Consider the following 57671-nt stretch of genomic DNA (forward strand, 5'->3'; position numbering starts at 1 on the left):
CCCAAAAGAAAAACGCATTCATTTTGTGCATTCTCGCATCATCTTTTATTGAGTTTTTCGGAATCGCATATTCTTCTCTCAGTTTATCAAACTTAGGATCGTTTGTAAAAAGTCCTTTGTAATATTCGCTTAAACTCTTAATAGCTGCCAAACGGTTTTCAGATATTGTAAGAACTCCTGTATTGGCATCATAGCGATTGGTTCTAAGATCTTTTTGCAGACGAATTTTTAAAGCCGATTGTTTTTCGGCATCCAAATCGTCAAACTTTTTATTAAAATCTTCTTTGGCAAATTTATCCAGTATAAAAAGTGCTTCTCTATGCAGCCAATCAGCAGTCCAGTCTGGGGCAACGTAAGCTCCGTGTCCCCAGATAGATCCTACTTCCTGGCCTCCTATACTCTGCCAGATATTCTGCCCGTCTTTAATTTCGGTTTCAGTAAAAACCACTTTTCCTGAATCGGTTATAATTTCTTTAGGAACCGGAGGCGCCTGTTGATAAATTTCATAACCATAATAACCAAGCACGGCAAATGATATACTCATTACCAATGCAAAAACGAACCATAATTTTTTTTCTCTTTTCATTTCTCTTGGGGGAAATTTATTAATAAAAGACAAAATTATCTTTTATTGGTTTTAAAAAAAACTCCAAACCTATTTTCAGCATTTGGAGTCTATATTATTTACTCAACAACTAACGTACCTTTCATCATAGCCACGTGGCCAGGGAAAGAACAGATAAACGGATATGATCCTTTTTTATCAATTGTAAATTCGATTGTATCTTCTTCTCCGCCGCCTAATAATTTAGTATGTGCAATGATAGAAGCTTTTTCAGATTCAGGAATATAATCAGTCGCTTTTGCATCATTAGCTTTTAAAGCAAATGCACTCTGGTCTGTTCCTTCCTGAAGAATTACTAAATTGTGACCCATTGCTTCTTTTGGAATTTTACCAACGTGTTTTAAAGTCAATTTAATTGGTTTTCCTGCAACTGCTTTTAATTCATTTGTATTAAACTGCATTTGGTCGTTTCCTTCAATAACCAATACATTTTCTTCAGCTGGTGCAGCTGTTGGAGCTTGTTCGCCTTCTGTAGAAGTTTCTGTTTGTTCTTCAACCGGAGCTGTTTCTTTTTTACCGCAAGAAGTTATAGTTAAAAATCCCATTAGGATCAATAGTGAAATTTTGGTTTTTGTATTCATTTTTAAGAAATTTATTTAATGTTAATCGTTTGTATTTACTGTTTTTAGAAAAAAGTCTCCTGATTTTACTCCCAAAGCAAGCTGTTCTAAAGTTGTTGTTGAAAGCATTTGTAAAAGAAGACCTCTTATTTTTTTAAATTCAAAATGCACAGGACATGGATGTTCTTCTGAACATTCTTTTAAACCAATACCGCATCCTCTGTAAATTTTATCACCGTCGATTGCATCCACAATTTGAATTAGTTTTATTGACTTTAATGCTTCCTTCGAAACTTCAAAACCTCCTCCTACTCCTTTTGCCGAATGAATAATGCCGTTTTTGGTTAAAATCTGCATAATCTTGGCAGTAAATGGTTCCGGCGAATCAATTTCTTTGGCAACATCTTTTATTCCCACCCGAATCCCTTTTGAAGATTTGGTAGCAATAAAAATAGAAGCTCTGATTCCGTACTCACACGCTTTTGAAAACATACACTGATTGGATTAATTCTTTACAAATGTATTAAAGTTTAAAATAAAAGACAAATTTATCTTTAATTAATTTTATTGAAGAAAAACCTTATTTATAATGAAACTAATTAGTACTGAAAAAACTACTTATTCGGCTTTGACTTTCTATAAAAACCAATTTTAATTTTAACTTTGAGAGTATTTAATTTTCTAATATCTAAATATGCCTTTAAGCAACTCAAAAGATTTAAAACTGGCAGTCCTGATTGATGCCGATAATGTGCCATACAGTAATGTGAAAGGTATGATGGAGGAAATTGCAAAATTTGGAACACCAACTACCAAAAGGATTTATGCAGACTGGACAAAGCCGAATGCAAATGGCTGGAAAGCCGTTTTACTAGAACATGCTATTACCCCCATACAGCAATATAGTTACACGGTTGGAAAAAATTCATCAGATTCTGCGTTGATTATTGATGCTATGGATTTGCTGTATTCCGGGAAATTAGATGGTTTCTGCATCGTTTCCAGCGACAGCGATTTTACCCGATTAGCGGTTCGATTAAGAGAATCCGGCATGAAAGTAATTGGCATTGGCGAAAAGAAAACCCCAAGTTCTTTTATCGTGGCCTGCGACCGTTTTATTTATATTGAGGTTTTGGATGGCGCAATTCAGAAGAAAAAACCAAAAGTAAACACAGCCGACACCAAAAAACCTGTGGAAAAACCTGCTGAAAAAGCACTTCATAAAGTAGATAAACAAACCATTGAACTTATTGAAGCTACAATTGAAGATATTGAAGATGATGACGGCTGGGCATTTCTAGGTGATGTCGGGAATCTGATTGTAAAGAAAAAACCAGAATTTGACCCAAGAAATTATGGCTATTCTAAGCTTACGCCAATGCTGAAATCATTGACGGATATTTTGGAAATCGACGAAAGAGAATCGGATAAAAAAGGCATAAAACACGTTTATGTGCGTTTACGATTCAACTAATTAATTTATTACCCTATTATTATTTAAAAACATGAGAAAGAAATTCTTTATTTACGGATTCTTATTGTTTCTAATTGTTGCTGCAATTTATTATTACACAGGACGAGGTTACTTACTCGTTTTTATTATCCCTCTTTTATTGATTATTGGAGCTTATAATGCTTCTCAAAAAAAACATGCTATTTTAAGGAACTTCCCTGTTTTGGGTTATTTTAGATATTTATTTGAAATGATTGCACCCGAAATTCAGCAGTATTTTATTGAAAGATCTACTGATGGAAAACCTTTTTCAAGAAACCAGCGTTCTTTAGTGTATCAAAGAGCAAAAAATATTGACTCAAGTACACCTTTTGGAACACAGCAAAACTTAAATACTGAAAGCTACGAAGGAATAAAACATTCTATTTTCCCTGCAAAAGTAAATGAAGAACTTCCGAGAGTTTTAGTTGGAGGAAAAGATTGTAAACAGCCTTATTCTGCTTCTTTGTTTAATGTTTCGGCTATGAGTTTTGGTTCTTTGAGTGAACATGCAGTACGCGCTATTAATATTGGTGCCAAAAAAGGAAATTTTTACCAAAATACAGGCGAAGGAGGTTTAACTGATTTTCATCTTGAAGGCGGCGGCGATATTACCTGGCAGATTGGAACGGGTTATTTTGGATGCCGTGATGCTGAAGGAAATTTCAGCCCTGAAAAATTCTCAGAAAAGGCAAATCTTCCTAATGTAAAAATGATCGAAATTAAGCTTTCGCAAGGTGCAAAACCAGGTCACGGAGGTGTACTTCCGGCTGCAAAGAATACTGAACAGATTGCTAAAATTAGAGGAGTTGTACCGCATACCATGATTCTTTCTCCTCCCGGACACACTGCTTTTTCTGATACAAAAGGATTAATTCAGTTTATTAAACAATTACGTGAATTATCGAATGGAAAACCAATAGGTTTTAAATTATGTATTGGAAATACAGCTGAGTTTGAAGCTATCTGCCATGAAATGATCGCCGAAGATACTTATCCTGATTTTATTACAATTGATGGTGCTGAAGGCGGAACCGGAGCTGCTCCGTTAGAATTTGCAGACGGTGTTGGAATGCCGTTTGAACCGGCTTTAATTTTCGTCAACAAAACATTAATCGGATTAAATATTCGTGATAAAATGCGCATTATAGGAAGCGGGAAAATTATTTCCGGATATTCCATTCTTCATGCTGTTGCTTTGGGTGCAGATATGTGTAACAGTGCGAGAGGTTTTATGTTCTCTTTAGGTTGCATTCAGGCTTTACGCTGTCATAATAACGAATGTCCGACTGGAGTTGCCACTCAAAACAAAATGCTGATGAAAGGTTTGGTTGTAACTGATAAATCAGATCGTGTGTATCATTTCCATAAAAATACACTTCATTCTGCTAATGAACTTTTGGCTGCGGCCGGAAAAACATCTTTTGCAGATGTTGATATCAATATCTTTATGCGAGGTGACGAGTTTACAAATCTATCAGAATTGTATTTCCCTGATAATTTAACGAACGTTACCAAACGTAACTAAAAATAAAAGCCTCTTTGGAAATTCAAAGAGGCTTTTATTTTTTATATGAAATCTTAGAGTTTTGCAGTTTCTTTATTATCTGTGGCAGCTCCGCTTTCTAAAACAGCTAATTCTTCTTTATCAACTAATTGCTGGGCTAATATTGCATTATTATAAGCCAGGAAATATACGTCAAATTTTACTCCTTCGTCGATTAGTTCTGTCGAAATCTGATTGTTTTGAATCATTTCTTTTAATAAATCAGGGAATGACTCTTTGTAGGCCGCTTTGTTAGAATCATTTTCTTCTAAATTAGTTTCAATTCTAATCTCGATTTTGTTGTCATTTAAAAATGCTTTAGCCGCTGTACTTGTAATTCCGTGTCCTTTTATTGTTGATGAATTATTATAAGTACTTACGTGCTCCTGAATTTTTTGTTTGGTATTTTTACAGCTTACCAACACTAACATTGTTACAAAAATAAATGCGATTTGGGTAATTTTTTTCATAATTTTTTGGTTTATTAGTTAATTTTTAACTCAAACATAATGAAATTAAAATAAAAAAACAACATCAAATCAGATTTTTAAAAAATGTAATTATTTAACTACAAGTCAATTACACAAAGTTTAAAATAGAAAGGATTAAACTTAGATAAACTAAAAAAAGCCTCTTTAAATAATTAAAGAGGCTTTCTGTTTTGAGCATTTTTTACATCTCAATTATTCTTTCAGTAATTCAGGCAGTGATTCTTTTGTAATCACTTCTTTTACAAAAACAGTATTATCATCTGCTAAAAAATAAGCATCAAACTGCACACCTTCGTTAACTAATTCTTCGGGAATTTGATTTTTATCGAACATATCTTTTAACAACTTGGGAAACGATATATTCGCTGCTGTTTTATTAGCGTCATTCTGCTCTAAATCAGTTTCAAAACGCAATTCAATTTTATTGTCGTTTATATAACCTCTTGCCGTAGTAAGTGTTACATTTTCAGCTTTAAAACTGGAAGCAGTTGCATTGTATTTCACTACAAATTCCTGAAGTTTTTGTTTGGTATTTTTACAGCCTGCAAGCATCAATACCATAATAATTGCAAACGAAATCTGGCTTATTTTCTTTACCATAATTTTTTATTTTATTTTTTGAAGTCTTAAAAGTGCTTCAAGATAATAATAATCTGCGTAATTTATAGAACAATCTATTTCACTTCCTGCAGGTTTGTGTCCGGTTGAATGAAGTAAAAAGGCTGAATTTACATCTCGACTCTGGTAATGATCTGAAAGTGAAACAATCATCTTTTTAGACTTTGTTAGATATTCGTTTTTTAGGTTTTTATCTTTTGTGTAAGAACTCAACTCTAAAAGTGCCGAAGAAACAATCGCCGCCGCCGAAGCATCTCTTGGAGCATTTGGAATATCAGGCGCATTAAAATCCCAATATGGAATTAAATCTTCTGTTGTAAGTTTATCTAAATAAACTCGTGTTAGTTTATGTGCAAAATCTAAAAACTTAGGATCTTTTGTTTCTCTGTAAGTCATTGTAAAACCATAAATTGCCCAAGCCTGACCACGCGCCCACATACTGTCATCACTGTATCCCTGAGCCGTTCTTCCTTTTATTTTTTTACCAGTTTCATAATCATAAATAATAACATGATAAGATGTATTATCTGGTCTGAAATGATTTGCCATTGTCGTTTCGGCATGTTTTACAGCAATATCATACAGCTTTTTGTTTCCTCCATTTTTAGATGCCCAAAATAGAAGCTCCAGATTCATCATATTATCAATAATTGTATTATGACCGCCCATTTTATTATGAGGCCAGGACAGAATCGTTCCTGCTTTTGGATTAAAAAGTGTTGCCAGAGTATCAGCTGTTTTAAGTATAATTTCTTTGTATTCCGGATTTTTTGTCAATCGATATCCGTTTCCAAAACTATTAAAAATCTGAAACCCCAAATCGTGATCAGCTGCTTTGCTGATAGATAAAGGCGTTAAGAAACGGCTGAATTTATCTGCTTCTTTTTCCCATTTTTTATCCTTTGTTGCTTCATATAAATACCATAATTCACCAGGCCAGAATCCGCTTGTCCAGTCTTTGTAACTAACAAATTTCCAGTCTTTGCTTCCATTCGGAACCGTTCTTGGTGAAGTTCCGTCATCTGGAATTACTTTTAAAGTTTTGGATGCCTGTTCTGCGCAATACTCTAATTGTTTTTGAATATTAAACGAATTGTTTTTTTGAGCATAGGTTTGGTTTCCGATAAGAAACAAAACCGCAATCAGCGTGAAAAATTTTGAATTCATGTGGTTATTTTTGATAGAAAGTTTATTAACCGATAAATTTATGAAATAAAGTAAAATCATTTAAGGTTTGTATTTTTCGTTCCCTAAAAATGTACTATTAAACTCCTTTTATCTTAGTTTATCTTAACTAACGAAGTAAACAAATAATAAACCTGTTAAATCAGTATCATCTGTGTGCTGTTTAATATAAATTTGTTTAAACAAAACCAGTCTAAACTTGAAATCCAGAATCTATTATTTCACCCTTTTTCTATTCATCATTTTTATTGGAATCTGCTCCAGAAAAACAACATTTGCCCCATTATGGATTGGAGACTTTCTGTACGCTGTGATGATTTATTTTTTGGTTCGAATATTTCTTCCATTTAAGAATGCTTTTTCAATTGCATTACTTTCGCTTTTGATTTGCTATTGCATTGAATTTTTACAATTGTATCAAGGTGAATGGATGATCAAACTTAGAAAGACACTTTTTGGCAGATATGTTTTAGGACAGGGATTTCTTTGGGAAGATATTCTGGCTTATACTTTTGGAATTTTTACGGTTTTTGTTTTTGAAAAAATAATTTTGAATTATTTCAATCAAAAGTCTGTGTGATTTTTTCGATGTTTAAACTGTTTGCCATTGCCATAAATATTTGATAATACGTTCCTTTATTATCATACAATTCATCATGGGTTCCCTTTTCAACGCATCGTCCTTTTTCTAAAACAATAATGTTCGACGCATCGATAATTTGAGAAATACTGTGCGAAATTATAATTACAGTTCGGTCTTTTTTAATGGCATCGAGAGATTTTTTTATTTGTTCTGTTGCAATGGCATCTAAACTGGCAGTTGGTTCATCCAGAAAAATAATTGGCGGATTTTTAAGAAAAAGTCTTGCAATCGCAATTCGCTGCTGCTGCCCGCCCGAAAGCAAATGCGCATCAGAATCATAACCTTTTGGCAGTTGTATTACCTGCTCATGAATATAAGCTTGTTTTGCCGCTTCGATAATTTCCGGGTGTGAAGCTTCGGGATTTCCGTATAAAATATTTTCTGCAATAGTTCCTTTAAAAATATGATTCTTCTGCAAAACCAAACCAATGTTTTTACGTAAAAAGTCGGTATCATAATCTACTAAATCAACTCCATCTAAAAATATTTGTCCTGATGATGGCAGGTAAAATTTATCTAATAAATTAATAAAAGTGCTTTTTCCGGCGCCGCTTAATCCTACCAAAGCAGTAGTTTCATTAGGTTTTACCGTAAAATTAATATCATAAAGCGCCTGAGTGCCGTTTGGGTAAACAAAGTCTACATTTTTAACCTCGATCAATCCTGAAATTTTTTCAGGCATATAATTACCGCTGGTTTCAATTTCCTTATCTGATTCTAAAATATCAAAGAAACCTTCTGAATAAATTAAAGCATCATTTACCTCGTCATAAATTCGATGCAATTGCCTGATTGGAGACGAAACATTATTAAACAACATAATATGAAACATTATGGCACCAATTGTCATTTGATTATTCAGCACAAAATAAGCTGTCAAAATAATGATAATCACGACTCCTATCTGCTCGACAAAACTTTTAATACTTTCAAAAATAAAACTGGTTTTTCTGGTTTCCAGCTGATTTTCTGTCATTTCATACTGAATTTTTTCATGGCGATCTGCTTCGGTCGATTCGCGAACAAAAGATTTAATTACAGTTATAGATTCAATTAAGCTAATAATTCCGTTATTTTTAGTTTCACGGTAATTTCGCATTCTTCTCCTAAAACCACTTAATTTCGTGGCTTGCAATTGGCTGATGTAAAAATAAATAGGAATAATACACAAACTAACCAATCCTACATACACATTGGCATAAAACATAATTACCAAAGCCACAAAAGCGTTGGCAAACAAAGGCAGAATATCAATGAAAAAGTTCTGAACCAGTCGTGTTAAACTGCTAATGCCCAGATCGATTCTCGTTTGAAGTTTTCCGCTTTCATTTTCATCCGAAGTATAAAATTCCATTCTATAACTTAGAATTTTTTCTACAATTGTCTGTGATATATCTCGTGTGATAAAAATACGAAGTTTTTCTCCATAGAATTTCTGCCCAAACTGCACCACAGAATTAACCAATTCTTTAGTTAACAATACAACACTAATAATACCAAGTAAATGAAATCCTTTGGATAATGGTTCGTGGGCAACCATTAAATTATTTATAGTATCGACGGTATATTTTAAAATTACAGCATTTACCTGCGCCGCAAACGAACCTAAAAATGTAAGCAGTAAAGTGGCAATTACCATTTTTTTGTAAGGTTTTACAAATGGCAGGATTTTTTTATATAAAACAGATAATTGCATTTATTTTATTTTTAGGCAGTATATCAAATATAAGAATTCTAAATTTGTGTTGAAATCATTTAAACACTTAATTCTATGAAACTCGTTTTCGCTTCAAACAACAAAAATAAAATTGCAGAAATACAAAGCATGCTTCCTGAAAGTATTACAATATTAAGTTTAGAAGATATTAATTGTTTAGAAGATATTCCTGAAACTGCAGATACAATTGAAGGAAATGCCATTTTGAAAGCGGATTACGTAACACAAAAGTATGGTTACGATTGTTTTGCAGATGATACTGGACTGGAAGTAGATGCTATAAATGGAGAACCCGGAGTGTATTCTGCACGTTACGCAGGCGAGCAAAAAAATGCCGACGATAACATGAATAAACTTTTAAAGACATTAGAAAACAACAAAAATCGAAGCGCTCAGTTTAAAACCGTTATCACTTTAAACCTGGAAGGAAAGCAATATTTATTTACTGGAATTGCAAAAGGAGAAATTACAGAAACCAAAACAGGTACAAATGGTTTTGGATACGACCCAATTTTCAAACCTGAAAATTTTGACAAAACCTTTGCAGAACTGCCTTTGGAAATAAAAAACTCCATTGGACATCGCGGAAAAGCAGTTCAGCAACTAATTGATTTCCTGACTACCACAAAATAATTGTTTCAAATACAACATTTTAAAGCTCAAATTTTACATTTTCAGACGTGTTTTTGGGGCAAATTCTGGATTTTTTACAAAAAATCATTTTACCTAAATCGTAACTTTTTGATAATCAAATCATAACAAATGTATAATTCTTGAAATTGCATTAGTTTATGTGAATAATTAACAGTAATTTTGCACCCTATTTTAAATACATATATGAATAAATTTGAACAATTAGGATTGAATGAATCGTTACTGAAGGCGATTTTAGATCTAGGATTTGAAAATCCGTCAGAGGTACAGGAAAAGGCGATTCCCCTATTATTGGAAAAAGACACAGATATGGTTGCGTTGGCTCAGACAGGGACAGGGAAAACGGCAGCTTTCGGTTTTCCGCTAATTCAAAAAATTGATGCTGACAATAGAAACACACAAGCATTAGTTTTATCGCCAACACGAGAACTTTGTTTACAGATTACCAACGAACTTAAAAACTACTCAAAATACGAAAAAGGTATTAATGTGGTAGCAGTTTACGGCGGGGCTAGTATTACAGAGCAAGCTAGAGAGATTAAAAGAGGCGCACAAATTATTGTGGCTACTCCAGGAAGAATGCAAGACATGATTAACAGAGGTTTAGTTAACATTAAAAATATAGATTACTGTATTCTTGATGAAGCTGATGAGATGTTGAACATGGGATTCTATGAAGACATCGTATCTATTTTATCAGATACTCCAGATCAAAAAAACACATGGTTGTTCTCTGCAACTATGCCGCAAGAGGTTGCCAGAATTGCAAAACAATTCATGAGCGAACCGGTTGAAATTACTGTTGGTGCTAAGAACTCAGGTTCTGCAACAGTTTCTCACGAATTTTACTTAGTAAATGCTCGTGATCGTTACGAAGCTCTAAAACGTTTGGCAGATGCTAACCCAGATATTTTCTCTGTAGTTTTCTGTCGTACTAAAAGAGATACACAGGCTGTAGCTGAAAAATTAATTGAAGATGGATATAGCGCCGCTGCGTTACACGGAGATTTATCTCAGGCACAACGTGACGGGGTAATGAAATCTTTCCGTGGAAGACAAATTCAGATGCTTGTTGCTACTGACGTTGCTGCACGTGGTATTGACGTTGATAACGTAACTCACGTTGTGAACTACCAATTACCAGATGAGATTGAAACTTACAACCACCGTTCTGGACGTACAGGTAGAGCTGGAAAATTAGGAACTTCTATTGTAATCGTTACAAAAAGTGAGTTACGTAAAATTTCTTCTATCGAGAGAATCATTAAACAAAAATTCGAAGAAAAAGCTATTCCATCTGGAATCGAAATCTGCGAAATTCAGTTATTGCACTTAGCAAACAAAATTAAAGATACTGAGGTTGATCACGAAATTGACAACTATTTACCAGCAATTAACAATGTTCTTGAAGATTTATCTAAAGAAGAATTGATTAAGAAAATGGTATCTGTAGAATTTAACCGTTTCATTACTTACTACAAAAAGAATAAAGATATCTCTACTCAATCTTCTGGAGAAAGACGTGAAAGAGGTGATTCTGAGCCAAGAGAATTCAACAACAACGGAGCAGTTCGTTATTTTGTAAACATTGGTTCTAGAGACAATTTCGACTGGATGTCTTTAAAAGATTACTTGAAAGAAACATTAGACTTAGGTCGTGATGACGTTTTCAAAGTAGATGTAAAAGAAGGTTTCTCTTTCTTTAACACTGATCCTGAGCACACTGATAAAGTAATGGATATTTTAAACAACGTTCAATTAGAAGGACGTCGTATTAATGTTGAAATTTCTAAAAATGACGGAGGCGGAAGACGTGACCACAACAACCGTGGCGGCGGAAGAAATTCTGGCGGACAAAGAAGAGAAGGAAACTTCGCTCCAAGACGTGAAGGTTCTGGCGGAGGTTTTAGAAGCGACAGAAACTCTGCTCCAAGACGCGAAGGTTCTGGAGGCGGATTTAGAAGCGACAGAAACTCTGCTCCAAGAGAAGGAGGTTTTAGAAGAAACGAAGGTGGTTCTGACAGAGCTCCAAGACGTTCTGAAAGTTTTGGTGATTCATCAAGACCAAGAAGACCAAGAAGAGATTAATTATTTAATATCTTAAAAATACAAAATCCCAAATTCCAGACATAATTGGAATTTGGGATTTTTTTATATTCAGAATCTTACTCTATAAAATAAGCTTTCTAATTCGAAGTATTTTAATTTATCGTCTATACCGCTTTTTATTAAAATACTAAAAGCTATACTGATGCCATTGTTAATTTTCTTATAATTATATTCCAAGACTACGAAATATTTAATCTCGATTTACTACTTTTAGTGCTTTAAATCAGGATATGAAATATTTCGCAGTTTTCTTTTTTTTACTATTCTCGGCTGTTAGTTTTGCGCAAGATGTTGACTCATCTACCCCGCAAAGAGTTTCAGGTTACATTATAAACGACGATAGTAAACAGCCTCTTCCAAATGTAAATATCATTAACACAAACAAAGTACGCGGTGCAAAATCAGATTCAAAAGGGTATTTTGAAATTGACGTACAGCCTAATGATACTATTCATTTCTCTCTTTTAGGATTTCAATCTCTTAGAATCAGAGTAACAAATGACTGGATAAAAAACAAAGTAACTCGAATTCAGCTTACTGAAAAAGCCATTGCTCTTGAAGAAGTTATCATTGCCCCTTTCAGTTTAACGGGATATCTTGAAATTGACTCTAAACTGATCCCTACAAAAGAAAACTACCGTTATAGTATTTCTGGCCTTACACAAGGTTATGAAGCAGGAGAATACTCTCCAAATGCTTTTGGTAAAGTATTGGGCTCTATTTTTAATCCTGCTGATATGCTTTATAATTTCTTCGGAAAAAACAGCAGGGAGCTTAAAAAACTTAAGGACATGAAAAAAGACGATACAATTAGAAATCTTTTGGAAACCAAATACGACCGTGAAACTATTGCTGTTTTATTAGGAATAAGCAAAGACGAAATCCCTGAAATTATGCATCGCTGCAACTATTCTGATGCTTTTATTCAATCAGCAAATGACTTACAGATTTTAGATGCCATAAGCGGTTGTTACGAGCAATACAAAGTATTAAAAAGGAATTAAAGCTTTACTCTTATTATACAAATCCTCAATTTTAAAAATTGGGGATTTTTTTATGCCTTTTAGGATTTAAAAAAGCTATATTTACTTCATAATCAATTTAAAACAATTAAAACAAATATCAATGGCAAAAAGTCAGGATGCTAAAAAACAGCAAAAAAAAGAACCGTTAAAAACGGCTAAAGAAAAGAAAGAAGAAAAAAGAGAGAAGAAAAATGCTCCAAAAAGGGATTAAGTTTTCAGTCGCAGTCACAGTTTTCAGCATCTAAGGAAACTGAAAACCGTAACTGACTACTGAGACTGTAAACCGAGACTATTTAACTGGTATATTTGAAAGAATCTCTAATACAAATTTCCAATATTTCTGCGCAGATGAAATGCTTGCTCTTTCGTCTGGAGAGTGCGCTCCGTGAATTGTTGGTCCAAAAGAAATCATATCCATTCCTGGATAATTTGTCCCTAAAATTCCACATTCTAAACCAGCGTGACAAGCTACAACTTTAGGCTGTTCGCCATTTTGTTTTTCGTAAATATCTTTTAAAACTTCTAATATTTCAGAATTTACATTTGGAGTCCATCCCGGATAAGAACCAGAAAGTTCTACTTCACATCCTACTAATTCAAACGCAGAACGTAACGAATTAGCTAAATCAAATTTTGAAGATTCTACAGAAGAACGTGTTAAACATCCCACAAGAATTTCTCCGTCTTTTACAACAACGCGGGCAATATTGTTTGAAGTTTCAACTAAATCAGCCATATCAGGGCTCATTCTGTAAACTCCGTTTTGCGCAGCATAAATTGCTCTTATAATACCTTCCTGAACGCCTAAATCCATTACTTTTTCAGGCAAATCAGATTTTACAATTTCAATCGTTAAGTTAGGTTCTGTTGTTTTGTATTCAGCTTTAATATCAGAAATAATTTCCTGCATGTCATACACATACGCTTCATCAAACATTTGAGAAATAATTACTTTCGCAACACTTTCTCTCGGAATTGCATTTCTAAGACTTCCTCCGTTAATTTCAGAAACCTGCAGTCCAAAATTTTCAAAACCATCAAATAATAAACGGTTCATAATTTTGTTTGCGTTTCCTAAACCTTTATGAATATCCATTCCAGAATGTCCTCCGTTTAAGCCTTTTACCGTAATAGTATAACCAACTGAAGCTTCAGGAACTTCTTCTTCATTATAAGTTCTTGTTGCCGTTACATCGATTCCACCAGCACATCCAATATCAATTTCATCATCTTCCTCTGTATCAAGATTCAACAAAATCTGTCCTTGCAGAATCCCACCTTTTAGATTTAAAGCCCCAGTCATTCCTGTTTCTTCATCAACAGTAAATAAGGCCTCAATTGCAGGATGCGGAATATCTTTGCTTTCCAAAACAGCCATAATAGTTGCCACTCCTAACCCATTGTCGGCTCCTAAAGTTGTACCACGCGCACGAACCCAGTCACCATCAACATACATATCAATTCCTTGTGTATCGAAATCAAAAACGGTATCAGCATTTTTTTGGTGCACCATATCCAGGTGTCCCTGCATTACGATTGGTTTACGGTTTTCCATTCCCGGAGTTGCCGGTTTTCTGATGATTACATTTCGGATTTCATCTTCAAAAGTTTCCAAACCCAAGCTGTTTCCAAAGTTTTTCATAAACTCGATTACTCGCTCTTCTTTCTTTGAAGGACGCGGAACAGCGTTTAAATCTGCAAATTTATTCCAAAGTGCTTTTGGTTCCAGATTTCTTATTTCCTGACTCATTATATTTTGTTTGATGTTTAACAATTAAGAGCCTCAAAGTTACAAAGTTTAAATGCTTTTTCCGCCTCGAATTTCATGAATTAGCGCAAATTAAAACGACTTTAAAATAGAATTACACGAATATTCTATTAAAGCAAGAAATACGAAAGTAAATTTAATTTTCTTAAAGAGGATATTTTGCAGGATTCATTGAAGTATTAAAAACAGATAAAATATATACTGTTTTTAATTTCTCATCGATGAAATAAAAAATGATAAATGGAAATTTTTTAGTGGGAAGACCACGATAATCTTTATATCTGATTTCAAAAAAAGGATTTTTAGATAATGTATCTAAATGTTCGTCAATTACTTTATAAAAATACTCACCTAAACCGCTTTGCTTAGACTCATAATAATCAATAGCATTTTGTATATCAACGAGCGCTCTTGGCTCAATAACAACATTAAAAATCATTTGCCTTATTTAAAACGCAATTTCTTTTTTGCTTCATTCCAAGGAAGAAACTCATCAGCTTTTGAAGTTGATCTTCTTTCGTCTAACAAATTTTTCATTTCTTCAGTCACTGAAAATTCATTTATTACAGTTTCATAATTGAATTTTTCTATTAACTGCATAAAGAATGACAATTCATTATCTGGAATATTTAAAGTGATTTGTGTCATTTTTTCCTTATTATTGAATAACAAATTTACAAAAAATAACACTAACTATCTTTTAATTATTATTTTTATACAAACGTAATAACCGTGACAAGAAAACATATCCTTCCCCTATTTCTTTTAATTCAGATTATCTTTTTAAAAGTTCTTCCTTTTTTTCCTGACTTTGTTGAAGGCTTTTACAGCAACAATTTATACATTAGAATTTCTCATTTCTTACGAATAGTTTTAGGTAAAATTCCTTTTTCTGTGGGCGACAGCATTTACGGTATTTTGATTATATCAATTATCAGCTGGTTCTGGAAAATTAGAAAAACATGGAAAACCGAATGGAAAGATCATATCTTAAAAATTTTAGGCAAAATTTCCGTTTATTATTTTCTGTTTCATGTGCTTTGGGCTTTTAATTATTATCGTGAACCTCTTTTCCAGAAAATGGAAATTAAAAGAGAATACAGCGATGCTGATTTATTAGCGTTCACAAAAAAACTGATTGTTAGAACCAATGAAATCCAGTTTAAGATCACAAAAAACAAAAACGAGAAAATTTATCTTCCGTATTTACAGGAAGAAGTTTTTAAAATGAATTTAAGCGGATATAACAATCTAGCACAAGAGCATCCATATTTTAAATACAACACATTAAGCGTTAAAAAATCACTATTCAGCGTTCCATTAACTTATATGGGATTTGGCGGTTATTTAAATCCGTTTACTAATGAAGCACAGGTAAATGATTTACTGCCTATGTATTCTTTCCCGCTCACGGCTTCACATGAAATGGCTCATCAAATTGGTTTTGCGAGTGAAAATGAATGTAATTTTATCGGCGTTTTGGCATGTGTGAAGAATGATAATTTATATTTTCAATATTCAGGATACAGCTTTGCATTGCGTTATTGTCTTGGAATCTGGAAGTTTAAAAATGAAAAAGTTTTTGAAAAATTAAAAAAAGAGATAAATCCCGGAATTTTAAAAAACTATCAGGAAAGCCAGGATTTCTGGAAAAAATACGACACCTTTATAGATAAAGGTTTTCACTTTTTGTATGATAATTTCCTGAAATCGAACAATCAAAAAGACGGAATGGAAAGCTACAGCAAGTTTATAGATTTGATGATTAATTATTATAAAACGAGAAAATTTTAGATTTTTCTGCCACAGATCGCACAGAGTAAAAGGATTTTTATTTTGTATTAAACAACTAAAAGAAATTATAATCTTTTAATGTGCGTCAAAAAAAATAAATTTAACTGTAACAAAAATGATTTCATAACTACTAATACTTTTATGAGCGAAAATCTAGAACAGTCATTTGTTGCACAATTGCAGGCAAATCAGAATATAATCCACAAGATTTGTAGGTTGTATACTGATGGCGAAGACGCTCATAAAGATTTGTTTCAGGAAATCACCATTCAGCTCTGGAAAGCTTATCCAAAATTTAGAGGCGACAGTAAATTTTCGACCTGGACGTACCGTGTTGCTTTAAATACAGCAATTACATTATACCGAAAAACCAAAAGGACCATATCTACCGTAGATTATGAAAGTCATCAGCACTTTGTGAGAGATGTTGATTACAATTATGAAGAGGAAGAACAGATAAAATTGATGTATAAAGCAGTTTATCAGCTCAACGACATCGAAAAAGCATTAGTTTTTATGTATTTAGAAGACAAAGATTATCAAGAAATAGCCGAAACCTTAGGAATCAGCGAAGTGAATGCACGTGTGAAAATGAATAGAATTAAAGGGAAACTTAAAAAAATACTAAATCCTTAAAAATTATTATGAAAGAACTGGATTTATTAAAAAAAGACTGGAAAAAGAACTCTGATTCTTTTCAACAAATTTCTGAAACAGAAATCTACAGAATGATTCACAAAAAATCATCTTCTATTGTAAAATGGATTTTGATTATCAGTATTCTGGAAATTTCATTTTGGACTTTCTCAAACTTGTTTATCAACACAGATGATGTTTTAAGAAAAATAAATCATCCTGAGATTGTTGTTACCCTTGAATATTTAACTTATTTGAATTATCTGGTGGGATTAATTTTTGTTTTTATTTTCTACAAAAATTATACTACGATTTCTACAACCGTTGCTACAAAATCTTTAATGAGCGCTATTTTAAGAACCAGAAAAACGGTTCAGTATTATGTGTGGTACAACTTAGGAATGATTGTGGTTACGTCTATTTTAAGCTTTTTTATCGCTTTTGTCTACAATCCTGATATGGCTTTTTTAAGAGAAAAATTGGCTGTAAACGGAAAAGCAATGTTTACCACAATTGGAATTTTAATTCTGGTAATCCTAGGTTTCTTTGGAGTGTTCTGGTGTTTCTACAGATTATTGTACGGAACTCTTTTACGCAGATTGTATGTGAATTACAAGGAGTTGAAGAAGATTGATTTTTAATTGAGGTTCAAAGGTTCAGAGCGACAAAGGCTCAAAGATGCTAGTTTTCCAACTTGAAACTTGAAACCTGAAACCTGAAACAAAAAAATAACCTAAAATTCTAATAATCCCATTGTCTCATTTTGTTAAGTTCTTCTTGTGCTTTTATTTCTTCGGCAGGAATAACTTTTAAAAATGATGGATGCTGTTCGATTGCGTATTCTACTTTTTCTACGATCTGCTCGATAGTATCGTTTTCATAATCGATTTCAAGAGGCTCTTTAATTATGAAAGACTGAAGTATATTTTTCTTTTTCATACGAAGTCCCTTTTTATCAAAAGAACGACGGAAACCGTCAATTACAATAGGAATTACGATAGGTTTATGCTGTTTGATAATATGCGCTGTTCCTTTACGAACGGGCTTAAAAGATTTTGTTGTTCCCTGCGGAAAAGTAATAACCCAGCCGTCTTCAAGAGCAATTCTAATATTTTCGGTATCATTTGGGTTTACATCACGTTTTTCTGTAACGTCAACTCCTTTTGATCTCCAGGTTCTTTCAACTGTAATAGCCCCAACATAAGCCAAAATTCTTGGCAGTAATCCTGCCTGCATAGTTTCTTTTGCAGCAACATAATAAATATTCATTTTTGGCTGCCATAAATAACCAATATTCTTAATAGTATCTTGACGTCCGCTTAAACTTGCATTAAACACATGAAACATTGCAACAACATCGGCAAAATACGTTTGGTGATTCGATATAAACAAAACATTTGTATCCGGAAGCGTTTTAATAATTTCAGATCCTTCAATCTGCAATTCATTAAAACCTCTATATCTTCTATGTGTCATGGCACCCAAAATACGGATTAACCATTTCTTGATGAATAATATATGACCGAAAGGATTTCGTTTAAACAATCCCATAATGCTGTTTTGTGTTATTTTTGGTTAAGTCGCAAACATACAAAAATTATTCTTTTAGCAATAGCTTTATACAATTTACAGAATAAAACACTATTATCATGAATATCAAATTGTTAATTTTATTCTATTACGAATTTTCTGCAAAAGTTGTTTTTAAAACATCTCTCAGTTCACTTAAAATCATCGCTGTTGCCCCCCATACAATATGATTTTCAATATAGAATGCCGGAACCAGAATATCATTTCCATAAGAAGTTGATAATGTGGTTTCGATCATAATTTCATCATCTAAAAAAACAGACAGCGGCAGTTCGATAATCGAAGCTACTTCACGCGCATCCGGATAAAATGAAAGTTCTTCTTTTGCAATTCCCAAATACGGATGAACCAAGAAGTTACTTGGCGGAATATACATGGGTGTAAAATGCTTTATAATTTCTATTTTCTCAGGAAGAACACCAATTTCTTCGCTTGTTTCACGCAAAGCTGTTTCCTGATAATCCCGATCTGTAAGTTCATATTTACCTCCCGGAAATGCTATTTGCGAGGAATGAACTCCGTTGTAAGCATTTCGGACAATTAAAATAAGATGTGTTTTTTCGTTTTTAGGATAAAACAGCATCATAACTGCAGCAATTCGCGGATTCTTTGCATTAATATCTAAGTTTTTCAACGCCTGAATGCGTTCTAGAGGTGCCATTTTAGCGTGTGCCGTTTCTGCCGGAAGTTCAACTGGAATTAAATTAGGAACATATTGTAAAAATTGTTGAAAATCCATATTCAAAGTTTATTTTTGTACTTTCAATTAAAATATAAATATACTCTAGAAAATGCGGTTCTACAAGTTTTCTAAAACAAAGCCATAAAAATGTACAGCAGAGAAGAATCACAAAGAATGAAAAGGGAATTTTGGGTAGCTTTTGCAGAAAAGTATCCTAGAAAATGGGTTCTTTATGATACCAAAATAAAAGATTTCTCTTTTAAATTTTATGTAGACAATAAAAAAGCTCAGGTTTTAATTGACATTGAACACCGAAGCGATGAAAAACGATATGCTTATTTCGAAAAACTGGAAGCTTTAAAGAATATTCTGGAAGAAGAATTCATTAAGGATTTGGTTTTTGAAAAAAACTATACTCTTGAAAGCGGCAAAAACATAAGCCGAATATGGGTTGAAAAACTTGGTGTTGGTTTTAGCAACCGCAATAACTGGGACGCAATTTTTGATTTTTTCAACGAAAAAATGCACGCTCTCGAAATGTTTTATCTGGAATATGACGAGTTTATTAAGGAAATTGATGTCTAAGCCACTAAGCTTCTGAGATACTCAGGTTCTAAGATTTTTATATAACAAACCCGACAGGTTTTAAAAACTTGTCGGGTTTATTATTTTATTTTAACCCTTTTAACATCTAACTATTACTTCTGATTCATTGACTTTAGCATAGCTTTTATCTCTATTATTTCTTGATTTTGATTTTCTAAACTTATAATTTTGTTATTTTGAAGTTCTAGCTTTTTATTTTGCTCGATTACATATAAAGTTAATTCTTCAATTTTTTGCAATAATTTAGCATTCATTTCACTAAGATTTATACCCTCGCTTTCCATTTTTACTGCAGGAGCAATGTCTGGAAGATGTTTATTTAATTTTATATATTCAGCTAATTCATTAAGCGGCATTAAATTATAATCACTTTCAAAAACAAAATCACATCCTTTATTTAAACAAACCTTGACTTCTTCTGCTCTGATTGTTCCATTAATATCAATTAAACCAGTATTTGTTAATCTCATACGCTCTATTCCAGAAACAAAAAACTTATGCGACGTATAATGATGATATTGAAGTCCATCATCCCAGGCCGGATTACTAATTTTATAAGATCCTCTATTAATTGAACGATCAAAATAAATGGTTTTAAAATCTAAAGTTATATCTCCATTTACTTCAAATTTCGTTTGAGGATCTGATACCCCAATTCCAATATTGCCATTTTGTTGAATCTTAAGTCTTTCGTTTCCCATTGTAAAAAACTTATGAGATGTATAATGATGATATTGAAGTCCATCATCCCAAGCCGGATTACTAATTTTATAAGATCCTTTATTAATTGAACGATCAAAATAAATAGTTTTAAAATCCAAAGTTATATCTCCATTTACTTCAAATTTTGTTTGAGGATCTGATACACCTATCCCGACATTGCTATTATTTGAATTAGATACTCCGTTTGTACCATTAGGAATAAATAAATGTTGTGAAAAAGATTTTATTACAATAAAAAAAATCAAAAGGGAAAAAGTATTTCTTAATTTCATAAGTTTTTATTAGTTAGAATCATAAAGAATAATGCAGCAAACCTGATAGGTTTCAAAAACTATTGGGTTCAATATTTTAAACCGTAAAAATATTATAAACGATAATATGGTCATCGTAATTGATATAGAGCTGTTTACGGAAATCCTGTTTTTTTCTGGTAATGATTGAAAGTTTACATTCTTTTCCGTCGTTATCTTTACACAAGAAAGAATACACAATATCAGTATCGTTTTCTTCTCTTTCTATATAATCCAAAATATTAAAAAGCTGGATTTCCTGAGAGTACACAACAATACGGTGTTTATCTGTATCTAACACAACCGAAAGATTTACCAAGTCAAGGTTCGACCATTCGCCCCATTTCCCTCTCTCATTTTTTTGCAGTACGCTAAAACCCGAAGTTTTAAAATGATAGGATTGGCTTTGAACTTGCTGCAGTCCAAAAGCTAAAAACAATATAATTATATAAGTGCGAATAGAATTCATAAATATTTCTTGCGGATAATTAAAAATCAAATGTAGCTTTTTCTTCGCGAGCAGCTTTAAAATCGGCTATCATTTCTTGAACAATTTGTTCGACAGGTAAAATTTCATGAATCAGTCCGGCGATTTGTCCTATTTCGAGTTCACCTTCTTCTAAATCACCTTCAAACATTCCTTTTTTGGCTCTGGCTCTTCCTAATAATTCAATCAAATCTTCTTTAGAAGGACATTTTTCATATAAAGCCTGAACATCATTATAAAACTTATTTTTAACCAATCGAACCGGAGCTAATTCTTTTAAAGTCAATTGAGTATCTCCTTCTTTTATATTAACTATCGTTTGTTTAAAATTATTGTGGGCAGATGATTCTATCGATGCGGCAAAACGGCTTCCAACCTGAACACCATCGGCACCTAAAACCATTGCAGCAAGCATTCCCCTTCCGGTTGCAATTCCGCCGGCAGCAATAATTGGAATTTGGATTTTTTCCTTTACCATCGGAATCAAAGTAAAAGTAGTAGTTTCATCGCGTCCGTTATGTCCGCCCGCTTCGAAACCTTCGGCCACAATAGCATCTACGCCAGCTTCTTGTGCTTTTAAGGCAAAAACACTGCTGCTGACTACATGTACTACTGTTATTCCTTTTTCTTTTAAAAATGAAGTCCATGTTTTTGGATTTCCTGCCGAAGTAAAAACTATTTTAACGCCTTCTTCAATCACGATATTCATGATCTCTTCAATATTAGGATATAACATCGGAATATTAACTCCAAACGGCTTATCAGTCGCTTTTTTACATTTCTGAATATGTTCTCTCAAAACATCAGGATACATCGATCCTGCGCCAATTAAACCTAACCCGCCGGCATTACTTACTGCCGATGCTAATTTATAACCGCTATTCCAGATCATGCCGCCTTGAATAATTGGATATTTTATATTGAAAAGCGTTGTAATTCTATTCATTAAAACTATTATTGTTTTATTATTTTTCCTGTTTTATGTAAGCTTCCTGCATCGAAAGTATAAAAATAAAGTCCGTTTGTTAAACCTTCTACAGAAAGTACCGGATTTTGATTTGTGATTTGTTTTTCAATCAGCTTTTGTCCTAATAACGAATAGATAGAAACAGAAGCCGTTTCGTTATCAAACAAAAATGAGATATTTGATTTTGTTGGATTTGGATAAACCAAAAAATCTGAAGTTGACAGGAAAGTTTGAGTTCCTAAAGTAGAACCAAAATTTGGTATTCCATATCCATAACTAGTATCAGGAGTAGTATATCTGTCGGCAGAAGCCAAAATCATTTGTCTGATTTCTTTATTGGTTTTAGTTGGAAAAGCCTGCCATAAAGAAGCTGCCATTCCAGCCATAATTGGACATGAAAAAGAAGTTCCATCGGCAGTTCCTATACTTCCGTTTGCGTTAGCTACTGTCGCCGCAGATCCCTGTGCCATTACATCCGGCTTTATTCTGTTATCATAACTTGGCCCAATCGAACTGAAACTCGATTTTACTTTAGCAGCAGTAACCGCACCAATTGCCAGAACTGAAACAGCATCGGCTGGAGAACCAACATGTTTTTCTGTCGTATTTCCTTCATTTCCGGCAGAAGCTAAAACCAATATTCCTTTACTAAACGCTATTTCAGCGCCTCGCGAAATAAAAGTTGTTATTCCGTTCATATCGCTGTAGGTATGATTATATCTCGGCTCTGTGCGGTCGCCAAAATACCCTAATGAAGTAGTTATTATATCAACTCCCAAAGCATCAGCTCTTTCAGCAGCTTCAACCCATAAAGATTCTTCTACAGGATTTTCTACGGCATCAATTTCTGTAATAAAAAGATAATATGATGCATTTGGAGCTGTTCCAACCAAGGCGTTTTCTTTATAACCTCCCATAGTTGAAAGGACTAAAGTTCCGTGATCGTCTCCTGCATAAAAATTGTCATTTCGGGTGGTGAAGTCGTAACCTCCCAGAATTCGGTTGTTATTTCTAAGATTTTCAAAAGGCTGGGCTGTATTTACACCTGGAAATCCGGCATCTAAAACGGCTATAATTTTTCCTTCTCCGGTAAAATTCTGCTGATGCAGAACCTGACCGTTTAACATCTGAATTTGATTGGCAGAATTACCATACGAATAATCAACAGTAGTTTTTAACTTATCAAGTGTTTGACTTGTTTTTGCTTCCGAGACTTTTTTCGCAGAGGTATTTAAACTTTTATCAGCAAACTCAACTTTTGCTACAAAAGACAATCCTTTTAAAGCATTGATATTAGCTTGTGTACCGCGAATGTGAAGTGCATTAAGCCATTTAGACTGTGCCATCACCGTTATTCCTGTACTAGATTTAATTTGATTTACAAATGAAGTTTCTAACGGTGCATCTGTTAAATCTAAAACTATATTTTGATTTGTTCTTCGGTCTAAAGCTCTTTGTGATAGTTCTGATAAAGGATTACTAAAAAATGCCTGAGCATTAGGCTTTGCATTAAAATAAACCCACGCTTCTTCCTGCGCAAAAATGGCAAACGAAACGAAGAATAAAAGAAAAGTAAAGTTATATCTCATAGTATACTTTTTATGGAATTTCTTCCTAAGAAAGTATAAAGCTAAGAAATTACTCCCGAACCAACTAATTCATTTTCTAAATACCAGGCAACAAATTGTCCTTCTGTAATAGCAGACTGAGGCTCATCAAAATGAACATACATTCCGTTTGCAAACTGATGTAAAGTTGCTTTTTGCAATGGCTGACGATAACGAATTCTCGCCATTACTTCCATCTGTTCGCCTTCTTTTAGTTTCAAATCTTCACGAACCCAGTGTACTTCAGAATTGCCAACAAATAAAGCTTTTTTAAACAACCCAGGATGATTGCTCGTTAAACCAGTATAAATTGTATTGGTATCAACATCGGTAGCAATTACAAATAATGGGTCTGTAGTACCTCCAACATTTAATCCTTTTCTTTGGCCAACAGTAAAATAATGTGCTCCCTGATGTTTACCCATAACTTTACCCATTTCCGGACTATAGTTCAGTTTTTGAGATTCGATTTTTAATTCTTCTTCTAAAGACAATCCAGCTTGCTTTTCAACATTGTATATAGGATCATTTTTATCAATCTGAACAATTGTACCCTCTTTTGGCTGTAATTTTTGCTGCAAAAATTCAGGTAAACGCACTTTTCCAATAAAGCAAAGTCCTTGCGAATCTTTCTTTTCGGCAGTAACCAATTCCATTTCTGCAGCAATTTCGCGAACTTCCGGTTTTGTCAAAGCCCCAATTGGAAACAATGCTTTTGATAATTGTTCCTGAGATAACTGGCATAAAAAATACGACTGATCTTTGTTAACATCATTTCCGGCAATTAATTGATAAACCGTTTTTCCGTCAACTTCAATTTCGCTTTTCTGGCAGTAATGCCCAGTCGCAACATAATCAGCTCCAAGACTTAGAGCGATTTTCATAAAAACATCAAATTTGATTTCGCGGTTACAAAGCACGTCAGGATTTGGAGTTCTTCCTTTTTCGTATTCGTTGAACATATAATCAACGATTTTTTCTTTGTATTCTTCACTTAAATCAACTGTCTGAAACGGTATTCCAAGTTTTTCTGCAACCAATAAAGCATCGTTACTATCTTCTAACCAAGGACATTCGTTAGAAATAGTAACCGAATCATCGTGCCAGTTCTTCATAAAAAGGCCAATAACTTCGTATCCTTGCTGCTGCAATAAATAAGCTGCAACACTAGAATCTACTCCACCAGAAAGACCAACTACTACTCGTTTCATTTTAAAATATTTATTTTTACAAGGGTGCAAAGATACGCCATATTTTAGAAAATCGTAATGGTTTTGATTGGTTTATATAATCCGGTGGTAGATAAAACTTATGTTTTAAATACTTACTTTTAATATTCAATAAAATTGTCATGAAAAAATACATTTACAGCTTGTTTTTCTTTCTCATTTTTATGTCTTTAAGTGCGCAGAGATATTCTTCATCATTAGAAAATTACGAAGCATATAAGGCATTTAGAGGAAAACCTTTGTCTGATAAATTCTCTAATATCGAATCTGTAAAAGTAATTTATGATTTACGAAAACAGAAAATGTATTATTTCAACAGCACCTTAATTCCGCTTCATTATGATTTCGTAATTAATTATCTGCATTACAATCAGGATTTAGAAGTTTTTAATAATGATAATTACAGCAATACTCAAAAAAACCGCGATTTTTTACTTGGAAATTTAAATCATATTAAAGGAACTGGTAAATGGATTTTCGAATTGGCAGCTTCAGATCACATGCCTGTTGAACTTATAGAACGATTTTTCAATCTGGTTAAAAAATCAACTTTTATTGGCGAAAACCTAAAGTTTTATCTCAATAATCCAGAACAAATGGAATGGTTTCGTTTGGAACAGTTTAAAATACCTTGTGTAAAATCAGATTATATTTTTAATGAAATACAATATCAGGAAGTCGTTTCCGGAACTAATATTGGTATTTTAAGACAATACAAAATCAAGGATTTAGAAAAAGTAAAACCTAATCCGGATGAAATTGTTGTTTTAGATGGAACGCCGGATATTTTGCCAAACGTAAGAGGAATTATAGTCAACGAACTTCAAACGCCGCTAAGTCATTTGGTGCTTTTAGGCAAAAACAGAAAAATCCCAATTATGGCTTATACAATGGCCTTAAAAGATGAAAACATAAAAAAACTAATTTCTAAAAAAGTAGAATTAAAAATCAAGTCTGATACTTTTTTTATTAAAGAAACTGATAAAAAAATAGTCCTTAAAACGAATTCAAAAAAGAAAAAACTCACTATCGACAACACGGTTACAGATTTAGTAGATTTATCTAAAATTCCAAAAAAAGGAGTAAATTATATTGGATCTAAGGCGCAGAACATGTCGTATTTAATTGCCATTTCTAAAGAAATTCCGTTTAGAACCCCAGAAGATGCACATGCCATTCCGTTTTATTTTTATACAAAACATATTCAAAAAGAATCTATTTCACCTCTAATAAAGGAGCTTTTGGCATTTCCTAAGAAAGATTCTACGGTTTGGATTAATCAGCAGTTAAAAAAAATACGCGATGCAATTAAAAAAGAACCTGTAGATCCTGAATTAATTTCTAAACTGAATCTGGCTTTTAAAAATGCTAAATTCAAAAATTTCAGATTCCGCTCGTCAACAAATGCGGAAGATTTGGATGATTTTAACGGGGCTGGTTTATATGATTCTAAAACCGGAATTTTAGGCGACAGTATTAAAACATTTGAAAAAGCAATTAAACAAGTCTGGGCAAGTGTCTGGAATGAAGCTTCATATAATGAAAGAGAACTATTTGGAATCGATCAGCAGAATATTGCAATGGGTGTTTTGGTTCACCGTTCTTTTCCAGATGAACTGGCAAATGGCGTTGTGATTACAAAGAATATTTTCAGACAAAATTTTCCAGGAATTACAGTAAATGTTCAAAAAGGAGAAAACTCGGTTGTAAAGCCGGAAAAAGGTGAAATCTGCGAGCAGTTTGTGGCTTATCACTTTAATTCCGGAACTAACGATGATGATTTTGATGTTGATTATACTTCAAACTCAAATCTAAATGACAATGAACCTTTGCTAAGCAGAAAAGAAATGAGCCGGCTTTTTATGGTCAGTAAAAAAATTGAGGAAAAGATGTATCGTTATTGGCGAAAAAGTCTATTTCATCCTGTAGATATTGAGTTTAAAATTGTGGGAGAAAATCGGGATTTATACATCAAACAGGTTCGTCCTTTTAATGATTAGGTACAATTTGACATTTAGGCTATCAGTGACGAAGAATAAAGTTTATTCTGCCACAGATTAAGGGATTATAAATGATTTAAAAATGCGCTGGCAAACTCCCGCAGATTCTGCAGATCTAGCAGATTATTCTTCGGGAAACTTTATTAATAATCCCAGAGGGATTGCATATTTATAGAATAAAATGATTTTGTGTATAAACAAAGCCCCAGCGGGGCGGCATAAGGTAATTTCGCTCCTCTGAAGCTTTATTTGGTGCGAATAATCGCTTTTCTATATACTATACTCCTCCAGAGCTTTGAATTAACCTTAATAAAAAACCAAAAGATCTATTTCGTTTGTAACCGTATTGACCAAAACGATTTTAAAATCGAAATCTTTAATATTTATTTTTTCCTGAATTGCTTTGCGGATGTTTCCATTTTCTAAAGAAAAATCACTTACTAAAGGAATTTTCATATCGATTGCATTTAAATAGCTGGAAGCTTTTTTATTGACAATAACCGAGGCCGCAATATAAAAACCAATTATGATAACCTGAAAAAAGAGCAATATTTCAATTTTTTCAAAAGGATACATAATATCTAAAATAGAAAGTGTGATGGTAGCAAAAAGAAAAATTATAGCGTTTACTGTAAAGGATTGGGTTCTAAATCTCAGAATCGAAAAAATGGCGAATAAGCCAAAACCAATTCCAACACCAATTTCGATTTTTGTAAACAAATAACAAAGCGAAAATGTGCAAAGTCCCACAATTACCATTAATGGATTTATGGTTTCATTATCTTTTCGGTTAGAGAAAAAATACAGAACCAGTATCGAAAGAAACAATAACAAAAATCGTCCTGCAAGTTCGTTTAAATCCATTGAATCAAATTATTAGCAAATCAAATTTAAACAATTAGACAAAAAAATCAGCCGCAAATTCACAAATTTTAGTTTTATAACAAATTCGTGAATTCGCGGCTGAAAATTTAGATATTTAAAATTCTTAATTGCTCATTTTAGGTTTAGAATCGGCTTTATAGCTTGCTTTTGGGTCGCTCATATTTACTTCCTTAGTCAATTTGCCTTTAGTATAAAACTGCCACATTCCGGCTTTTTTTCCGTTTACAAATTTTCCCTTAGAAGCTATAGCTCCGTCTGCGTCATAAAAAACGGCATCACCATTAAACTCATTATTCTTATATGTCGCATCTTCTAAAAGTGTTCCGTTTTGTCCGTATTTTTTATAATTCCCTTCTCTTGAACCATTCTGATACGTCATTTCTTCGGCAACTTTAGCATTTGGATAATAAACTGTTTTTAATCCTTGAAGTTTGCCGTTTTTATAGTTTTCAGTACTCATTAAAACTTTAGAAGCTTTGTGATAATATTTCCATTCTCCCTCTCTCTCCTTTCCTATCTCTTTTCCTTCGCTTACTTTGTTTTTTTTCTGATCGTAAAAAATAGTGTATGAACTTCCATCATTAGCCGTAAAATCACGCGTTGCAATTATGTCGCCTTTTTGTGTGTCATCAAAAAAATTAAAAATTCCGGTTTCTTTTCCGTGACTGAAAGTACCTTCATAACGAGGACGTTTAGATTCATAAACTCCTTTCCATACACCGTCTTTTTTACCGTTTGCATCTAATTTATTAAACTCTGTTTGAGCGCTTAAAATAAAAACATTTAATAATGTCAGTCCAATTGCTAGTTTTTTAGAAATCATGTTTTATTCAATTTTTAAGTTAAACGAAAAATCGTTTCACAAAGTATAATTGGTGTTTCTCAAAAAATAAAATTTTGATTATTTCTCCTGAAAACCAACCCTCTAAAATAAAAAAATCCCGATTGAATCGAGATTTTTTTATTATTTAATTATTTCTTTTTGTTTTGATTTTTCTTCGCCGCTTCTTGTTGTTCCATTACTTCCTGAAGACGCTGTTGGAATTTGCTTGGCTTTTTAGGTTCTCTTTGTTTGTTCTCCTGAATTTGAGCGTGAATTTTATCACTGTCTACAATATAATTTTTGATTACAAACATAATTCCAATAGTAATTAAGTTTGAAATAAAGTTATACAAACTCAATCCAGCTCCATAACTATTGAAGAAAATTAACATCATTAATGGTGAAACATAAATCATGATTTTCATCATTTTTGCCATATCCGGCATACCTTCCTGCTGAGGCGCAGCCATTTGCTGATCTCCAGAAGTCATTTTCATGTAGAAGAAAATCGCAATTGCGGCCAAAATTGGGAACAAACTAATGTGATCTCCGTACAATGGAATATGGAATGGTAATTTTACAACTGAGTCAAAAGATGATAAATCGTCTGCCCAAAGGAAACCTTTTTGTCTTAATTCAAAAGCAGCAGGGAAAAACTGGAACGAAGCATACATAAAAGGAAGCTGAATCAATGCTGGAATACATCCTGCCATTGGGTTTACTCCTGCTTTGTTGTACAGTTTCATTGTTTCCTGTTGTTTTTTCATTGGGTCTTTTTTGAATTTTTCTCCCAACTCTGCAATATCAGGACGTAAAACTTTCATTTTAGCCTGAGACAGGAACGATTTATAGGTAATTGGCGACATTGCCAATTTGATAATAATGGTAAAAATGATAATTGCAATTCCTAATGATAATCCAATTGTTGAACTTAAGAATCCAAATAATGGTACAAATATCAATTTATTAATCCATCCAAAGATTCCCCATCCCAGCGGAATAATTTTTTGGAAATTCTTATCATACGATTTTAAAACTTTATAATCTGCAGGTCCAAAATACCATTGCATTTTATAATCAATCTCGCCATTTGAAAATGCCAATGGAACATTTGCTTTGAACTGTTTAGTAAAAACAGTGTCAATTTTTTCGTCATTTACTAAATTAATTGACTCTAATTTAGTAGTTTCAAATGGTTTATCTGTTACTAAAATAGAAGTAAAGAAGTGTTGTTTGTAAGCTATAAAACTAACTTTATCAACTGTTTCTTCTTCATGTTTTCCTAAACCTGCATAATTTATCTTCCCATCTTCATGCTCATAATAAATTTCTGCATAACGGTTTTCATAAGAAATACTTTTTTCGTTTCTGTAGGTTTTTAAATCCCATTGTAAATCTAATGGTTTAGCAGAATTTAAAACTTTGTTTAAGCCTTGAGAACGAACATCAAAACCAACTAAATAATCATTTGGTTTTAGTACATATTTATATTCTAAAAATTCATTAGCCCCAGCTTTTAAACGCATAGATAAAACCTGATCTGCTCCAATTTTTTCTAAAGTTGGTTCGAAAAACAAATCTTTAGTATTTAAAGTTCTGTTATCGACTGTTTGCAGCTGAATGTTTAAATGAGCATTATTGTCTTTAATCAATTCAACTAACTGCCCTGAATTTTTTTCAAACTTTTTAAATTCTTTTAAAGTAGCTTCAACTATATAACCACCTTTATTAGCGATTTTAAGTTTGATCTTTTCATTTTCAATAGTTGTAAAAGCTTCTTTTGCAGAAGAAAGCGCAGCAGAATATGCAAAACCGCCTAAAGTTTTTTGCAATTGTGCCAATTGAACTGTATCACCTGGTGTTACTGCAGTTGGAGCAACAGCTGTTTTAGCTTTATCAGCTTTTGCCTGAGCTTCTTGTTTAGCTACTAATTCTTTCTTGGCTTTTTCAGCAGCAATTTCTTTCTCAGAAGGCTGATTTTGATACATGATCCAAATCAAAATTCCGAATATCAATACAAAACCAACGATTGAATTAAGGTCTAATTTTTTTTCTTCCATTATTAATTTAAAAAAGTTATTCGTTGAAGCTTATTAGTAATGAGTTGATCTCAAAAGTTACATTCTTCTCAGAATATTAATTATTATTTTTTATGCGCATTTACAGCAGCTGCCACAAAGTTTACAAATATTGGGTGCGGATTTGCAACTGTACTTTTGTATTCTGGGTGGTATTGTACACCAATAAAGAACGGGTGGTTTTCAAGCTCTACGATTTCAACTAATCCAGTATCCGGGTTTACTCCAGATGCTTTTAAACCTGCTTTCTGTAATTCATCAGCATATTTATTATTGTACTCATAACGGTGGCGGTGACGTTCTGAAATTGTTTTTTCACCGTAAATTCTGTGTGCCAGTGTATTTGGTTTAATATCACATTTCCAAGCTCCTAAACGCATTGTTCCGCCTTTGTCTGTAATATTTTTTTGCTCTTCCATTAAATTCACAACTGGATGAGGCGTTTTCTCGTTCATCTCTGTAGAATTGGCATCGGCATAACCTAAAATATTTCTAGAATACTCGATAACAGACATCTGCATTCCTAAACAAATTCCGAAAAACGGAATATTGTTTTCACGAACATAACGAACTGCTTCGATTTTCCCTTCAATACCTCTTTCTCCAAATCCTGGGGCAACTAAAACTCCGTCAAGAGTTCCTAATTTCTCTTCTACGTTATCAGCATTAATATGCTCTGAGTGAATTGAAATTACATTTACTTTAGTTTCATTTGCAGCACCTGCATGAATGAACGCTTCTAAAATAGATTTGTAACAATCCTGCATTTCTACATATTTTCCAACCAAACCAATATTTACAGTCTGTTTTGGACTTTTTAATCTTTTTAAGAAAGTATTCCAGTTTTTAAGATCCGGAGATGCTTTTTTAGGCAGATCTAATTTCTTTAAAGCTACAACATCTAATCCTTCTTCAAGCATTAAATTTGGAACTTCATATATAGTAGAAGCATCAATAGACTGAATAACTGCTTCTTTTTTAACATTACAAAACAAAGCAAGTTTTTGACGTAATTCCTGAGATAATTCGTGCTCAGTTCTACAAACCAAAATATCAGCTTTAATTCCGCTTTCCATTAAAGTTTTTACAGAGTGCTGTGTTGGCTTTGTTTTCAACTCACCTGCTGCAGCCAAATAAGGAACTAAAGTTAAATGAATAACAATTCCGTTATTTTCTCCTAATTCCCAAACTAACTGACGAACAGACTCTATATAAGGTAATGATTCAATATCACCCACTGTTCCACCAATTTCAGTAATTACAATATCATAATCGCCAGATTTACCCAGCAGCTGCATTCTGTCTTTGATTTCGTTTGTGATGTGAGGAACAACCTGAACTGTTTTTCCTAAAAACTCTCCTCTTCTTTCTTTTTCAATAACCGAAAGATACACTCTTCCTGTAGTAACGTTATTGGCCTGAGAAGTAGGAACGTTAAGGAAACGCTCGTAATGACCTAAATCTAAATCTGTTTCTGCACCATCATCTGTTACATAACATTCTCCGTGCTCATACGGGTTTAATGTTCCCGGATCCACATTAATATACGGATCAAATTTTTGAATAGTTGTACGGTATCCTCTTCCTTGTAACAATTTTGCTAAAGATGCTGCAATGATTCCTTTTCCTAATGAAGAAGTCACACCGCCTGTAACAAAAATATATTTTGTTTGATTCATTCTGTTGTTGTTTGTAAGTAGTTGTGTAAAAAACTTGGCAAAAGTACAAATTTAATTAGACAATTTATCAATTCGATAATGAGATAATTTGCAAATTTTTAAACAGATTGATTACTTGGTTTTGTAATCGATAATTTTAACTTTTAATTAGAGATTTTTTTAAAGAATATCCTTATTTCTGATTGAAAAATGTTTTTGAGAAACTTAAAAAAATAAGGTTAATTTATTGGATATTCGCTTAAAGAATAATGAAGGTGATAAGAAAGGTTTTAAAAACAAAAAAAATATTATAATTTAAAAACACTGACTTGTACACATTATATGAATTCAGTCTTGAATTCTGTGGTATCACTTTGTTTTTAGAAATTATAATATTTTTGTATTTCAAACTTATATAAAAAAAACCAAACAACCAAAGATTTTTCTTACTATTTTATAGGTTTAGGATATTGTTTCTTAATATTTCGTATCAATTCTTCTAAACCATTAAGTTTTAACTCATAAATAAGCTGTAACTGCTGGCCTAATTCTCCTTTTGGAAAACCTTTATTATGATACCAAACCACATAGTATTCTGGCAAATCAATTAAAAAACGTCCTTCGTATTTCCCGAAAGGCATTTTGGTATGTGCTAATTTTATGAGAAGTTTTTTGTCTTGTTCCATTTTTTTTTAAGAAAAAAGAAGCAAGAAGAAAGAATATATACTATTCCTCCTTCTTGCTTTTGATTGCTTACAAAGCTATTATTATTTTTTTTCTTTTGCTACAGATTAAAAAATAGTTTTCAGTCTTGTTTTTCAGTCTCAAATTGACTGCTCACTGACACTGCAAACTGTGACTGCCACTGACAACTAAGAAGCTTAGCATCTTAATAATGCCATCTCACAAAAGCCTCCATTGCAGCATAACTTGCCAAACCTAATTGCTGATACAAAGCTGCTGTTTCGCTGTTTCGATCTTCGGCTCTCTGCCAGAACTCTCTTGCATCAGTTCCCTGGAAAACAACACCGTCTTTTTGTGACTGGTGCTTGAAGATTCCGTGACGTTTTGCCAAAACCTGATCCGGACTCATTGGCACTGCCATTTCTACTTCGTCAATTCCCCATTCCTGCCAAGCACCACGGTATAACCATAACCAGCAGTCGTTCATAAACTCTTTTGGTTTTAAAACTTTTACAGCTTCAAAAATAGCATCCAGACAAACTTTGTGTGTTCCGTGCGGATCTGCTAAATCTCCTGCTGCGTAGATTTGGTGCGGTTTAATTTTTTCAATTAAATCTACTGTTAACTGAATATCTTCTGGTCCAATTGGTTTTTTCTCAATTGTTCCGGTTTCATAGAAAGGCAGTTCCATAAAATGAATCTGGCTGTCTGGCAGACCAACGAAATGACTTGTTGCTCTTGCTTCTCCTTTTCTAATTAAACCTTTAATATATCGAACTTCAGGAATATCAATTTCACTGTTCTTTTTATTTTCTAAAAAGGTTTGTGCTTTTTGATAAATATTATCAGCTTCTTCGCTTTTAATTCCGAATTTTTCATTGTAGTCAATTACGAATCTGGCAAAACGCAATGCTTCATCATCGGCAACTGCAATATTCCCTGATGTCTGATAAGCTACGTGCACTTCATGCCCCTGCTCCTGCAAACGCATAAAAGTTCCTCCCATACTAATAATATCATCATCTGGATGCGGACTAAAAATCAATACGCGTTTTTTAGCAGGCTCAGCTCTTTCAGGACGATTTACATCTTCTGCATTAGGTTTTCCACCAGGCCAGCCTGTAATTGTATTTTGTAATTTATTAAATATTTTAATATTGATATCGTATGCCGGACCAGAATCTGCTAATAAATCGCTCATTCCGTTTTCGATATAATCAGCATCAGTAAGCATTAAAATTGGTTTTTTAAGATCTAAAGCTAATCCTAAAACCGCTTTACGAGTTAATTTATCTGTCCAGACAATTTTCTCTACAAGCCATGGTTTGTTGATTCTCGTAAGTTTTGAAGAAGCTTCTTTATCTAAAATAAAAACAGCATTATCGTGTTCTTGCAGGAATGAAGCCGGAACTCGGTTTGTAACTTCGTCTTCAACCGATTTTTTTACAATATTGGCTTTTCCTTCCCCCCAAGCTAATAAAATAACTCTTTTAGCTTCCATGATTTTTTTAACCCCAAGTGTAATTGCTGTTCTTGGCGTATTATTTAATCCGAAGAAGTCTTTACTTGCCGCAACTCTTGTAATATGATCCAAAGCTACTAAACGTGTTTTTGAGTTTTGAAGCGATCCAGATTCGTTAAAACCAATATGTCCGTTTCCTCCAATTCCAAGAATCTGTAAATCAATACCGCCTAGAGCTTCAATTTTAGCCTCGTATTCGTGGCAGTAGTCTGCAATTTGTTCTTTAGTTAAAAGTCCATCTGGAACATGAGCGTTTTCAGGTAAAATATCTACATGATCAAACAATAATTCTTTCATAAAACGAACATAACTATTGATAGAGTTTGGCTCCATTGGGTAATATTCGTCAAGATTAAAACTGATTACGTTTTTAAAACTTAAACCTTCTTCTTTATGCAGACGCACTAATTCAGCATACAAACCTTTTGGGGAAGAACCTGTAGCCAAACCTAAAATACAAGGCTTGTTTTCTTTTTGTTTTGATTGAATTAAAGCTGCGATTTCCTGTGCAACTGCTTTTGAAGCTTCGTTTGAATTTTCAAAAACAACGGTATTGATGTTTTCGAAGCGTTTTTCAAAACCGGTTGCTTTGTCTATTTTACTTTTTAACATGATATATTTTTTTTTATTCTTCAGATTATGTGTGCTGGGTTAAAACCCTAAAATTTCATTTTTCAATTGAAAAAAACGCAAGTCAAATCATTGCTAAAAACGATAGCAATCAATACCATATAAAGATAAAACCTTTATAAATGGAATACAACAAAATTTAAATTATTGATTTGGAGTAGAATTTGGAATATCATTTTTATCTCACTTAGAGATTCCAAATAATATTAAAAAAGTGATTCTCGTTTTCACTTTTTAAGAATGCGTTATTTTTGCATTAAAATGCGTATTTTTTGCAAGACAAAGATACTTCAATATATTTTTAAGACCCAAAATTTGGCATGAATATTTTGTTAATTTTTGCATTTATATGAATTGCATAAAAAAAGCCGCCAATATTGACAGCTTTTTATACTATATTCTAAAAAAATTATTCCCAATTAAAGGTTACATTTTTTTCAATTTCTGAACTTAAACTCAAAAACACTGGACAAGTCATTGCAGCACGTTCTAAAATCGTTTTACTTTTTTCATCGGCATTGCTTTTCATTTGAAAAACAATTTCAATCGCGCCAATTCTTCTTGGCTCAGCGTTCATTATTTTTGTTACTTCGGCTGTAGAGCCGGTAAAATCTACCTCTAAATCACGAGCTTTAATTCCCATAATTGTCATCATACAGCTTGCCAAAGCATTTGCAACTGTATCTGTTGGAGAAAAAGCTTCTCCTTTTCCGTTATTATCAAGCGGTGCATCAGAAATAATTTCGCTTCCTGATTGTATATGAATTGATTTTGTTCTTAAATCGCCTAAGTAAGTTACTTTTGATGTCATTAATTTGCTGCTTTTAAAGTTAAATCTGAATCGTAATATAAAATGTAGACACCTTTATTTGCGTGTCCGCCATCTTCTTTTTTATAAAATTGAAATTTATTGTCAACCTGCTGTGTTGTCATTAAATCTGCTGTTTCCTGATACGTTTTGCCCTGAACCAAACGCATCATGGTATCAAAAGTTACATCAAAACCTCTTGTTGCGTATGTATTTGGATAGGTTTTATTTTTCAGCTTATATTCTTTTTTGAAAATTGCAGCTCCTTGTTCGTCACTGTCGCGAGTTACAGAAGGATACATTAATTTCAACTGAACCAAATTATCAAAACTAATCTCGTCTGTATCAAGCGTACTGTTTGGTTCTAGAATTACCAACTGCACCTGACATGTTTTTTGAGAATCAATCAAAGCTTTTATGGTTGCTTTTATCATCGCCGTATTTCCTGTTTCCATTACCACATAATTCAAACGTGTCGGCAGTAAAAGGCTTTTTAAATTAGCCGCATCTAAACCTCCGGTTTCTGTTAATCCGGCAAAAACAACTCCTTTTTGATTTTGTTTGATATAATTGATAACCGATTCTTTTTTCTTGTCTACAACTGCCACAATATTTCCGTTTTTAGCTCTCATATAATCGAAAATCGCATTTCGAACTACATCATTAGATGGAACTGTCTGATATAAATTATCGATAGGATTTGCTGCATCTTTTGACAATGGCGAAATTACCGGAACATTGTATAAACGAAGCGAATTTGCTGTAGATTCTGCATTATTTTGGTAAAACGGACCTACAACTGCATCTGCTTCCTGCAATTTATTCTGCGCTATTAAAGAAGCAATATTCGATGTAGTTTTTGTTTCCTGCGAATCGTAAATAGAAACATCAATTGGCAGTTTTAATGTTTTAGCAGAGTCTATTGCCATCATGGCTCCAGAATAAAAATCAAGTGTCATGTTTAAAAATTTGTCTGTTTTTAAACGTGCCGCCATTCCGGTTGTATCAGTTTGCAATTTTGCTAAATTAAAAGGAAGTAATAAAACTAATTTCTGGCGGTCATTTTGTCCTTTTTTCTTAGTTAATTCAACAATTTCAGGATCTGCCGAAACAGTTTCAGATTTTACCTTATCTATAATTTTAATACCGCCTCCCGTATTTTCTGCAGGTTTTTCAACTACTGCAGGTGTTGAAACAGTCGTTTTTTCAGCTGGCTGAGATTGAGCCACGATTGGTGCCGGCGCAACATATCCCGCAGGAACTTTAAGAACCATTCCTTCTTTTACTCCTTCTGACAATGACGGATTTAAAGCAACTAACTCATCTTGTGTTAAATGAAAAACTCTACCTAAACTATAAAAAGTCTCTTTTGGTTTTACCTGATATTCCATATAAGAAACTGTTTTTTTAGATTCAGTTTTCTTAGGTTCGTCAGCTTTAGAAACCGGCGCCGCAGTTTCTGTTTTTGGAGCAGTTCCTTTTATAGTAACTCTGTATCCAACCGGTAAACTTGAAACGATTTCAGGATTTCTTTTCTCTAAATCTTCAACTGTTGTATTGTATTGTTTTGCAATCGAATACTTCGTTTCTTTTGCCTGAACCTCATGGTATACATATTTTTCAGGTCCTTTTTCTTTTGTTTTTTTCTCTGCTGCAGCTGTATTTTTAGGAGCTGCTCCTTTTGCAGGAATCACAAGTTTTTGGCCAATCTGAACCCCGTTCTTTTCAAGAATTGGATTTGCCGCTTTTAAGGCTTCATCAGAAATGCCATATTTTTTTTCGATGCTGTAAAAAGTTTCTTTTGGCTGTACTTCGTGAATAATTTCTTTAGAATTACCTGTCGATTTTGCCTCAGCTGTTTCTTTTTTATCCGCATTTTTATTTGCCGCAGCCGGAATCAATAAAACAGTATTAGGCTTTACTCCGCTGCGTGCATCAGGATTTAATTCATAAATATCGTAAGGTGTGACTTTGAATTTTTGAGCAATCTGATTGATTGTTTCTCCGCTGGAAACAGTATATTTAATTACTTTTCCCTGCGAAAAAGCAGAACAGGTTATAAAAAATACAAAGAATAATAATGTCGAAAAATATTTCATAATAAAGCTTAAAACAATTTTAATTTCTAATTCAAAAACAAGATACTAATTTCCTGCATACAAGATTCGCGCCATTTGTTAATCTTTTTTATTACTATCGAAGATCAATTTCTAACTTCGTAATAACAATATTCTTATATAACTCATCTTCTTCCTTTTTCTTGCACTGATATAAAACTTCGTCCATATTTTGGAACTTATCAGCATATACATAATAAGAAAGGCTGTTTATATTAAAGAAAAAACCAGCGTTAAAGTTACCAGAATCAATAAGCTGCATAATTAACTTATCTCTTGGCACTGCGTCTGTAAATATACCTAAAACTAAGTAATAGCCGTTCGAAACTTCTTTAAGATTATCATAAACTTCGATCTTTATATTTTTTTCATTCTTTAAAGGATTCTCTTTCAGCTCCCGACGCATCTCTTCTAATGAAACTATTTTTGAAGTTTCTGCACCATTTGATTTCTTAACAGCTTCATCCTGGTATTTCTTTAATTTTACCAAAGCCAGTTTATCATCAAATTTTCGGGCTTCCATACTATAATAAGATGCTTTGCTGATATGACGTTTTACTTCAATTTGTTTTTGAGTGTCCAGCGAATCAATTTTAGAAATCAGCAGTTGATTTTTGGCATCGCCCTGTTCCTGTTCGATTTTATAACGTTTAATTTCTTCTAAAGAAAGCCTCTGCTGAATTGAAGTAACATTATTATTTTTTTCGCTTTCGCGGATTTTCTTTTTGTATTCCTGATTTTCTTCTACAGCAATTTTCTCAACTTTATTCATTAATCCTGCATAAGCTTTACGGTTTTCAGCAAGTTCTTTTTTCAATTGAGAAGATAATTCACTGGTTTTTCCGATGCTTTCATACGATTGTTTTTCTAAACGTTTCGATTCATCAACATTTAAAATATCCATTCGTTTTAATTCTTTCAAATCATTATTCATCGTATTTACCAATGAATCTAATTTTGCCATTAAAACATCCTGAACATTTTTATTGGCTTCTAAAACCAAACGCAGTTTTTCTACCGAGTTTTCTTTAGAACCATTCATATCATTCAGATTCACTTTTAAATCGTTAATCTTTATGATCTTCTGGTTCATTTCTTTTTGAACAACCAATCTGTCTTTTAAATCTTCTATTTCAACCGTTTTGGCTTTTGTTTTCTCAACTACAACTTGTTTTTCGGCAAGGGCAAGCATTAACTCTTCGCTTTCGTTTGCTGGCTTTATTTCTTTTGTATTGATCGCTAATTTGTTTCCAACAATTAATCCGTTTACAATTTCCGGATTTTGAGATTCTAACTGTTCGATTGAAATACCGTACTTTTTAGAAATCGAAAATTTAGTTTCTTTTGGTTCAACTACATGAAAAACTGTTTCCTGATTGATAACGCGAACTCTTCCGTCTAAGGTTTTTCTTTTATTTGGAATAGCGATTGTCTGCCCAATCTGCAACCCGTTAACCAAAATGTCTTTGTTGAGATTTTCTAAATCCTGAACCGAAACATTGTATTGTCTGGCAATACTAAACAAAGATTCTTTTGCCACAACCTGATGTGTCATTTTTGATGAACCTGCTGTTTCAGTTTTAGAAAAATTTGAAGAATTTGGAATATTTAATTCCTGTCCCACTTGAAGTCCGTTTACCAAAATCGCCTGATTGGCATTTTGAATAGCTTCTACCGAAACATGGTATTGTTTTGACAACCCGTACAGCGTTTCTTTTTCTCCAACTATGTGGGTAATCTGCTGGTCTGAATTTGTTTTTTCTGAAGAATGAATGGGAATCTTAATAATTTGACTGTCTTTGATTCCGTTTTGCGATTCGGGGTTGAGTTTGTAAATCTCCTCTACAGAAACCTTGTATTTTTGGGCAATGAAATAAGCAGTTTCTCCTTTTTGAATTTTGTGCTCAATTATTGAATCTTGTGCAGTGATTTTGTTAAAAGACAAAATAAACACAAGAGAAATCGTTAAAAGTTCTCTCATAAATAGTAGGTTATAAAAAATTAAGGCCTTACAAATGTAAGACCTTAATTTTAAAATACGCTGCTATTCCCACTCAATTGTTGCAGGTGGTTTTGAACTAATATCGTAAACTACACGATTCACGCCTTTTACCTTATTGATAATATCATTTGATACTTTCATCAAGAAATCATACGGTAAGTGAACCCAGTCAGCAGTCATACCATCTGTTGATTCTACTGCTCTAAGCGCTACTACTTTTTCGTAAGTACGCTCATCGCCCATAACTCCAACACTGTTTACAGGAAGCAAAATGGCTCCCGCCTGCCAAACTTTGTCGTATAATCCCCAAGATTTTAATCCTTCGATAAATACAGAATCCACATCTTGTAAAATCTGTACTTTCTCTGGAGTAATATCTCCTAAAATTCTAATTGATAATCCTGGTCCAGGGAAAGGGTGTCTTCCTAATAATTCAGGATCTATTCCTAAAGTAGCTCCTACTCGTCTTACTTCGTCTTTGAAAAGCATTCTAAGCGGTTCTACAATTTTTAATTTCATATAATCTGGCAATCCACCAACATTATGGTGCGATTTAATAGTTGCTGATGGTCCTTTTACCGAAACAGACTCAATTACGTCTGGGTAAATTGTTCCCTGTGCTAACCATTTTACGTCTTCTAATAAGTGTGATTCATCATCAAAAACTTCGATAAATACACGACCAATTGTTTTACGTTTTGTTTCTGGATCGCTGATTCCTGCTAATTCGCCAAGGAAACGATCTCCGGCATCTACTCCTTTTACGTTTAATCCCATTCCTTTGTACTGATCTAATACATTTTGGAATTCGTTTTTACGTAAAAGTCCGTTATTTACGAAGATGCAATATAAATTTTGTCCGATTGCTTTGTTTAATAAAACTGCTGCTACAGTAGAATCTACTCCTCCAGATAAACCAAGAACCACTTTATCGTTTCCTAATTTTTCTTTTAATTCTGCTACCATTTCGTCAACGAAAGCATTTGGAGTAAAGTTTTGAGGAACTTCAGCAATTTTTACCAAGAAGTTTTCCAGCATTTTTTTACCATCTGTAGAATGATAAACCTCTGGGTGATATTGAATTGCATAAGTAGTTTCGCCTTCTATTTTATAAGCTGCGTATTCTACGTCATGCGTGCTTGCTAATTTTACAGCATTTGTTGGAAGCGCTTTGATACTATCGCTGTGGCTCATCCAAACCTGGCTGTTTTCTGAAACTCCTTCGAAGAAAGTCTCGCCTTCTTTAATATAAGACAAATTTGCTCTTCCGTATTCTCTTGTATTAGAAGCTGCCACTTCTCCACCGCTGAAATGAGCTAAATATTGTGCTCCGTAACAAACAGCAAGCAAAGGCATTTTACCTCTAATTTGTGATAAATCAGGATGCGGCGCATCTTCTCCTCTAACAGAAAAAGGGCTTCCTCCTAAAATTACGGCTTTATAACTTGATAAATCACTTGGAATGTGATTGTAAGGAAAAATTTCGCAGAATATATTTAATTCGCGAACTCTACGCGCAATAAGCTGAGTATATTGCGATCCGAAATCTAAAATAAGTACGTTGTGTTGCATGCGCAAAAATACTTTTTATATTCGAAATTGAAAAATCGGAACAATGAAAAAAAAATATTTTTTTTTCATTGTTCCGATTTTTAGGTTCAAAGGCTTAGAGAGACAAAGGTTCAGAGTTTTTTATTTTGCTTTGCACCTTTGGGACTTTGAACCTTTGATCGTTATTTTTTTAAAACATTATTTGCTTTGTTCCTTTGAACCTTTGCATCTTTGAACCTTAAAAAACAAAAAACCAAACAATCCAAAAATTCGTATCTGTAGAAAAACCTATTTAAATTAAACTATGAAATCAAAACTTATTGCCTTGACAGCTTGTTTATCAATCTTTTTTACTTCTTGTGATGCTGTTGATGATTTATTGACGTTTACTATATCGAATAACACTTCGATAAAAATTCAAAGCACATCACCTATTAATCTGCCATCGGAAATAATCACTCCGGATGTTACTACTAATTCTTCTGCTGAATTTGAAAACAACAAAACCAAAGCTAATCTGGTAAAAGATGTACATATCAAATCGCTTAAGCTTTCTATTTCTGATCCTTCAGATAAAACTTTTACTTTTTTAAAATCGGTTCACATATACATATCCACTACTAATTCTGACGAAATAGAATTAGCTTATCTGGATAACATCAACTCATCAAGCAGCGAAATTAATTTGATTTGTACTGATGCAAGATTAGACCAGTACATTAAAGCTGACAGCTATAAAATTAAAACTAAGGTTACCCTTAAAGAAACTCTTACTAAAGATGTAACGGTTAAAGCTGATATGAAGTTTAAAGTTACTGCGGATCCTTTTTAATCTAAGGTTCTAAGGTGCTGAGATGCTAAGGTGCTAAGTTTTTTTTAGGATTTAGACACAATAAAAAAGAGGTTCTAAAATTAGAACCTCTTTTTATTTATTATTATATATTTTTCCTTTCAAAGTAAAAACTCAGAAACTTAGAAGCATAGCCTCTTAGAAGCTAAAAAAATCACTCTTTCGTAACAACTACCGAAGCCTTAAATCCTGCTGCAAGATTATCCCAATAATCATTTGTTACTAACTGGCCTTTATCATCATAAATCTGAATTTCGGCTGTGTTTCCTCCCAGAGTTCCAATATTTAAAGCCTCAAAATCTAATTTATTAAAACCTTCGGCAAGATTTATTTTTACCTGTTTAAAGTTGGCATCTAATAATATCTGGCTTGCGATTACTACTTCATTTGAAGAAACTTTGACCAAATCTCCGTCGATGGCACCAAAGTCACGAAGTTTGACAATAAAATATTCTGATTTGGTTTTAAAATCACCCAATGAAATATTCTTCTTGACCAATGTTCCTCTTCCCTCTCTTAAACCGGCATCTTTTAATGCTTTGTTTAAATCTTTCTCCATTTTATCTACATACAAATCTCCCGGATTAGCAAAATCATTTTGCTGATACATAGAAAATTTGCTTTTTTCCTCACCAATCTGAAATTGAGATTTTGGAGTTATTGTTGTATTATCAAAAACATTAGGTGTTTTTATTCCCGGAATATCAGCAGTTTCTGCCTGCGGGTCTTTAACCTGCGGAAGCGGCGTTTTTTTCTTGGTGCTAAACTTTGGTGCAGGAATAGGTTTGTATTTTGTACCAAATTCTTGCGCTGAAACACTGACAGCGGCAAAAAATAATATGAAAAATAAAATATGCTTCATTGAAAAGAGATTATCGAATCGGCTTAAAAATTTTTTATCTGTAATAAAGTATAGCTTCACAAAAATAACATAAATAAGTTTGGCGCGACAACTTTAAGACTATTATAACAATATATTAGGCTAATTTTTGGAATCAAAAAACCTGCCAAAAAAATACCATGCTTTAAAATATTTTAAATTTTTAGAGTAATAAATTTCTCCTAAAATAGCCATCACTACTTTGATAGTTAACAACTTATTATTAACTTCAATACCTCATTTTATTTTATCTTAAATTTCAAAAAAGATGGATTATATCGACTATTATAAAACATTAGACGTTTCAAAATCAGCAACAGAAGCCGAGATTAAAAAAGCATATCGAAAACTGGCCAGAAAATATCATCCCGATTTGAATCCGAATGATAAAGAAGCCGAGAAAAAATTCAAGGAAATAAACGAAGCAAACGAAGTTTTAAGCAATCCCGAAAATCGTAAAAAATACGATAAATACGGAAAAGACTGGAAACATGCTGATGAATTTGAAAAAGCAGGTTACGATCCTAATCAGCAGCAATATTCAAGACAACAGAGCAGCGGTCAGGATTTTTCTGGTTTTGGCGGAGGAGATTTTTCAGGAAGTGATTTTTCAGATTTTTTTAATTCGATGTACGGTTCCGGCAGAAGCAGCCGAGGCCAGTCAAAATACAGAGGACAGGATTTTAATGCCGAATTACAATTAGATCTTGCTTCTGCTTATACAACACACAAACAAAGTTTAACCGTAAACGGCAAAAATATCCGAATTACAATTCCTGCCGGAGTAGAAAACGGCCAAGTAATTAAAATTCCGGGACATGGAGGCCCCGGTGCTAACGGAGGACCTAACGGCGATTTGTATATCACTTTTATAATCGAAAACAATTCTGATTTTAAACGAGAAGGAAACAATTTATATTCTAATGTTGATTTAGACCTTTATACAGCTGTTTTAGGAGGTGAAATCAATATCAAAACTTTTGATGGAAAAGTAAAAATTAAAGTTCCTGCCGAAACTCAAACCGGAACTAAAGTTAAATTAAAAGGAAAAGGTTTTCCGATTTACAAAAAAGACAATCAGTTTGGGGATTTATATGTAACGTACAATTTGAAAATTCCAACCCAATTATCTCAAAAAGAAAAAGAATTGTTTGCCGAATTATCTAAATTAAGAAATCATGAGTAATAAAAACTTAATTCAAATAAAACAATTTTGTGTGTATCATGAAATTGAAAACACCTTTATAAAAGAACTTAACAGTTATGGATTAGTAGAAATTATCATTGAAAAAGATGACGAATATTTACAGCCGGAACAACTGCCAGCATTAGAAAAAATGATTCGAATGCATTATGATCTTAATATCAATTTAGAAGGTATTGATGCCATTTATCATTTATTGAATAAAATTGAAACACTACAGCAGCATCTTACCAATACACAAAATAAGCTTAGAATTTACGAGGAAAACCAAACCGATTAAAGCGTATTGAAATATCACAAAAAAATAGGATTTTCAAAATGATTTCAAGTCTTTATAATTCTTTTTGCCAAGCTTATTTCATAAATTGCAGCGCATTAATTAACCTGAATTTGTTTTTAAAAATCTCATAAAACAATTCGAAAAAACTCATAAAATGAAAAGAGAAAACATCTTAACAGGATCGCCGTGGGAAGACAAAATGGGATACTGCCGCGCTGTAAGAATTGGCAATATCATCGAAGTTTCGGGCACAGTAGCAATTGTTGACGGCGATAAGGTAAAAGCCGACGATGCTTATGCTCAGACTTATAATATAATTGAACGTGTTGAAAAAGTACTGCAAGACTTAAATGTTGGAATTAAAGACGTAATCAGAACACGCATTTTTACAACAAACGTTGATACTTTTGAAGAAGTTGCAAGAGCACACTCTGCTTTTTTTAAAGATGTAAAACCAACAACAGGTTTTTATGAAATCAGTAAATTAGTTGCTCCTGAATATTTGGTTGAAATTGAATTTACAGCTGTAGTTCAGTAATTTTAGCAGCCACGAAATTCACGAATTTTAAAAAAAATCATTTTTAATCTCTGGCAAAAGAATGATAATTCGTGAAAAATCGTGAAATTCGTGGCTGAAATAATTTTACTCTTTGAATGACTTCTCAAAACACTAAACAATTCCTTCTTTCTCTTCCAAAATGGATTCTTATCTGTGCTTTAATTGGTATTTTATCAGGATGTGCATCTGCTTTTTTTCTTGTATCTTTAGAATGGGTAACACAGTTTAGAATTCAGCACGACTGGATTATCTGGCTTTTGCCTTTTGGCGGATTATTGGTTGGTTTGAGTTATTATTATTGGGGAGAATCGGTTGTAAAAGGCAACAATTTATTGCTTGAAGAATACGAAAAACCAAAAAATGTCATTCCGTTTAAAATGGCACCTTTGGTTCTTTTAGGCACTTTACTTACTCATTTGTTTGGAGGTTCAGCCGGACGCGAAGGTACAGCCGTACAAATGGGAGGCGCAATTGCCGATCAATTCACTAAAATTTTTAACTTAGATAATGCAGAACGCCGAATTCTTATTATTCTGGGCATCAGTGCAGGTTTTGCCTCTGTTTTTGGAACACCGTTAGCAGGCGCTGTTTTTGCTTTAGAAGTTTTGTACTTCAGTAAAATCAATTTCAAAAGTATTTTACTTTCTTTTGTAGTTGCTTATGCTGCTTATTTTACGGTAGAATTCTGGAAAATAAAACACACCCATTACAGTATTCCAGTTGTTCCCGAACTTAATTTCGCCACTATATTTTATACCATTTTAGTTGGACTTCTTTCAGGCCTTGCTGCCTTATTATTTTCGAGAAGCACACATTTCTGGGGCTCACTTTTCTCTAAAAACATCAAATATCCGCCGCTTCGTCCCGTTATTGGCGGTGTCGTTTTAGCTGCTGCCATTGCCGGTTTAGGTTTTACTAAATTCTCCGGACTTGGTGTGCCGGTTATTGTCGATTCATTTTCAAATCCAAGTGAATGGTATGATTTTCTGCTCAAAATTCTATTTACCGGATTCACTTTAGGAGCAGGCTTTAAAGGCGGAGAAGTAACACCTTTATTTTTTGTCGGCGCCACTTTAGGAAGCGCATTATCAATATTTATCCCAATGCCTATTGCGCTTTTAGCCGGAGTTGGTTTCGTGTCTGTTTTTTCTGGTGCAACCCACACTCCTATTGCCTGCACTATTATGGGAATGGAATTATTTGGCATTCAGCCCGGAATTTTCATTGCTCTTGGATGCACAATAGCTTATTTTTCTTCAGGCTCTGTTGGTATTTACAAATCACAAATCGTTAAAGGTGCGAAGTATAAATTGTACCAAAGATTCCAGAAAAAAGAACTTCAAAATTTGTAAAATAAATTCCAAGTTTTGAATTTTAAATTCAAAAACTGAACTGATTACTGCGACTGCCGCTGAAAACTAAAATTATTTTCAGCATTACATTAAAAAAATGTAAATTCGCACACTATGAAAATACAAGATATTCAGGCAATTCAATTATTGCTTGCTGCTCCAAAGAAAATCGTAATAATTCCGCACAGAGGGCCAGACGGCGACGCTATGGGTTCTACTCTTGCATTATACCATTTTTTATTAAAAAACAATCATCAGGCAACAGTAATTGCTCCTAATGATTTTCCTGATTTTCTGGCTTGGCTTCCAGGTTCTGAAACGGTAAAAATATTTGAAAAAGACACTGAAAACTGCATCAAAATATTAGAAGAAGCCGAATTAATTTTTACGCTTGATTTTAATGCGTTTCACCGAACAGGCGAAATGGAACATACGTTAGCCAGATTAACGGCTCCGTATATCATGATCGATCATCATGAAAAACCGCATGATTATGCCCTTTACACATATTCTGATCCAACATACGGATCGACTTGTGAAATGGTTTACAACTTTATTACTTTCCTGAACAAAAAGGAAGATATTGATAAAAATATTGCAACCTGCATATATACTGGAATTTTAACTGATTCCGGCTCTTTTCGCTTTCCGGGAACTACAGGAAACACACACCGAATTATTGCTGAACTAATTGACTTAGGAGTTGAGAATACTCAAATTCCGGTTTTGTTATACGATAACAGCTCATTCAGCCGTTTGCAGTTATTAGGCCGTGCTTTACAAAACATGAAAATTTTTGAAGAGCATAAAACTTCTTACATGACTTTGACTCAGGAAGAGTTAGATTCTTTTAATTATGTAAAAGGCGATACCGAAGGAATTGTTAATTATGGTTTAAGCATACGCGGAATTGATTTTACAGCTATCTTTATCGAAAATAGAGACGAGAAAATAATTAAAATTTCTTTCCGTTCTCAAGGAGGATTTGATGTTAACCAGTTTGCAAGAGACCATTTTAATGGAGGCGGACACATAAATGCAGCTGGCGGAAGATCTGAAGTTTCAATGGAAGAAACGGTTAAAAAATTCGAAGATTTAGTAACTAAACTAAAATTATAAAACCAATATGAACTACTTAAAAATCAGCATTTATTCACTGCTTTTTGCAGTTTTATTGGCGGGCTGTAAGCATCATGAAGAAGCGCGCAGGCCAATTTCCAGAGCTTCGGGGACTTTTATGAAAAAATCAGCCGACAGAAACAAAAAATTAGTGGCAAGCGAAGAAGATGTGATTAAAAAAATCATCAAAAGCAATCCGAAAGTAAAATATTACGCCACAAAAAAAGGATATTGGTTTAGTTATGATGAAAAAAATAACACCGAAACCACAGCACCGCGAAAAGGAGATATCGCTTATTTTAATTTAGAAGTTAAAGATATTGAAGGCAAAGTAATTTATTCAGAAGCTGATCTTGGTCCGCAGACCTATTATGTTGACAAACAAGACATCATGATGGGATTACGTGACGGGATTAAGTACATGAAAAAAAATGAAACTGTTACTTTTCTTTTTCCATCACATATGGCGTATGGATATCATGGAGACAACAAAAAAATTGGTCCTAATCAGTCTTTGATTTGTACTGTTACCTTACGAAACTTTGTTCCGGATCCGGCGCAAAGCTCTGTTGCTGCTCCAGCGGCACAAACTAAACCTGCAGCAGCAAAACCTGCTGTTTCAAAACCTGCAGCTCAAACTAAAAAAGATACATTAAACCCATAAAAAACGTTTTAAAAAATGAAGAAGATTTTTCTATTGTTATTAGCCGTTAGCTCGTTTTATTCATGCAAGAACGAACACAGTAATCTGCCAGATGGTTTATATGCTGATATCGAAACTAATAAAGGACATATTATTGTTGAATTAGATTATAAAAAAGCACCTATAACTGTTGCTAATTTTGTAACGTTGGCTGAAGGTAAAAACGAATTTGTTACCAAAGATTATTTAAAAAGCAAACCTTTTTACAACGGATTAAAATTTCACAGAGTTATTGAAAATTTCATGATTCAATCTGGAGATCCGGAAGGAACTGGATCTGGAGATGCAGGATACAAATTTAAAGACGAATTTTCAGATTTAAAATTTGATAAAGCGGGTATTTTAGCCATGGCAAATAATGGTCCTGGAACAAACAGCAGTCAGTTTTTTATTACACATGTTGATACTCCATGGTTAGATAACAAACACACTATATTTGGACATGTTGTTGACGAAAAAGGACAAGAAGTTGTAAATAAAGTGGTTCAGGGCGATACAATCGTTTCTGTAAGCATTATCAGAAATGGTGAAGCTGCTAAAAAATTTGATGCTGTAAAAGTATTTCACGACTATTTTGCAGAAGCTGCTAAAGAAAAAAGCAAATTTGCAGGAGCTCAAAAAGAAAAAGTAGATTATTATGCTTCAATAAAACCAAAAGCAACAAAAACTTCAAGCGGTTTAGAATATGTTATTACTGAAAAAGGTTCTGGTAAAAAACCAGCAACTGGAGCTCAGGTTTATATTCATTATGCTGGTTTTCTTGAAGACGGAACTTTATTTGATTCAAGTATAGAAGATGTTAATAAAACATTTGGAAAATTTGACGCTGCCAGAGCCGAAGCAAAAGGTTATCAGCCAATTCCATTTCAGGCAGGACGCAAAGACGGTTTAATTCCTGGATTTATCGAAGGTATCGAAAAACTTTCTTTTGGAGACAAAGCGGTTCTTTTTATTCCATCTCATTTAGCTTATGGAGCAACTGGTGCAGGAGGAGTTATTCCGCCAAATGCAAATATTATTTTTGAAGTTCAATTATTAGAGAAACCATAATTATTACATAACTAGTAATTATATTATAGACTTAAATTCTAGATACAATGAAATTTAAATTTCTATTTTTATTTTGTCTGGCTGTATTAAACATTCAGGCACAAGCTAAAAAACCGGCAGCAAAAACAACTCCTGCAAAAACTGTTGCAGCAACAGATCCAAACGATGGTATTTTTGCTACAATCTCTACAACAAAAGGAGATATTGTTTTATCATTAGAATATGTAAAAGCTCCGGTAACAGTAGCAAACTTTATTACTTTGGCAGAAGGAACAAATCCTAATGTTAAGGCATCCCTTAAAGGAAAACCATTTTATAACGGGTTAAAATTTCACAGAGTTATTAATGATTTCATGATTCAGGGAGGTGACCCAGACGGAAATGGTTCTGGAGGTCCTGGATTTTCATTTAAAGATGAATTTGTAGACGATTTAAAATTTGAAAAAGGCGGTGTTTTAGCCATGGCAAATTCTGGCCCTGCAACAAACGGAAGCCAATTTTTTATTACACATAAAGACACTCCGTGGTTAAATGGAAAGCATACCATTTTTGGACATGTAGTTTCTGGAATGGACAATGTAAATAAAATTGTTCAGGATGATGTTATGACAAAAATTGTTATTACACGCAAAGGTGCAGCAGCAAAGAAATTTGATGCTTTAAAAGTTTTAAGCGACGATGTAAAAAAAGAAGCTGCTAAAAAAGAGGAAGCTAAAAAAGTAGTAGCCGCAAAAGCAGCTTACTTTGCAGCAACAAAAGCTAAAGCAACTACAACACCATCAAACTTAAAATATGTAATTACTAAAAAAGGAACTGGCGTAAAAGGTGCTGAAGGTTCTACAATCTATTTCCATTACGCTGGATATTTTGAAGACGGAACTCTTTTTGACAGCAGTATGGCCGAAGTTGCAAAAGCTTACGGAAAATACGATCCAAACAGAGATGCACAAGGAGGATATAAAGCTTTTCCTTTTACAGTGGGTAAAAAAGACGGTATGATTCCGGGATTTATTGAAGCTCTGGATATGATGACAGACGGAGAAAAAGCAATTTTCTTCCTGCCTTCTAATTTAGCTTATGGAGAAAAAGGTGCAGGGGGTGTAATTCCGCCAAATGCAACTTTGATTTTCGAAATCGAAACTTATCAAAATCAGCCTGTAAAATAATTCTTTTGCTTAAAATATATAAAAGCCGTCAATTAAAAGTTGACGGCTTTTTTATTTCTTTATTCTGCTAAATCATCAAAGTAAAACCAAATATGACACTTTAAGCAGGCACAATGATAACGTTTGCGTATATTTTCTATTAATTCCTAAATAAAATAGCTTACCTTTGCCGGCTTGAATTTTTTAAAACAAACAATCAAAATGTCACAAAACAACGTATTAAAAGGGGTAATTTTAGTTGCTTTAGGAGCTACAACTTACGGAATGTTAGCTACTTTCGTAAAAATGGCTTATTCAGAAGGATATACTACAGCAGAGGTAACAACATCTCAATTTATACTTGGAATTATCGGCGTTTTGATTATTAATACCTTTCAAAAATTAAAAAATAAAGATAAAGTAGTAAAAGCTACTCCAAAAAATATTTTCAGTTTAATGCTTGCCGGAACATCGTTAGGAATGACGAGTTTGTTTTATTATCTGGCAGTAAAATTTATACCGGTTTCTATTGGAATCGTTTTATTAATGCAGACTGTTTGGATGGGAGTTTTACTGGAAATGATTTTAGAAAAAAAATTACCTTCAAAGCAAAAAGTCATTGCTGTTTTTATAGTTCTTTTTGGAACTGTTTTAGCTACAAATATTCTTAAAAATGATATTGTACTTGACTGGAGAGGAATTGTCTGGGGCGTTTTAGCTGCAGCTTCTTTTACAACAACAATGTTTACTGCCAACCGTGTAGCAACCGAAATTTCACCAGCACAAAGAAGCTTATTTATGCTTTTAGGAGGTTCTATCATTGTATTTACATTTGGATTTATTACTCAGGTTACACCTTTCAATCTGGCAATTTTCCTAAAATGGGGAATTATTTTGTCTTTGTTTGGAACTATAATTCCTCCAATCCTTATGAATTTAGGTTTCCCGTTAACCGGAATTGGTTTAGGAAGTATTGTTTCGGCTCTGGAACTGCCGGTTTCGGTTATGATGGCATTTGTTCTTTTGAATGAAAAAGTAATTCTTACGCAATGGATTGGAATTATTCTGATCATTCTTGCAATCATTATCATGAATATAAATTTCAAACGCAAAATTTAAGATTTTTTACGCCGTATTAAAAAAAACTGCCTTGTAATGTAATAAGTGTTAATTTTTCCATAATTTAGCCGTAAATAATTAACTATCATGAATTTACCATGGCATTTATATTTAATGGCGATACTTTATATACTTGCCGGATTCAATCATTTTCGTAATCCCGGAATGTACATCAAAATCATTCCTCCTTTTTTTAAAAGCCCAAAATTAATAAATGTTGTAAGTGGTATTGCCGAAATTGTATTAGGCATCTTACTAATGTTTTCCCTTACAACACAATATGCCGCATGGGGAATTATTGCACTTTTAATCGCGATATTCCCTGCAAATCTTTATATGTTTCAAAATAAAAAAGCAGGTTTTAACTTGCCAAAATGGATTTTATTTGTACGTTTGCCCTTACAATTAGTTTTGATTATTTGGGCATTCCAATATACCCTTTAACAATCAAATCTATTAATCTAAAATTATTTTATTATGAAAAAATTATTTGCTGAGTTCTTCGGAACTTATTGGCTGGTTTTTGGTGGATGCGGAAGCGCTGTCTTTGCTGCCGGATATCCTACTCTGGGAATTGGGTTTGCTGGTGTTGCCTTGGCATTTGGTTTAACGGTTTTAACAATGGCTTATGCCGTTGGGCACATCTCAGGCGGACATTTTAATCCAGCTGTTTCATTTGGTTTATGGGCTGGCGGACGATTTTCTGCCAAAGATCTTCTTCCCTATATTGCTGCCCAGTGTGTTGGTGCAATAGCAGCGGCAGGAACTTTATATACAATTGCATCTGGAAAAGCAGGGTTTGTAATTGATAATACTAAACCCGGAGCTTTTGCTTCAAATGGTTATGGAGCTTTTTCTCCAGATGGATATTCTCTGCAGGCTGCTTTTATTGCTGAGTTTGTACTAACATTATTTTTCTTATTAGTAATTTTAGGTGCGACAGATAAGTTTGCAAACGGAAAATTTGCTGGTATTGCAATAGGTCTTGCCTTAACCTTAATTCACTTAATTAGTATTCCTATTACGAATACTTCTGTAAATCCTGCCAGATCATTATCTCAGGCGATATTTGCAGGCGGAACGCCTCTTACTCAGGTTTGGCTGTTTTGGGCAGCTCCAATTTTAGGCGCAATTACAGCCGGATTTATTTACAAATCATTATTACAAAATCATACACAAGATCATACAAACTAAAACAAAATTTATTATATCATGAGTTTTTTATATTTCTTACTTATTGGAGCAATTTCGGGATGGCTGGCTGGCCAAATTTGGAAAGGTGCAGGTTTCGGTAATATAATTGTTGGAATAATTGGCGGTATATTTGGCGGATGGCTGGCAGGCAAACTTGGTATTGGCGGCGGCGGACTTTTATGGCAGATTTTAATTGCTGTAGGAGGTGCCTGGATATTATTATTTATTATCAGTTTGATAAAAAAAGCATAAAAATATTTAACCAATTATAAAATTTAAAGAGAAAATCAGATATATTTATATTAGGTTTTCTCTTTTTCTTTAGATAAAATCAAAAAGGAAAAGCTTCTTTCTAACTCAAATCTAATTGTTATGAACGAAATTATTTCTTACTTCAGTACTATTCCATCTTCACACCGCAGCTTAATTTTAGTGGGCGGTATTACTATTTTTTGGTTAATTGAAAATACATTTCCGCTGTTTCAAATGCAGTACAGAAAATGGCATCATGCTGGTATCAATATTTTCTTTACCATTACAACGATTATCGTAAATTTTATTCTGGCTTTTATTTTAATAAAAACGGCTGCCTGGACAACAGAAAATCATTTTGGAATTCTGCAATGGCTTCCTCAAATGCCAATTTGGCTCTATACCATTATAGGTTTGCTTTTATTGGATTTAATAGGTGCTTATTTAGTACATTTAATCGAACATAAAGTAAAGTTTTTGTGGCGTTTTCATCTTATACACCATACCGATACCTGGATTGACACCACAACGGCAAACCGGCATCATCCCGGCGAAAGTGTAATACGTTTCGCTTTTACTACACTTGGGGTTTTAATTGTAGGAAGCCCTATGTGGATGGTTTTTCTTTATCAGTCACTTTCTGTGGTTGCCTCACAATTTAATCATGCTAATATTTCCCTGCCAAATAAATTAGATGTTTTTCTAAGCTATTTTATTGTTTCTCCTAATATGCACAAAGTACATCATCATTATGTTTTACCTTATACAGACAGTAATTATGGCAATATTTTTTCGGTTTGGGACAGGCTTTTCGGCACATTTACCACTTTGCCAAAAGATCAGTTAATTTATGGCGTAGATACACACATGAAGCGTGAAGAAAACAACGAATTAAAAAATTTACTTCAAATTCCGTTTCAAAAATCCAGATCTGTTAAAAACACAAAAAATCAATAAAAAAAATTATAGTCCATCGAAACAACTAATTATTTTTTTTATTAATATTGATATATAAAATGAAAATCAATCTATTAATCATTAACCCTCTATTTTGAATTAATTTTCACGAGATGAAAAAGAGTAACCGCAAAGAGTTGAATTGGGAACAAACGGAAAAACTTGTTTCGTTAGCCTTAGAAGAAAGAAATCCATTTGAAATTATAAAAAAAGAATTTGGATTGGCAGAAAAAGAAGTTCTTGAAATCATGAAAAAGAAAATGCCTCTTGAAAAATTTGAGATGTGGAAAAAGAAGGCTATTGCAAATAAACCTAAACCAAAACCAATTAAAATTGATGATTTTGACGAAGATTTGGACGGAAAATATTATATAAAAAATAAATTTGACTAAGATTAAAACTCCTGATTTCGGGAGTTTTTTTTATATTTTTAAATTTATTGTAACTTTTAAACAATTTTTAAGTCCAATACACATAACTAAACATAAACAAATGAAAAAAATACTTTACACATTAGCTCTTGCCGTAACGCTTTGGAGCTGTAAAACAGGTAGCACTGCTGGAAAAAGCAATGTGGTAGATGTTAATATTAATTTAACTGATGTAAAAGATGACAAGGTTTTAGTAACGGTAACACCGCCAAAAATTAAAACGGATGAAATCGTTTACAGCATTCCAAAAACAGTTCCTGGAACCTATTCTACAGACAACTACGGAAAATATTCTGAAGATTTTAAAGCATTTGATGTTAAAGGAAATCCTTTAACTGTAAAAAGACTTGACGATAATTCATGGTCTATTTCAAATGCAAAAGCGCTGGCAAAAATTACCTATTTAGTTAATGATACTTTTGATACTGAAAAAGGAACCGGATTTGGTAATGATGATGTTTTCTCTCCAGCAGGAACAAATATCAATGCAGGTGTAAATTTCATGGTAAACACACATGGCTTTGTAGGTTATTTTAAAGATAATTTAGAAGTTCCTTACAAAGTTACCATTACACATCCTGAAACACTTTGGGGAGCAACTTCAATGACAGATGAAGATGCAAGCAAAACAAGCGATGTTTTTACAACACCTCGTTATGCGGTATTGGTAGAAAATCCAATTATGTATTCTAAACCAGATTATACAACATTTAACGTTAACGGAATGGATATTTTAATTGCGGTTTATTCTCCAACTGGAAAATTTACTGCAGAAAGCATCACTCCGGAAATGAAAACAATGATGACGGCTCAAAAAAACTTTTTAGGAAAAGTAAACTCTACTAAAAAATATACCGTTTTACTGTACTTATCAAGCATGGCTAAAGACGATGCACACGGTTTTGGAGCTTTAGAACACCCAACAGCAACTACAGTAGTACTTCCTGAGACTATGCCGAAAGAAAAACTGGTAGAATCTATGAAAGATGTGGTTTCTCACGAATTCTTTCATATTGTAACTCCACTAACCATTCACTCAAAAGAAATTCAGTATTTTGATTATAACGCACCAAAAATGTCTGAACATTTATGGATGTATGAAGGTGTAACAGAGTATTTTGCCAACCTTTTCCAAATTAATCAGGGATTAATTGATGAAGCTGAGTTCTATTCTCGTATTGCTGATAAAATTGAGCAGGCAAAAACTTTAGATGATACTATGTCATTTACTGTAATGAGTAAAAATGTATTAGAGCAGCCGTATAAGGATCAATACTTAAATGTATATCAAAAAGGTGCTTTAATAGGTATGTGCATTGACATTATCATTAGAGAAAAAAGCAACGGAGAAAGAGGGATTCTTGATTTAATGCACAAACTTTCTGAAGAATATGGCGTTAATAAACCATTTAATGATGATGAGCTTTTTGCTAAAATAACGTCTTTAACTTATCCTGAAGTGGGCGAATTCCTAAACAAATATGTAGCAGGAACTACACCAATTCCTTACGATTTTTATCTGGCTAAAGCAGGAGTAACAAAATCAAAAGAAAAAAAGGCAGGTCCAATTTTCTTAAAAGGTCAAACTCCATACATCACAATTGATAAACAAACAAAAGAAATTGCTGTTCGTTCTGATATTGAACCAAGTGCATTCTTTAAAAACCTTAACTTAAAAGGAGGCGATAAAATTTTAGCAGTAAACAACAAAGCATATTCTTTAGAAAATATTTATGATCTTATTACTGAAAGTGAAAACTGGAAAGAAAATGATCCTATTACTTTAAAAGTAAAACGCGGCGGTAAAGAAGAAACCATAAAAGGAACCGTTAAACTTCCGTTTGAAGAAACTGAAACTTTTAAAGCGACTGATGCTTCAAAAGACAAAATTAAAAATGCATGGTTAAAAGGATAATCCTTTCTAACCCATAAAAAAAACCGACAAGTGATTGTCGGTTTTTTTTATACTGGAACTTTATTAAGGTTGTCAGGCTGAGCGAAGTCGAAGCCTTCGCAAGTTAAATCTGCATTGGGTTGGGCTTCGACTTGGCTCAGCCTGACAAAAAATAGTTTATTTCTTCACAGGAAATTTCCAGTCAAATTCATCTTTATTGTTGATGATTGCTCCTATTTCAAATTTTACAACCTCATCAAATTCTGTTTGAAGAATAAACCAGTTGTCTTCATTGAAATAGTTTTCGAAAGTATCAAAAGTTTCCTGATTGTATTTTGTGATTCCTTTTGCAGCAAAATCTTTTTTAACATCGGCAATTTTTCTTCCAATTAATTTAAATCCGAAAACTTCCAGATCATTGCTAGAAGCCACAAGATAGCCTAATTTCAAATCTTCTTCTTCATAAAATGTCAATCTGATTTTGTGTGCATTGTATACAAAAATCACATTGTCATCTTCATCTTTATAGTTTTTATCAGGTTTTCCTAAAACAGCTGTAACATCGTTCTGCTTCATTCCGAAAAGCAGTTTATCAATTCCTGATTTTAAATTTATTTTCATATTTTATTGTCTTTATTTGAAGTGCAAATTTCGTGAAGTTTTTTGTTATTTGCCACGAATTCACGAATTATACTGATTTAATCTTTGTTCTCTTGTCCGGCTGAAAAATCTTTCTGTCAGGCTGAGCGAAGTCGAAGCCCTTTTTCGTTGCAAAAACCCTTCGACTACGCTCAGGGTGACAAACATAAAACTAATTTTGATATTGTTTCTTATTTGGTTTTGAACTCATATAAAACGTAATTTTCCCGCCATTTATAAC

At 33.3% G+C, this 57671-nt stretch carries 57 protein-coding genes (2 of these 57 only partly in view); 27 read left to right on the forward strand and 30 right to left on the reverse strand.

Going from position 1 to position 57671, the window contains the following annotated elements; genetic code table 11:
* The 3 genes from ACTJIW_RS06280 to ACTJIW_RS06290 all read right to left on the reverse strand — a co-directional run.
* Positions 1-586, reverse strand: partial view of a nitric-oxide reductase large subunit gene (locus ACTJIW_RS06280; protein WP_440714954.1) — the 5' portion only. It extends 1649 nt beyond the left edge of the window; 586 of the gene's 2235 nt are visible here — the first part of the coding sequence; the start codon lies at positions 584-586; its stop codon lies beyond the left edge, outside the window.
* A 98-nt stretch (positions 587-684) separates the two neighbouring features.
* Entirely contained in the window at positions 685-1206 is a 522-nt protein-coding gene (gene azu / locus ACTJIW_RS06285) for an azurin (protein WP_121361749.1), read from the reverse strand.
* A gap of 21 nt (positions 1207-1227) precedes the next feature.
* The gene (locus tag ACTJIW_RS06290) at positions 1228-1677 is read right to left on the reverse strand and encodes an RrF2 family transcriptional regulator (protein WP_012024477.1); all 450 of its coding nucleotides are present in this window, start codon (positions 1675-1677) and stop codon (positions 1228-1230) included.
* A 202-nt stretch (positions 1678-1879) separates the two neighbouring features.
* On the opposite strand from ACTJIW_RS06290, the gene ACTJIW_RS06295 reads away from it, so the two are divergent.
* Together ACTJIW_RS06295 and ACTJIW_RS06300 are read left to right on the forward strand one after the other, a co-directional pair.
* Entirely contained in the window at positions 1880-2659 is a 780-nt protein-coding gene (locus ACTJIW_RS06295; protein WP_012024476.1) for an NYN domain-containing protein, read from the forward strand.
* 31 nt (positions 2660-2690) lie between these two features.
* The gene (locus ACTJIW_RS06300; protein WP_012024475.1) at positions 2691-4205 is read left to right on the forward strand and encodes an FMN-binding glutamate synthase family protein; all 1515 of its coding nucleotides are present in this window, start codon (positions 2691-2693) and stop codon (positions 4203-4205) included.
* Positions 4206-4258: 53 nt separating this feature from the next.
* On the opposite strand, the gene ACTJIW_RS06305 is transcribed toward ACTJIW_RS06300, so the two are convergent.
* From ACTJIW_RS06305 to ACTJIW_RS06315, 3 genes are all read right to left on the reverse strand, one after another.
* Complete coding sequence (locus tag ACTJIW_RS06305; RefSeq protein ID WP_440714953.1) at positions 4259-4693, reverse strand: hypothetical protein; 435 nt, start codon at positions 4691-4693, stop codon at positions 4259-4261.
* Between the two features lie 213 nt (positions 4694-4906).
* Complete coding sequence (locus ACTJIW_RS06310; RefSeq protein WP_012024473.1) at positions 4907-5314, reverse strand: hypothetical protein; 408 nt, start codon at positions 5312-5314, stop codon at positions 4907-4909.
* Positions 5315-5320: 6 nt separating this feature from the next.
* On the reverse strand, positions 5321-6499 hold the full coding sequence (locus ACTJIW_RS06315; RefSeq protein ID WP_440714952.1) for a glycoside hydrolase family 88 protein: 1179 nt from the start codon (positions 6497-6499) through the stop codon (positions 5321-5323).
* A gap of 217 nt (positions 6500-6716) precedes the next feature.
* Here ACTJIW_RS06315 and ACTJIW_RS06320 point away from each other — a divergent pair, with 217 nt between their 5' ends.
* Positions 6717-7097 carry a DUF2809 domain-containing protein gene (locus ACTJIW_RS06320; protein ID WP_440714951.1) on the forward strand — a complete coding sequence of 127 codons (381 nt, stop codon included), beginning with the start codon at positions 6717-6719 and terminating at the stop codon, positions 7095-7097.
* On the opposite strand, the gene ACTJIW_RS06325 is transcribed toward ACTJIW_RS06320, so the two are convergent.
* Positions 7078-8856, reverse strand: coding sequence for an ABC transporter ATP-binding protein (locus tag ACTJIW_RS06325; RefSeq protein ID WP_440714950.1), 1779 nt, complete (start codon positions 8854-8856; stop codon positions 7078-7080). The two genes, ACTJIW_RS06320 and ACTJIW_RS06325, sit on opposite strands and share 20 nt — an antisense overlap.
* Positions 8857-8931: 75 nt before the next feature.
* Between ACTJIW_RS06325 and ACTJIW_RS06330 the strand changes: the two genes are divergently transcribed.
* The 3 genes from ACTJIW_RS06330 to ACTJIW_RS06340 all read left to right on the forward strand — a co-directional run bounded on the left by ACTJIW_RS06330 (position 8932) and on the right by ACTJIW_RS06340 (position 12644).
* Positions 8932-9510 carry a non-canonical purine NTP diphosphatase gene (locus ACTJIW_RS06330; protein ID WP_440714949.1) on the forward strand — a complete coding sequence of 193 codons (579 nt, stop codon included), beginning with the start codon at positions 8932-8934 and terminating at the stop codon, positions 9508-9510.
* A 204-nt stretch (positions 9511-9714) separates the two neighbouring features.
* Positions 9715-11619 carry a DEAD/DEAH box helicase gene (locus ACTJIW_RS06335; protein ID WP_440714948.1) on the forward strand — a complete coding sequence of 635 codons (1905 nt, stop codon included), beginning with the start codon at positions 9715-9717 and terminating at the stop codon, positions 11617-11619.
* Between the two features lie 251 nt (positions 11620-11870).
* A complete protein-coding gene (locus ACTJIW_RS06340) occupies positions 11871-12644 on the forward strand; it encodes a carboxypeptidase-like regulatory domain-containing protein (protein WP_012024467.1) in 774 nt (257 codons plus the stop codon).
* A gap of 310 nt (positions 12645-12954) precedes the next feature.
* On the opposite strand, the gene ACTJIW_RS06345 is transcribed toward ACTJIW_RS06340, so the two are convergent.
* From ACTJIW_RS06345 to ACTJIW_RS06355, 3 genes are all read right to left on the reverse strand, one after another.
* On the reverse strand, positions 12955-14415 hold the full coding sequence (locus ACTJIW_RS06345) for an aminoacyl-histidine dipeptidase (protein WP_440714947.1): 1461 nt from the start codon (positions 14413-14415) through the stop codon (positions 12955-12957).
* Positions 14416-14578: 163 nt separating this feature from the next.
* Positions 14579-14872 (reverse strand): type II toxin-antitoxin system RelE/ParE family toxin, encoded by a 294-nt coding sequence (locus ACTJIW_RS06350; RefSeq protein ID WP_121361755.1) that lies wholly within the window; start codon positions 14870-14872, stop codon positions 14579-14581.
* Between the two features lie 5 nt (positions 14873-14877).
* Positions 14878-15081, reverse strand: a complete 204-nt coding sequence (locus tag ACTJIW_RS06355) for a hypothetical protein (protein ID WP_044047702.1) — start codon at positions 15079-15081, stop codon at positions 14878-14880.
* Positions 15082-15165: 84 nt separating this feature from the next.
* Between ACTJIW_RS06355 and ACTJIW_RS06360 the strand changes: the two genes are divergently transcribed.
* The 3 genes from ACTJIW_RS06360 to ACTJIW_RS06370 all read left to right on the forward strand — a co-directional run bounded on the left by ACTJIW_RS06360 (position 15166) and on the right by ACTJIW_RS06370 (position 17504).
* Complete coding sequence (locus tag ACTJIW_RS06360; protein ID WP_440714946.1) at positions 15166-16227, forward strand: DUF3810 domain-containing protein; 1062 nt, start codon at positions 15166-15168, stop codon at positions 16225-16227.
* Between the two features lie 141 nt (positions 16228-16368).
* Complete coding sequence (locus tag ACTJIW_RS06365) at positions 16369-16863, forward strand: RNA polymerase sigma factor (RefSeq protein ID WP_073409791.1); 495 nt, start codon at positions 16369-16371, stop codon at positions 16861-16863.
* An 8-nt stretch (positions 16864-16871) separates the two neighbouring features.
* Complete coding sequence (locus ACTJIW_RS06370) at positions 16872-17504, forward strand: hypothetical protein (RefSeq protein WP_012024461.1); 633 nt, start codon at positions 16872-16874, stop codon at positions 17502-17504.
* A 100-nt stretch (positions 17505-17604) separates the two neighbouring features.
* On the opposite strand, the gene ACTJIW_RS06375 is transcribed toward ACTJIW_RS06370, so the two are convergent.
* Positions 17605-18414, reverse strand: coding sequence for a lysophospholipid acyltransferase family protein (locus tag ACTJIW_RS06375; RefSeq protein WP_274252894.1), 810 nt, complete (start codon positions 18412-18414; stop codon positions 17605-17607).
* Between the two features lie 127 nt (positions 18415-18541).
* Positions 18542-19192, reverse strand: a complete 651-nt coding sequence (locus tag ACTJIW_RS06380; RefSeq protein ID WP_440714945.1) for an NUDIX hydrolase — start codon at positions 19190-19192, stop codon at positions 18542-18544.
* Between the two features lie 90 nt (positions 19193-19282).
* Between ACTJIW_RS06380 and ACTJIW_RS06385 the strand changes: the two genes are divergently transcribed.
* Positions 19283-19720, forward strand: a complete 438-nt coding sequence (locus tag ACTJIW_RS06385; RefSeq protein ID WP_073409655.1) for a DUF4268 domain-containing protein — start codon at positions 19283-19285, stop codon at positions 19718-19720.
* A gap of 113 nt (positions 19721-19833) precedes the next feature.
* Here the strand turns inward: ACTJIW_RS06385 and ACTJIW_RS06390 are convergent, their stop codons facing one another.
* The 5 genes from ACTJIW_RS06390 to mnmA all read right to left on the reverse strand — a co-directional run bounded on the left by ACTJIW_RS06390 (position 19834) and on the right by mnmA (position 25026).
* On the reverse strand, positions 19834-20736 hold the full coding sequence (locus tag ACTJIW_RS06390; RefSeq protein ID WP_440714944.1) for a hypothetical protein: 903 nt from the start codon (positions 20734-20736) through the stop codon (positions 19834-19836).
* Between the two features lie 76 nt (positions 20737-20812).
* Positions 20813-21223: a hypothetical protein gene (locus ACTJIW_RS06395; RefSeq protein ID WP_121362893.1), complete on the reverse strand. Its 411-nt coding sequence runs from the start codon at positions 21221-21223 to the stop codon at positions 20813-20815.
* A gap of 19 nt (positions 21224-21242) precedes the next feature.
* Positions 21243-22187, reverse strand: a complete 945-nt coding sequence (locus tag ACTJIW_RS06400) for an NAD(P)H-dependent flavin oxidoreductase (RefSeq protein ID WP_440714943.1) — start codon at positions 22185-22187, stop codon at positions 21243-21245.
* Positions 22188-22195: 8 nt separating this feature from the next.
* Positions 22196-23797: a S8 family serine peptidase gene (locus tag ACTJIW_RS06405; protein WP_440714942.1), complete on the reverse strand. Its 1602-nt coding sequence runs from the start codon at positions 23795-23797 to the stop codon at positions 22196-22198.
* A 41-nt stretch (positions 23798-23838) separates the two neighbouring features.
* Positions 23839-25026: a tRNA 2-thiouridine(34) synthase MnmA gene (gene mnmA, locus ACTJIW_RS06410; protein WP_149207985.1), complete on the reverse strand. Its 1188-nt coding sequence runs from the start codon at positions 25024-25026 to the stop codon at positions 23839-23841.
* Between the two features lie 140 nt (positions 25027-25166).
* On the opposite strand from mnmA, the gene ACTJIW_RS06415 reads away from it, so the two are divergent.
* A complete protein-coding gene (locus ACTJIW_RS06415) occupies positions 25167-27044 on the forward strand; it encodes a PEP/pyruvate-binding domain-containing protein (protein WP_440714941.1) in 1878 nt (625 codons plus the stop codon).
* Between the two features lie 306 nt (positions 27045-27350).
* Here ACTJIW_RS06415 and ACTJIW_RS06420 read toward each other — a convergent pair whose 3' ends face one another.
* From ACTJIW_RS06420 to guaA, 10 genes are all read right to left on the reverse strand, one after another.
* Entirely contained in the window at positions 27351-27908 is a 558-nt protein-coding gene (locus ACTJIW_RS06420) for a DUF4956 domain-containing protein (RefSeq protein ID WP_149207987.1), read from the reverse strand.
* Between the two features lie 124 nt (positions 27909-28032).
* Positions 28033-28752: a toxin-antitoxin system YwqK family antitoxin gene (locus ACTJIW_RS06425; RefSeq protein ID WP_012024451.1), complete on the reverse strand. Its 720-nt coding sequence runs from the start codon at positions 28750-28752 to the stop codon at positions 28033-28035.
* 149 nt (positions 28753-28901) lie between these two features.
* The gene (gene yidC / locus ACTJIW_RS06430) at positions 28902-30812 is read right to left on the reverse strand and encodes a membrane protein insertase YidC (RefSeq protein WP_440714940.1); all 1911 of its coding nucleotides are present in this window, start codon (positions 30810-30812) and stop codon (positions 28902-28904) included.
* Positions 30813-30895: 83 nt separating this feature from the next.
* Positions 30896-32509 carry a CTP synthase gene (locus tag ACTJIW_RS06435; protein WP_012024449.1) on the reverse strand — a complete coding sequence of 538 codons (1614 nt, stop codon included), beginning with the start codon at positions 32507-32509 and terminating at the stop codon, positions 30896-30898.
* Positions 32510-32937: 428 nt separating this feature from the next.
* Entirely contained in the window at positions 32938-33174 is a 237-nt protein-coding gene (locus ACTJIW_RS06440) for a DUF3820 family protein (RefSeq protein ID WP_035648867.1), read from the reverse strand.
* A 203-nt stretch (positions 33175-33377) separates the two neighbouring features.
* The gene (gene nagB, locus ACTJIW_RS06445) at positions 33378-35330 is read right to left on the reverse strand and encodes a glucosamine-6-phosphate deaminase (RefSeq protein WP_440715033.1); all 1953 of its coding nucleotides are present in this window, start codon (positions 35328-35330) and stop codon (positions 33378-33380) included.
* Positions 35331-35733: 403 nt separating this feature from the next.
* Positions 35734-36135, reverse strand: a complete 402-nt coding sequence (locus ACTJIW_RS06450; protein WP_012024446.1) for an OsmC family protein — start codon at positions 36133-36135, stop codon at positions 35734-35736.
* A complete protein-coding gene (locus ACTJIW_RS06455; RefSeq protein ID WP_440714939.1) occupies positions 36135-38231 on the reverse strand; it encodes a LysM peptidoglycan-binding domain-containing protein in 2097 nt (698 codons plus the stop codon). The genes ACTJIW_RS06450 and ACTJIW_RS06455 overlap by 1 nt, the downstream gene beginning before the upstream one ends.
* A 94-nt stretch (positions 38232-38325) precedes the next feature.
* Positions 38326-40230, reverse strand: a complete 1905-nt coding sequence (locus ACTJIW_RS06460) for a LysM peptidoglycan-binding domain-containing protein (protein WP_440714938.1) — start codon at positions 40228-40230, stop codon at positions 38326-38328.
* 63 nt (positions 40231-40293) lie between these two features.
* Positions 40294-41823, reverse strand: coding sequence for a glutamine-hydrolyzing GMP synthase (gene guaA / locus ACTJIW_RS06465; protein ID WP_012024443.1), 1530 nt, complete (start codon positions 41821-41823; stop codon positions 40294-40296).
* A 283-nt stretch (positions 41824-42106) separates the two neighbouring features.
* Between guaA and ACTJIW_RS06470 the strand changes: the two genes are divergently transcribed.
* Positions 42107-42634 (forward strand): hypothetical protein, encoded by a 528-nt coding sequence (locus tag ACTJIW_RS06470; protein WP_440714937.1) that lies wholly within the window; start codon positions 42107-42109, stop codon positions 42632-42634.
* Positions 42635-42806: 172 nt separating this feature from the next.
* Here ACTJIW_RS06470 and ACTJIW_RS06475 read toward each other — a convergent pair whose 3' ends face one another.
* On the reverse strand, positions 42807-43514 hold the full coding sequence (locus ACTJIW_RS06475) for a hypothetical protein (protein ID WP_012024441.1): 708 nt from the start codon (positions 43512-43514) through the stop codon (positions 42807-42809).
* 286 nt (positions 43515-43800) lie between these two features.
* Between ACTJIW_RS06475 and ACTJIW_RS06480 the strand changes: the two genes are divergently transcribed.
* The 15 genes from ACTJIW_RS06480 (at position 43801) to ACTJIW_RS06550 (ending at position 56812) form a co-directional block, all read left to right on the forward strand.
* The gene (locus tag ACTJIW_RS06480) at positions 43801-44718 is read left to right on the forward strand and encodes a DnaJ C-terminal domain-containing protein (RefSeq protein ID WP_073409643.1); all 918 of its coding nucleotides are present in this window, start codon (positions 43801-43803) and stop codon (positions 44716-44718) included.
* On the forward strand, positions 44711-45016 hold the full coding sequence (locus ACTJIW_RS06485; RefSeq protein ID WP_012024439.1) for a chaperone modulator CbpM: 306 nt from the start codon (positions 44711-44713) through the stop codon (positions 45014-45016). The genes ACTJIW_RS06480 and ACTJIW_RS06485 overlap by 8 nt, the downstream gene beginning before the upstream one ends.
* A 154-nt stretch (positions 45017-45170) precedes the next feature.
* Entirely contained in the window at positions 45171-45554 is a 384-nt protein-coding gene (locus tag ACTJIW_RS06490; RefSeq protein WP_012024438.1) for a RidA family protein, read from the forward strand.
* Positions 45555-45670: 116 nt separating this feature from the next.
* Entirely contained in the window at positions 45671-46927 is a 1257-nt protein-coding gene (locus ACTJIW_RS06495) for a voltage-gated chloride channel family protein (RefSeq protein ID WP_440714936.1), read from the forward strand.
* Between the two features lie 114 nt (positions 46928-47041).
* On the forward strand, positions 47042-48046 hold the full coding sequence (locus ACTJIW_RS06500; RefSeq protein ID WP_440714935.1) for a DHH family phosphoesterase: 1005 nt from the start codon (positions 47042-47044) through the stop codon (positions 48044-48046).
* Positions 48047-48053: 7 nt separating this feature from the next.
* Positions 48054-48710 (forward strand): gliding motility-associated peptidyl-prolyl isomerase GldI, encoded by a 657-nt coding sequence (gldI, locus tag ACTJIW_RS06505; RefSeq protein ID WP_012024435.1) that lies wholly within the window; start codon positions 48054-48056, stop codon positions 48708-48710.
* A 15-nt stretch (positions 48711-48725) separates the two neighbouring features.
* Entirely contained in the window at positions 48726-49799 is a 1074-nt protein-coding gene (locus ACTJIW_RS06510; RefSeq protein ID WP_012024434.1) for a peptidylprolyl isomerase, read from the forward strand.
* Between the two features lie 47 nt (positions 49800-49846).
* A complete protein-coding gene (locus tag ACTJIW_RS06515; protein WP_073409639.1) occupies positions 49847-50965 on the forward strand; it encodes a peptidylprolyl isomerase in 1119 nt (372 codons plus the stop codon).
* 201 nt (positions 50966-51166) lie between these two features.
* A complete protein-coding gene (locus ACTJIW_RS06520; protein WP_121361771.1) occupies positions 51167-52063 on the forward strand; it encodes a DMT family transporter in 897 nt (298 codons plus the stop codon).
* Positions 52064-52150: 87 nt separating this feature from the next.
* Entirely contained in the window at positions 52151-52507 is a 357-nt protein-coding gene (locus tag ACTJIW_RS06525) for a DoxX family protein (RefSeq protein WP_440714934.1), read from the forward strand.
* Positions 52508-52540: 33 nt separating this feature from the next.
* Positions 52541-53257, forward strand: a complete 717-nt coding sequence (aqpZ, locus tag ACTJIW_RS06530; protein ID WP_440714933.1) for an aquaporin Z — start codon at positions 52541-52543, stop codon at positions 53255-53257.
* Positions 53258-53275: 18 nt separating this feature from the next.
* A complete protein-coding gene (locus tag ACTJIW_RS06535) occupies positions 53276-53509 on the forward strand; it encodes a GlsB/YeaQ/YmgE family stress response membrane protein (protein WP_440714932.1) in 234 nt (77 codons plus the stop codon).
* A 120-nt stretch (positions 53510-53629) separates the two neighbouring features.
* Positions 53630-54466, forward strand: coding sequence for a sterol desaturase family protein (locus ACTJIW_RS06540; RefSeq protein ID WP_440714931.1), 837 nt, complete (start codon positions 53630-53632; stop codon positions 54464-54466).
* A gap of 113 nt (positions 54467-54579) precedes the next feature.
* On the forward strand, positions 54580-54858 hold the full coding sequence (locus ACTJIW_RS06545) for a DUF2805 domain-containing protein (protein WP_012024427.1): 279 nt from the start codon (positions 54580-54582) through the stop codon (positions 54856-54858).
* Between the two features lie 100 nt (positions 54859-54958).
* Entirely contained in the window at positions 54959-56812 is a 1854-nt protein-coding gene (locus tag ACTJIW_RS06550) for a M61 family metallopeptidase (protein WP_012024426.1), read from the forward strand.
* Between the two features lie 156 nt (positions 56813-56968).
* Here ACTJIW_RS06550 and ACTJIW_RS06555 read toward each other — a convergent pair whose 3' ends face one another.
* On the reverse strand, positions 56969-57412 hold the full coding sequence (locus tag ACTJIW_RS06555; RefSeq protein WP_012024425.1) for a hypothetical protein: 444 nt from the start codon (positions 57410-57412) through the stop codon (positions 56969-56971).
* A 190-nt stretch (positions 57413-57602) separates the two neighbouring features.
* Positions 57603-57671, reverse strand: partial view of a GH92 family glycosyl hydrolase gene (locus tag ACTJIW_RS06560; RefSeq protein WP_440714930.1) — the 3' portion only. 2268 nt of this gene lie beyond the right edge of the window; 69 of the gene's 2337 nt are visible here — the last part of the coding sequence; the start codon falls outside the window, past its right edge — the gene reads right to left on this strand; its stop codon occupies positions 57603-57605.

Source organism: Flavobacterium sp. 22659 (assembly GCF_052044235.1).
GTDB classification, from domain to species: Bacteria; Bacteroidota; Bacteroidia; order Flavobacteriales; family Flavobacteriaceae; genus Flavobacterium; species Flavobacterium johnsoniae.

What these genes read in the sequence shown, in the direction of transcription:
- ACTJIW_RS06385 (WP_073409655.1), top strand. Translation starts at nt 19,283, where the DNA reads ATGTACAGCAGAGAAGAATCACAAAGAATGAAAAGGGAATTTTGGGTA.
- ACTJIW_RS06415 (WP_440714941.1), top strand. Translation starts at nt 25,167, where the DNA reads ATGAAAAAATACATTTACAGCTTGTTTTTCTTTCTCATTTTTATGTCT.
- ACTJIW_RS06335 (WP_440714948.1), top strand. Translation starts at nt 9,715, where the DNA reads ATGAATAAATTTGAACAATTAGGATTGAATGAATCGTTACTGAAGGCG.
- ACTJIW_RS06495 (WP_440714936.1), top strand. Translation starts at nt 45,671, where the DNA reads ATGACTTCTCAAAACACTAAACAATTCCTTCTTTCTCTTCCAAAATGG.
- ACTJIW_RS06480 (WP_073409643.1), top strand. Translation starts at nt 43,801, where the DNA reads ATGGATTATATCGACTATTATAAAACATTAGACGTTTCAAAATCAGCA.
- azu (WP_121361749.1), bottom strand. Translation starts at nt 1,206, where the DNA reads ATGAATACAAAAACCAAAATTTCACTATTGATCCTAATGGGATTTTTA.
- ACTJIW_RS06365 (WP_073409791.1), top strand. Translation starts at nt 16,369, where the DNA reads ATGAGCGAAAATCTAGAACAGTCATTTGTTGCACAATTGCAGGCAAAT.
- aqpZ (WP_440714933.1), top strand. Translation starts at nt 52,541, where the DNA reads ATGAAAAAATTATTTGCTGAGTTCTTCGGAACTTATTGGCTGGTTTTT.
- ACTJIW_RS06340 (WP_012024467.1), top strand. Translation starts at nt 11,871, where the DNA reads ATGAAATATTTCGCAGTTTTCTTTTTTTTACTATTCTCGGCTGTTAGT.
- yidC (WP_440714940.1), bottom strand. Translation starts at nt 30,812, where the DNA reads ATGGAAGAAAAAAAATTAGACCTTAATTCAATCGTTGGTTTTGTATTG.
- ACTJIW_RS06400 (WP_440714943.1), bottom strand. Translation starts at nt 22,187, where the DNA reads ATGAATAGAATTACAACGCTTTTCAATATAAAATATCCAATTATTCAA.
- ACTJIW_RS06375 (WP_274252894.1), bottom strand. Translation starts at nt 18,414, where the DNA reads ATGGGATTGTTTAAACGAAATCCTTTCGGTCATATATTATTCATCAAG.
- ACTJIW_RS06305 (WP_440714953.1), bottom strand. Translation starts at nt 4,693, where the DNA reads ATGAAAAAAATTACCCAAATCGCATTTATTTTTGTAACAATGTTAGTG.
- ACTJIW_RS06380 (WP_440714945.1), bottom strand. Translation starts at nt 19,192, where the DNA reads ATGGATTTTCAACAATTTTTACAATATGTTCCTAATTTAATTCCAGTT.
- ACTJIW_RS06390 (WP_440714944.1), bottom strand. Translation starts at nt 20,736, where the DNA reads ATGAAATTAAGAAATACTTTTTCCCTTTTGATTTTTTTTATTGTAATA.
- ACTJIW_RS06425 (WP_012024451.1), bottom strand. Translation starts at nt 28,752, where the DNA reads ATGATTTCTAAAAAACTAGCAATTGGACTGACATTATTAAATGTTTTT.
- ACTJIW_RS06525 (WP_440714934.1), top strand. Translation starts at nt 52,151, where the DNA reads ATGAATTTACCATGGCATTTATATTTAATGGCGATACTTTATATACTT.
- ACTJIW_RS06510 (WP_012024434.1), top strand. Translation starts at nt 48,726, where the DNA reads ATGAAGAAGATTTTTCTATTGTTATTAGCCGTTAGCTCGTTTTATTCA.
- ACTJIW_RS06550 (WP_012024426.1), top strand. Translation starts at nt 54,959, where the DNA reads ATGAAAAAAATACTTTACACATTAGCTCTTGCCGTAACGCTTTGGAGC.
- ACTJIW_RS06535 (WP_440714932.1), top strand. Translation starts at nt 53,276, where the DNA reads ATGAGTTTTTTATATTTCTTACTTATTGGAGCAATTTCGGGATGGCTG.
- ACTJIW_RS06300 (WP_012024475.1), top strand. Translation starts at nt 2,691, where the DNA reads ATGAGAAAGAAATTCTTTATTTACGGATTCTTATTGTTTCTAATTGTT.
- ACTJIW_RS06490 (WP_012024438.1), top strand. Translation starts at nt 45,171, where the DNA reads ATGAAAAGAGAAAACATCTTAACAGGATCGCCGTGGGAAGACAAAATG.
- ACTJIW_RS06355 (WP_044047702.1), bottom strand. Translation starts at nt 15,081, where the DNA reads ATGACACAAATCACTTTAAATATTCCAGATAATGAATTGTCATTCTTT.
- ACTJIW_RS06330 (WP_440714949.1), top strand. Translation starts at nt 8,932, where the DNA reads ATGAAACTCGTTTTCGCTTCAAACAACAAAAATAAAATTGCAGAAATA.
- gldI (WP_012024435.1), top strand. Translation starts at nt 48,054, where the DNA reads ATGAACTACTTAAAAATCAGCATTTATTCACTGCTTTTTGCAGTTTTA.
- ACTJIW_RS06475 (WP_012024441.1), bottom strand. Translation starts at nt 43,514, where the DNA reads ATGAAGCATATTTTATTTTTCATATTATTTTTTGCCGCTGTCAGTGTT.
- ACTJIW_RS06405 (WP_440714942.1), bottom strand. Translation starts at nt 23,797, where the DNA reads ATGAGATATAACTTTACTTTTCTTTTATTCTTCGTTTCGTTTGCCATT.
- ACTJIW_RS06515 (WP_073409639.1), top strand. Translation starts at nt 49,847, where the DNA reads ATGAAATTTAAATTTCTATTTTTATTTTGTCTGGCTGTATTAAACATT.
- ACTJIW_RS06350 (WP_121361755.1), bottom strand. Translation starts at nt 14,872, where the DNA reads ATGATTTTTAATGTTGTTATTGAGCCAAGAGCGCTCGTTGATATACAA.
- mnmA (WP_149207985.1), bottom strand. Translation starts at nt 25,026, where the DNA reads ATGAAACGAGTAGTAGTTGGTCTTTCTGGTGGAGTAGATTCTAGTGTT.
- ACTJIW_RS06295 (WP_012024476.1), top strand. Translation starts at nt 1,880, where the DNA reads ATGCCTTTAAGCAACTCAAAAGATTTAAAACTGGCAGTCCTGATTGAT.
- ACTJIW_RS06545 (WP_012024427.1), top strand. Translation starts at nt 54,580, where the DNA reads ATGAAAAAGAGTAACCGCAAAGAGTTGAATTGGGAACAAACGGAAAAA.
- ACTJIW_RS06485 (WP_012024439.1), top strand. Translation starts at nt 44,711, where the DNA reads ATGAGTAATAAAAACTTAATTCAAATAAAACAATTTTGTGTGTATCAT.
- guaA (WP_012024443.1), bottom strand. Translation starts at nt 41,823, where the DNA reads ATGCAACACAACGTACTTATTTTAGATTTCGGATCGCAATATACTCAG.
- ACTJIW_RS06460 (WP_440714938.1), bottom strand. Translation starts at nt 40,230, where the DNA reads ATGAGAGAACTTTTAACGATTTCTCTTGTGTTTATTTTGTCTTTTAAC.
- ACTJIW_RS06440 (WP_035648867.1), bottom strand. Translation starts at nt 33,174, where the DNA reads ATGGAACAAGACAAAAAACTTCTCATAAAATTAGCACATACCAAAATG.
- ACTJIW_RS06520 (WP_121361771.1), top strand. Translation starts at nt 51,167, where the DNA reads ATGTCACAAAACAACGTATTAAAAGGGGTAATTTTAGTTGCTTTAGGA.
- ACTJIW_RS06345 (WP_440714947.1), bottom strand. Translation starts at nt 14,415, where the DNA reads ATGAGTCAGGAAATAAGAAATCTGGAACCAAAAGCACTTTGGAATAAA.
- ACTJIW_RS06470 (WP_440714937.1), top strand. Translation starts at nt 42,107, where the DNA reads ATGAAATCAAAACTTATTGCCTTGACAGCTTGTTTATCAATCTTTTTT.
- ACTJIW_RS06450 (WP_012024446.1), bottom strand. Translation starts at nt 36,135, where the DNA reads ATGACATCAAAAGTAACTTACTTAGGCGATTTAAGAACAAAATCAATT.
- ACTJIW_RS06370 (WP_012024461.1), top strand. Translation starts at nt 16,872, where the DNA reads ATGAAAGAACTGGATTTATTAAAAAAAGACTGGAAAAAGAACTCTGAT.
- ACTJIW_RS06420 (WP_149207987.1), bottom strand. Translation starts at nt 27,908, where the DNA reads ATGGATTTAAACGAACTTGCAGGACGATTTTTGTTATTGTTTCTTTCG.
- ACTJIW_RS06310 (WP_012024473.1), bottom strand. Translation starts at nt 5,314, where the DNA reads ATGGTAAAGAAAATAAGCCAGATTTCGTTTGCAATTATTATGGTATTG.
- ACTJIW_RS06325 (WP_440714950.1), bottom strand. Translation starts at nt 8,856, where the DNA reads ATGCAATTATCTGTTTTATATAAAAAAATCCTGCCATTTGTAAAACCT.
- ACTJIW_RS06435 (WP_012024449.1), bottom strand. Translation starts at nt 32,509, where the DNA reads ATGAATCAAACAAAATATATTTTTGTTACAGGCGGTGTGACTTCTTCA.
- ACTJIW_RS06500 (WP_440714935.1), top strand. Translation starts at nt 47,042, where the DNA reads ATGAAAATACAAGATATTCAGGCAATTCAATTATTGCTTGCTGCTCCA.
- ACTJIW_RS06315 (WP_440714952.1), bottom strand. Translation starts at nt 6,499, where the DNA reads ATGAATTCAAAATTTTTCACGCTGATTGCGGTTTTGTTTCTTATCGGA.
- ACTJIW_RS06395 (WP_121362893.1), bottom strand. Translation starts at nt 21,223, where the DNA reads ATGAATTCTATTCGCACTTATATAATTATATTGTTTTTAGCTTTTGGA.
- ACTJIW_RS06555 (WP_012024425.1), bottom strand. Translation starts at nt 57,412, where the DNA reads ATGAAAATAAATTTAAAATCAGGAATTGATAAACTGCTTTTCGGAATG.
- ACTJIW_RS06540 (WP_440714931.1), top strand. Translation starts at nt 53,630, where the DNA reads ATGAACGAAATTATTTCTTACTTCAGTACTATTCCATCTTCACACCGC.
- ACTJIW_RS06290 (WP_012024477.1), bottom strand. Translation starts at nt 1,677, where the DNA reads ATGTTTTCAAAAGCGTGTGAGTACGGAATCAGAGCTTCTATTTTTATT.
- ACTJIW_RS06455 (WP_440714939.1), bottom strand. Translation starts at nt 38,231, where the DNA reads ATGAAATATTTTTCGACATTATTATTCTTTGTATTTTTTATAACCTGT.